The sequence below is a fragment of the Marinobacterium iners DSM 11526 genome (assembly GCF_900107855.1).
Taxonomy (GTDB): Bacteria; Pseudomonadota; Gammaproteobacteria; order Pseudomonadales; family Balneatricaceae; genus Marinobacterium; species Marinobacterium iners.
On sequence record NZ_FNRJ01000012.1, the window covers coordinates 1 to 57,671 of the forward strand.

The following is a 57,671-nucleotide window of genomic DNA, read 5'->3' on the forward strand; positions in this document are numbered from 1 at the left end:
TTGAGTGTCAGGCGCATCTTCTGAATCAGCTCAACCCACTGTTTCGGCATCTGCCTCGGTGAGGCGTGGGGGCGGCTGGATGCTGACTCAAGACCAGCGTCACCAGCCTCTCGATAGCGAGCAAGCCACTTATACACCGTGCGCCTACTGATGCCGAACGTGTGGGCGATATCTTTGATGGATTGTTGCTGACGTATGGCGCGATCAACGATCAGGGCTCGAATATGGGGCGTGGTTCGTGCATTCTTATGGGGGTTGTTCATGTCGGTTGTTCTGTGCTGTTTGTTTGGCGATAACCAGCATCTCGAACTTAACCGGCGTGAACAACCTCCTTAGCACCCACATCTAGCCCCTTAAGATAGGCTATTTCGTTTTCCGCCACACATAGAGGCGATAAAAATAGGAGTAATGCGGTTATTAAATATTTCATTGATCTACCATTGCTAGCTATAATTACGGCTTCCATTCAGCTTGCATATGAAAGCGGGTTATTAAATCTTGGATTTTTGAGCTTTCACAACCTTCTGTTTCAATAACTTCATATACTGCCTTTGTAAGCTTTTCTCCACCGAATTTTAGTATTTCTTGGGCTTTTTCGTTTGAAATATCAGGCTTTCGCTTTCTAAGCTCGGTTAACGCAGAAACAGATACCATCTGATAGTTTGCTAAAAAAGATGTTAGCTCTTCTTTTTTTGGGTTTATACATTTTCCAGCAGCGGCACTAGACAACGTGAAATGCTCATATATTTTCAATATGTCATCTTTTTCAGCTGAGGCTTCAGCCGAAAGAAAGAAGATTAACAGAATGGCAAATTTTTTCATGATTCCCTCCATATTTGGCGAACGCCCACATAAACGGTTCGAGCGACCGTAGGGAACGAATTTGACGTTTTTTTTAAACTGCATTTGGCTTGTAAGAAATAGGCACCCAGCACACCTGCAGCGACCACCATGAGGCAATTCGGGCCTAGAAAGCCCCAATAAAACCAGAAAGGGTCTCCAGGCGATGCGAATGCTTCTGTTGATTGCCTAAGTGCATCAAGGTTATTGAAAAGACTAAAGGCCATAAATGCCGCATGTGCCAATAATATAATTCCGATTATCTTCTTAATTGACACAAATTCTCCTTTGCATTTTAAGGCCCCGCTAAACAGCGAGCGTTAGCGAGTCCGATGGAGGTCACGCTTTTTTGGGGCCGGAACGCATTTGAGCGGTTTTTTAGGCATTTACCCTCCAAGCCTTGCTGCCATATTGTGCAATGGCGAATATGCGAAGAAAAGCACCACACAAAAAACCAAAAGAAGCACCCCTGATTTTTTGCTTTGCACCGAACCTTTGATAAACAGCACGATGGCAAGAATAACTGAAACCGCCATTAATAAAAGAAAGATGCAGCCTAGTAAAAACTCGATAATGTCTGAGATTCCATACGGTGCATCTGGCTCTATATACATGCCCGCATAAACATAAGCCCGAAAGTAAAGCATGAACGCAAACAATGAAAATGTAAGAGCTCCGATCCACATACTTGCTTTTGTACCTTTGCTCAGAGTCATAGATGCCTAACTCCCCACACAGGGGACGACAAAAAAGCGCAGCGTTTTGGCGCTCCCAGCGACCAGCGGGAGCGACCGCTGTGGTTTGTTATGCATTCATGACCTCAATGAACCACTTGGGCTGCATCTCATCGAAGTCCGTCCGAATGTTGGAAGGCAGGTAACTTGCTGAATCCAAGACAAATTCTTTGCCTTTCAGACGTTTAAAAACAACCCAATGCCAGAAATTTTTGCCACCTTCCTGATGATGCTTGATGGACAGTAGTGCCAGATCAGGCAGACCACTCCATGATTCAAAAGGAATTTCATCGGGAGACGTCTCGACTCCGGCACTGGACAACATCTTCCTGACATACTGAGTATCGGACCAAAGAGATTTATCTTCGGCATAGATACCCATAGCATTCGCTACGGCCTTCATTTCCGAGTAGGTTTTACCCAGAACATTGGCCACCGATGCAATTCCGCAGCCTGTGGCTTCTTCCTGTATTACGGGCTTTAGCACCGTTTTCTCCTTATTGCATAACGCCGCCAACACGCGCGGCTTTGTGGTGAAGGCGAAGCCGCAACGAAAAAGCCGTCGCCGTGCTTGGCATTGTTAGAACACGCTATGCCATTGGCATGATGTCGAATTCATTTGGTAGAAACTTCTTTTTCTCAATTACTTGCTCCCAGTACGATCTAGTTGCTAGCGCATGTCGCCTGCCATTACCTTTCTGCGCCTCATGATCCGAGTTCAAACTAGCATACTTTAGCATCAGCTCTGCTCGTTTTTGGGATGCCCAGCAAAACATGGGAGTTACCCCTTGAAGTACGCTATTCTCTTCGACTTCCGAAAGTGAGCCAGCAGCCATCTCTGTCAAGTATGGAATTGCCCCTGGACCAGATCTTTGCTCAGTCTCGTATGCTGAGACAAGCCCATCACCATATACACGAGAACAAGAAAGATTTCTGCATGAACGAAATTCAGCATCAACGGGCTCGTGGTCAACCCAGCGAATTTCGCCTTCTGCAATTCCACCTCGAACCAATATAAAGTCAGCCCACCATTGGCCATACATTAGGGAGACTGCTTTTACAAAATCAGGATAACTACCAGATTCAGCAGAAACGATTACTGAGTCTGAAAAAATTGAGACTCGAATAGCGGGGAAAAGCTTAGCCGCAATACTCGCGGGACCCGCAAAATCTAAAGAAATTAAATCTGAAAACCGTCCAGAGGTTATGGCTGCCTTCGTTCCTAATATGTCAAAGAACCCTACTAATGCCATGCGACCTCTCTTGTTCTAACATTATAGTACTGCGCATGCGCATATTTGCTCTCAGTCGAAGACTGTAGAGCTGTTGTAACTATCTGAAGAGAAAGGATAAGTCGAGATACCACAGTCATTCTCTTCCGGTGAAAACGAGCATGCGCGTTTTGCAGCGTTGCCGTGCGCAGTATCCTGCAACGGCCGATCCATAGTTTCCTGATACTGAACGATTTTCCCGCCTGTTGCCAGTCACAAATGAGCACAGTCACGTGACAAAACAAGCACCATCGGCTCAAGGCCTTCAATACACTGTATGTAACCACAGAAACTTAAGGCAGCTTGTCCACAGGTACCGTGGTATTCGGAATGACTGGCCAATTCCCGCTACCGTCCGCAAGGTGCTGAGTGTTGCAATGACCCGTTGAACCCTCAGTGCAAAGGGGGTTTTGCCAATAACCGATGTGTGGCCGTATTGGATCAGAGTTAAGGCACAGTGCTTTCAGCCAAGCGGCACATAAAAGAGGAACAACAAAGTGTAAGGGTGCCCGGCAGAGGTGTGTGGTCCTGCAGCCGGGCGGTCGGGCTTTAACAGGTGAGCGCTTATTTCAGCTTGATCGCAAAGTGCTTGACGATCGGGGCGGTAATTTCCCAGGTGCCAACAAAATCCTTTTCGATGACGAAGGCGTCGCCGGGGCCTACTTCCACGGGCTCGCCGCCTTCTGGCGTGATGATCGCCGAGCCTTCCATCAGGTGAATGAATTCCCAGCTTTCATATTTGGCATGCCAGGTGCCGGGGGTGGCTTCCCACCAGCCGCTGATCATGCTGCCGTCATCGGCGGTGTATTCGATCCAGGTGGTCATGCTGGGGTCGCCGGCCACGGCGGTCCAGCCCGGCAAGGGGTCGGTGATCGACTTGGCCTGGCGGTTGGGCAAACGGGTAACGGGGGTGTTGCTCATGTCAGAGTCCTCTCTACGGTGCCGGCGAGGCCAGCACCGGGTGGATAATCAGCTGGCCTTGCGCGAGGTTTCCTGCAACGGAGCGTCGGCCAGGTAGGCTTCCATCGAGTCGTCCAGTGCATCCAGCCACGGGGTATGGTGTGGGGGCGCCATGGTGCCGGTCATCAGTGAGCGATAGGAATGGTCACGGAAGGTCATGATGTTGTCCTTCTTGTGCTGCTTCCATTCGAGGAAGGTGCGGTTGACGCCATCAATGTCGAACGTGGGGTAGTCGGTCTGTTCGATCAGGTGGAGGATGTAGGCACCCTGGTACTCGTACATCTCCTGAGCGGTTTCCAGTGCCAGTTCCCGCTCGCGCCACGCCAGACTGTCGGCAGTCATGTCCTCTTTGGCGGGCAAGGCGAGGCGACCGAGAATAACGTCGCGCACGTACCAAGCCTGGGCGTCGAACATGTTGAACGAGTACCACTGGTCCTGCATGCCGATATAGAAGAACTGCGGGTTATCTTCCCAGACCACACCTTTGTACAGGTTCAGCGGCCAGAGGCGGTTGTCGGTTTTCAGGGCCAGTTCGTCATCGAGGAAGGGGAAGTGGTGCAGGTAACCGGTGCACAGGATGATGGCGTCGATCTTCTTGCTGCTGCCGTCCTGGAAGTACGCCGTGTCCACGTCAACGTGGGTCAGGTTTGGTTTCTCCTCCCAGTTGTCCGGCCACTTGAAGCCCATGGGTGCAGTGCGGTAGCAGCTGGTGATGGAGCGGGCACCGTACTTGTAGCACTGAGAGCCGATATCTTCAGCAGAGTAGCTGGCGCCGACGAGCAGAATGTCCTTGTCCTTGAATTCCAGCGCATCGCGGAAGTCATGGGCGTGCAGGATGCGGCCGCCGAAGGTTTTGAACCCGTCAAACTCAGGCACTTTCGGGGTGGAGAAGTGACCGCTGGCGCATACTACATGGTCAAATTCTTCGCTGTACGTGTTGCCGGTGCTGTGGTCCTGAACTTCCACGGTGAACATCTTGCTGTCGGCATCGAAGCTGATGTGACGAACCGGGGTGTTAAAGCGAATGTACTTGCGCACGCCGGCCTTGTCGACGCGGCCCTTGATGTAATCCCAGAGCACTTCGCGCGGCGGATAGGAGGCGATCTGACGTCCGAAATGCTCCTCGAAGGTGTAGTCGGCAAATTCCAGGCATTCCTTGGGACCGTTGGACCAGAGGTAACGGTACATGCTGCCGTGGACCGGCTCGCCGTTTTCGTCCAGGCCGGTACGCCAGGTGTAGTTCCACATGCCGCCCCAGTCGGACTGCTTCTCGAAACAGACCAGTTCGGGTATGTCGGCACCCTTGGCTTCGGCTGACTGGAAGGCTCGCAGTTGGGCCAGACCGCTCGGGCCTGCGCCAATAATGGCTACGCGTTTCTTCATGGTTATCTCCACAGAATCCTGTTGTCGGGATCAGAGCGGCCACATCAGCGTGACCCTTGATAACCAAATTACCCGCGTGAACCGTTGGGAAAAATTCCCCGTTGAAGGTACCCCCGTCGGGTTAAATTCGGGGGTAGTCCGGTGGGGTGGCAAAGGCTACGACAATACCCTCAACCCCCAGTATTGAGCCGTTGTCGGCATACAGCCCACAGCCTTTCTCGCTGACCGGCACAAAATGCCCATCCGCATGCTGCAACCGATAGTGCAGCTCAAACTCGCTGCATCGGCTGAGGGCTTCCTGAACCTGCTCCCAGACAGGGCCGGAGTCATCCGGATGGATCAGGTCGCCGTAGTTGAGGCAGGACTGGTTGGTGAGTACCTCCGGGCTGTATCCCGTAAGTTCACGACAGCCTGCGCTGACATACTCCATGGTCCAGTGACGATTGTTGCGTCCTCGGTAGAGCATCGCGGGCAGGTGCTGCAGCAATTGATGTAGGCTGCGCCAGTGCGCCTCCCTCTGGCGTGACTCGTCCATGCGCTCGCTGATGTCCAGCAAGGTGATGGTGAGCGGCCAGCCCGTTTCCGGGTTCAGGGCCGAGAGTTTCAACTCAAACCAGCGGCTTGTGCGCTGTTCGGTGGTCAGCAGTCGCAGGCAGACCGAACGCTCCAGCCGGATCAATGCTTGTTGCCACTGAGCACGGTCGCCCGGGTGCAGGTACTCGTGAAAGAGCATGCTGAGGTTGCCACGGCTCAGTTCCTTCCAGCATCGATTGGCCTGCAGAATGCGGCCATTGGCATCGATGACCAAAATGGCTGTTTCAAGGTTGTTCAATACGTACTCAGGCTCGTATCCGCTCGCCTGTGCAGATCGGCCCGAGGGGCGAATAAGATCCAGCATTTGGCTCAGCATAGGATGTTATCCGGCAGTGGATTGGTGTGCACCCATGCGGCAAGTTCGAGTCGGGAATGCAGGTGCAGCTTGCGCAGCAGACTTTTGACATACACCTTGACGGTGCTGTCACTGATGCCCATCTCGCGGGCGATCAACTTGTTGCTGAGGCCGCGTGATATCCAGACCAGTGTTTCACGCTCTCGTTCGGTCAGGGTTGCATACCAGTGCTCGTCCGCTGGGGAGGCGCTGGTTGGGAGCGAACGTCCGGTATCCTGCAGACTGTCCTGTCGACGCAAACCCTCGCGCAATAACAGCATCATCTCGTCATCGAGCCCCAGCTGCCCGTTAAGGATCGATTCCAGCCGCTCCAGTATCAGGCCAGGCTCCGTATCCTTGAGCAGGTAGCCTTCGGCCCCCAGACGCAGGGCATCCATCAAATGTGTCGGGTCATCGGACGCCGTCAGCATCACAACCTTGACGCCGCTGTGGCGCTCCTTGATTGCCTGCAGCAATTCAAGGCCGCTCTGGCCAGGCATGTGAAGATCCAGCAGCACCAGATCCGGTACGGAGTCGTTCACCGCCTCCAGCACTTGATCGGGGTGGCTGAATTGGGCCGTCACACGGAAGTGGCCGCTGTCCTGCAGCAGCTCGGCAACCCCTCGTCGAAACAGCGGGTGATCATCCACCAGCATTACGTTGACGTCTGTCATGGGCATAGTTCCTCGGCGATCAGTTCGATGCAGGTCCCGTTACCGGGGGTGGACTCAAGCCGGAACCGGGCGCCAATGCGACGCGCGCGTTCCTCCATGATGCCCAGACCGAAACTGTCGGCGTTGCGTTGTGCCGGCAGTCCCTGACCATCGTCCTGAATATGAACATGGAATCCGTTCTTGCCATGCGGCAGCAGTTGAATCCTGACCTTTTGGGCGTGAGCGTGCCGGACCACATTGCTCAACGCCTCACGGATGATCAGCAGCAATTCCACGGCAACCGGTTCGGGCAAAGGGTATCCGGTGAGGCGGTTATCAAGCTCAAACAGCAGACTGGAGTTGCGCTCGAAATCGGTAACGGCACACAGAAGCTCCTGATGAAGGCTGTGCTGCAGGCGGATGCGGGCGCTGCTGATCAATTCGCGTGTTTGTCGGTACGCCTGACGGGTCTGACACCGGATGTCGGACAGGCGCTCCTGCAGCTGATCCGCTGACAGCTGAGTGGCCTGCTGTTCAAGACGGCCGGTTTGAAGGCATAGATAGCACAGCTGCTGGGCGACGGAGTCGTGCAAACTGGCGGCCAGGTTCTGTTGTACTTCCTGGCGCAGGGCGGTCAGTTGCCGTTCGTGTTCCAGTCTGATGTCGAGCCCGGCATGCACCGCCTGACCAAGATCACGCAGCAACTGTCGTCGGTCTTCGCCTGATGTGGCAAGAGAGAGGGGAGCCAACAGCCAAAGCTGCAGGCCGCCTTCGCTGTCGGGGATGCGCAGCCCCGTGATTTCGTGCCGGGCAAGGGTGTCTTCGGGCTGCAGCTGGAATCGATTGCCACGAGTGGCGAGGTCCAGCTGATATTTCAGTCGGGCGGTTTCAAGCGGGGAAGGTTGAGGCCCGGTTCCATTGAGGGACCAGTGCACATCGGCAGTGACGCGCCACGCAAGCCACACGGGGCTTGAGCAGCCGGCGTCCAGCAGCACCTGACTCAGCAGGTCGGGCAAGGTGTCTTCCAGGTTCGGACAGCGAACAAGGGTCAGGCTTACCCGGTGCAACAGTTCGCGTTGTGGATAATACCGCGGCTGTTCAGCCTTTCCGCCTGCCTGAACGCGTCCGAACCAGCGTGAAAAACTGACCGTCACGCCATCCTCCTGTTCGAATTGGGTCTAAACGTGAGTGAAAATGCACGGATCATGCCAGCATATTCAGGTCTACCCCTACAGAGGTAGCTCCTTTGATGAATTGCCCGAAAATCACTACAGGTAAAGAATTTTTACCCATGGTTGATGTGGCCGGCGCTGTTGTTCCGGTGGGAAAAGAGCCACACAACAGGGCATGGCGCCGGCCTGTGCACCGAATGGTGGCGCAGGCCATGTGAATGTGAGTGGCCAGGGGTGAAGGTATGAACACGCAATTTCATGATCATTTGATCACGGGTGAGCCGCCGGCTACGAGCCGCAAACGCATTGTGGCGCAACAGGCAATGCGAGTGAAACTGTTGCCGGGCGAGCGGTTGCAGATTGACTGCCCGGACGAAGGGCAGTGCTGTGAGCTGTTCATGCTTGATGACGGCCCCGGCTCGGCGCGTGAGCGTCTGGAGTTGGGACAGGCCACTTCCGGTATGCCTGAGGTGCAGGCGCAGCTGCAACAGTCGCGCCCTTCGGGTGACAGGCTGCGGCAAAGATTGCTGGCATGGGGCGTTAAGGAATCCCATCTGCAACGCGGGCTTCATCTGGATGCCGAGCAGTTGCCGTGCATGATTGAAGCCACGGAGCGTACAGGGGCCATCCATCTGGTGCTGGCTGCGCCGGGGGCTGACATGATGCCGCAGGAGCAAACGACAGCGACAGAGTTGAATGTTGCCTTCTGGCGTTTGCCGGGCGAAATGACTGAGCTGCCCGATCCGCTGAGTGAGCCGGTGCAGGAGGTGCATGTCCCACACAGCAGCGCGCGTGTATACCGCGTCAAGGCGGGTGAGTGGATTCAGATTATTGATGTGGCGGGCAAGCAATGCTCCGACTTCATCGCCTTCGATGCCGAGGCGCTGGAAAGAGGCGAAGAGATTACGCTGGATGCGGTGGCGACACGGACCCTGGCGGGACACGCCTTGCCCCAGCCGGGGCTGTACTCACGATTTGCCGACAACCGCCTGCAGCCGATGCTGGAGCTAGTACAGGACACGGTCGGTCGTCACGACAGCTTCCTGCTGGCCTGCACGCCCAAATATTACGAGGACAGTGGCTACTTCGGTCATGTCAGCTGTACGGACAATTTCAACCGTGCATTGAGGGAGTATGGCGTGGCACCCCGCGCTGGCTGGCCCGCCATCAATTTTTTCTTCAACACGCTGATCGAGCCCTGCGGCACGGTAGGTATGGATGAGCCCTGGTCGCGTCCCGGTGACTACGTCCTGCTGCGCGCGAATCGGGACTTGATATGCGCGTCTTCAGCCTGCCCTGATGACATCGATCCGGCCAATGGCTGGATACCCACCGATATCCATGTCCGCGTCTATGGCGCGGAAAACCAGTTCGAGCGCGCCATTGCCCATCGCGTGGTGCCTGAGGAGTTGCCGCGCATGACCAAACAGACCGCGTTTCACAGCCGTACTTCGAAACTGACCAAGCACTTTGATGAATACCGCGGCTATTGGGTGCCGACCGAATTTGAAGGTTGGGGCGCGCGTGCCGAATATCTGGCCTGTCGTGAGTCCGTCGCTGTCATGGATCTGTCGCCGCTGCGCAAGTTCGAAGTGGTTGGCCCCGATGCCGAAGCGCTGTTGCAGTATGCCCTGACCCGTAATGTGCGCCGGCTTGCGGTGGGTGAAATTGTCTACTCGGCCGCCTGTTTCGAGACCGGTGGCATGGTCGATGATGGCACATTGTTCCGCATGGGGGAGCAGACCTTCCGCTGGGTATGTGGCGATCCCTGGTCTGGCACCTGGCTGCGAGAGTTGGCAGCACAGCGCGGTGATCGGGTCAGTATTCGTGAGTCGACTGACCAGCTGCACAACCTGGCTGTGCAGGGTCCCAACAGCCGAGCGCTGCTGTCGGAGCTGGTTTGGCAGCCGGAAAACCGGACACCGGTGAGCGAATTGAAGTGGTTCCACTTCACCATTGGCCGTTTGGGCGGGCCGGAAGGCATACCGCTGATGGTTTCGCGAACCGGCTACACCGGTGAGTTAGGGTTTGAAGTGTGGTGTCATCCTGATGACGGCGCAGCGGTATGGGATGCGATTTGGCAGGCTGGCCAGCCCCATGGTCTGGCGCCACTGGGGTTTGCCGCGTTGGACATGCTGCGAATCGAGGCGGGTTTGATCTTTGCGGAGCACGAATTCTGCAACCAGACCAACCCCTACGAGGCCGGCATCGGCTTCACCGTGCCGATGAAAACCAAGGAAGAAGATTTCAGCGGGCGAGCGGCGCTGCAGCGGCAGTCGCCTGAGAGCAGACAGAAGCTGGTGGGGCTGGTGCTGGATGGCAATGAGCCTGTTCACCACGGTGATCTGGTGTACGACGGGCGCATGCCGGTTGGTCAGATAACCAGCGCAACGGCCTCGCCCTTGCTGGGCAAAATGATTGCACTCTGTCGTGTTCAGCCCGCTTGGTCAGAACCGGGTACCCGACTGGAAGTGGGGCAGCTGGATGGACTGCAGAAGCGGTTGCCGGCTCAGGTTCAGGCACTGCCTTTCCATGATCCGGAGCGGATCAAAGTGAGAAGCTGATACCCCTGAAAATACCTTTCATGAAAGCGCCCTTTGTGGGCGCTTTTTTTGTGCTTGGCTACTAAATGAATAATACGGGTGCACGCAAGTGCGAAAAAGCCCTCGTATAAAGCACGGTAATTATCCACAGGGTGTTTTATCCGAGAAAATAATTTTTTACTCAAGAGTTAATTGTTTTTAAAACGTTATAAAACAATATCTTATAAATATTGTTTCTATATTTTATGGGTTGTGGATACTTTTGGCACATGGATTGCTTTTTCTTATCAGGAAACAAATATCACTGAAGAGTAAGGATGCTCCGGCTTATATGCTGCGGTGCAGCAAACAAAAAGCGGACCCTTTCCGCATAAACGAGGACAAGCCTATGACTGTGGAAACCGTGGAGTCGCTCAAGGCGACTTTCGAAATGCACCAAGCGATGAATGTGGAAGTGTTCTACTGGTGGTGTACTGCCATCATGTTCATGATCCATGCCGGATTCCTCGCCTATGAAATTGGCGCTTCCCGCGTCAAGAATGCCCTGACTTCAGGGATGAAAAACATTCTGACCCTTTCGGTCATCATTCCAACCTTCTACTTCTTCGGTTGGTGGATCTACAACGCCTTCCCGAACGGCCTGATTCCGATCGATGCTTCTGCGGCGCTGCCCTGGAGTTTGAGCATGGGGCCTGACGTTAAGGATATGGGTACCGGCATCTTCTTCGCCGCCTTCGCCCTGTTTGGTGCTACCACCGGCTCGATCCTGTCCGGTGCCGTGATCGAACGTATCCGTCTGAGCGCCTTCCTGATCCTGGCGGCCATTCTTGGTTCCGCTGTCTGGATTCTGGCTGGTGCCTGGGGTTGGCACCCGGATGGCTGGCTGCTGACCAAGCTGGGCTACCACGATGTGGGTGCGTCTGGTGTGGTACATGGGGTTGCCGGCTTCTTCGCGCTGGGTGTGCTGATGAACCTGGGTGCGCGCGTTGGCAAGTTCCAGAACGGTGTCGCGATGTATATCCCGCCACACAGCCTGCCGATGTCACTGATCGGCCTGATGATGATCATCGTCGGTTTCTTTGGCTTCCTGGGTGGCTGCATCATCTTTAATAGTGGTGATACCGGCTGGACCACGATCTATGGCAACCCGACCAACCTGTCCGCGTTCGGCTTCAACACCTTGATGGGCTTTGCCGGTGGTGTCATTGGTGCCTACCTGACATCGCGTGAGCCGTTCTGGACCATGTCCGGTGGCTTGGCAGGGATCATCACCGTTGCCGCGGGTCTGGATCTGTATTACCCGGGTCTGGCCTTTGTCATCGCTGCCAGTGGCGGTGCGTTGATGCCGCTGGTGGGTCGCATGGTAGAAAAAATGGGCGTAGATGATGCTGTGGGTGCGGTGGCAGTACACGGTTTCTGTGGCCTTTACGGTGTCGTGATGGTTGGTGTGTTTGCCTCTTCTTACCCGAATGTGGGTGACCTGCCTGATATTACTCTAACCGGGCAGCTGATTGGTGGCATCGTGATGGCACTGACCGGCTTCATTCCGGGCTGGGGCATCTCCTACGTGCTGAAGAAACTGAATGCCCTGCGTGTACCGCCTCAGGTCGAAGTGCTCGGTCTGGACCTGGTCGAAATCCCGGCCAAGCCCTACCCAGAGTCACTGCCGGCACAGGCGATCATCGAGAACACGCTGGAGCCGGGTCAGGAAAAACTGGTCTGAGCTTTCACTGAAATGGCGCTGTCTTGGCAGCGCCCCATGAACGAAAGATGAGTCAACAAGGGTGCGAATGGCACCGAGGAGCACATCATGTTTTCAAGTCCAATCACCAGCTGGGAAAACGTATCCGCCTACTTCACGTTCGCTGACAGCCCAACCGGCATTGCCATCAGTCTGGCTGCTGCCGTAGGGCTCTATCTGTTTCTGAACGCCAGCATCATGAAGCACGAGAAAGAGGCGTTCGACAAACACCTGTAAACCGTTAAGAGGGAGGCTTCGGCCTCCCTTGGCTTTCAGTGGGCGATACGTCTGAGGGTTTCTGAGGGGCGCTCGCCGAAAAGGCGTCTGTAGTCGGTAGCGAACTGGCTCAGATGGTAAAAGCCCTGACTGGCGGCTGCATCGGAGATTGAGGTGCCTTCGGCAGACAACAATTTGCGACGTACCCGGTTGAGGCGGGTCGCACGCAGGAACTGCACCGGGCTGATACCCAGAATGCTTTCAAAACTGTACTGCAAGGTACGCCGACTGACACAGGCCAGGTCACACAGAGCCGTCATGGTGACCGGCAAATCACCCTTTGCATCCACATATTCCCGTACTCGATCCACGACCGCCTTGCGATGCCGGTAACTGGGGATGACCCGCTCGTTAACTTCTGCCGTGTCCAGCAGGTTCAGCAGTTGCTGTATCAGCAGGTCCTTGTGGATTTCGGTATCCATGCCCTCGTCGGCTGCTGCCAGTATCCGTGTGACCAGCAGCGACAGCTCCTCGACCTGATGTCGGCTGCCGCGCAGACGCGGGTTGCCACCGGAGACACTGGACTGGGTAGCGATGCCCTGGCGCGCGGCCAGGCCGAACAGTTCTTCTTGCTGAACCACAATACTGAAGATGTTGCAGTCTGCCGGAGTCACCAGTTCGAAGGGGGTACTGCCGTGACGCCAGAGCAGATCTTCCTGCTCGACGGACTGGCCGTTGATGCGAAAGTGTTCACGATTGGTCGGAATGCCGAGCCAGAAGGCATCAGGCCAGACCATGCAGTGCTGATGTAATGCCTGATTGGTGTACTCGTTGATCAGCTGGATACCGTCAAACTGACACTCTTCGACACGGCCCTGAAAACGCCCGCTGCTGTACTGGTTATATTCCTGACTCCAGTCGGTCAGATGAAAGGCCTGCTCATTAATGTCATCTGAAACAGATATGCACCTCTGTGGTGCTTTTTGTTTATTTTGGTGCACCTTGGCCTCTTTATTATTTTTTCGATCCAGTATGGACGCCGTATTTTGATTCTGCCAAGTCCGCACCATCGTATTCACTCCTGCCCATGCACATTTGCCAATTTTTGATAACTGGCGCTTGCACGCTCTCGTTACGCTGAAAGTGCTAGCAATATCCATTCCCTTTCGTTGGGAGGCAGCGAAAGGGAATGGGCATCGACAATTTAAATAGTTATTGATCAGGGGAATGCTCATGGCTAATACAATCGATCAGGACTATCTGGCCAAGCGCCAGCTTAAGAAGGGGACTGCGGGCTGGGTCCTGCTGGCCGGTCTTGGGGTGTCCTACGTTATATCCGGCGACTTTGCCGGTTGGAACTTTGGCCTTGCTGAAGCGGGCTGGGGTGGATTTGCCATCGCGGCCGCACTGATGGCGACCATGTACTTTGCGCTGGTGCTCTCGCTGGCCGAGATGTCGGCGGCGATTCCGGCGGCTGGCGGCGGCTACAGTTTTGCCCGCCAGACCATGGGCACTACCGGGGGTTACCTCACGGGGCTGGCGGTATTGATTGAGTACGCACTGGCACCGGCGGCGATCGTGATCTTCATCGGCGCTGCCGTTGAGGAGTTGCTGGGGATCAACGGTCCCTGGGTTTACGCGCTGTTTTACGCCATTTTCATCGGCATCCATCTGGCCGGTGTAGGTGAGGCGCTGAAAACCATGATGGTAATCAGCGGATTGGCGGTGGTGGCTATTCTGGCCACGGCGATTGCCTTGATCGGTGATTTTGAAACGGCCAACCTGTTCAATATCGCGCCAACCGATGCGGCCGGTGCCAGTGAAATACTTCCGTTCGGCTGGTATGGCGTTTGGGCCGCACTGCCGTTTGCCATGTGGCTGTTCCTTGCTGTGGAAGGGGTGCCTCTGGCAGCGGAAGAAGCGCGCGACCCTGCTAGTGACATGCCCAAGGGCATCATCGGCGCGATGATTGTATTGCTGTTCACCGCGGCGTTGGTCATGTTCCTGCTGGCGGGTGCCGCCGGCGCTGATGTGATCGGCAGCAGCAGTGTACCGCTGGTGGATGCGCTCAAGGCAACCGGCAGCAGTGGCCTGGCGACTGCGATCAACGTTTTGGGCCTGGCCGGTCTGATCGCCTCCTTCTTCTCAGTGATCTACGGCTACAGCCGTCTGGTGTTCGCCCTCTCTCGTGCCGGCTACCTGCCCAAGGCGCTTTCCCTGACCAGCAAGCGCAAGGCGCCGACCTGGGCGCTGGTTGTGCCGGGCATCTTCGGTTTTCTGGTCTCACTGACCGGCGAGGGTGACCTGATTCTGGGCATGGCAGTGGTGGGGGCGACCATTTCCTACGCACTGATGGCCCTGAGCCATATCCTGCTGCGTCTGCGCCGTCCCGAGCTGAAGCGCCCCTACAGGACCCCGGGTGGCATCTTCACCTCATCCATTGCGCTGGTGCTGTCGCTGGTGGCGATGACCGGTGTCTACGCCTTTGATCCGCGCGCTTTCAACTACACCCTGGTGCTGTTCGTCATCGGTGCCGTCTACTTCTTCGCCTACGGTCGACGTCATTTGGTCGCTAAATCCGCCGATGAGGAGCTGGCACTGATTCTCGATGCGGAACACGATCTTGATGAAATGGACGGTTTTCACCTGCCTGAAGCTGAGTTGCCGCTGCAGGCTGATACTTCTCGCGCCTGAATATCTGGCCCGCACCTTTGAGTGCGGGTTTTCTGGCAGTAAATGTTTTTACAGGATGGAGATAATCAGATGTATACCGATACTCTGGTGAATACTCTCAGGTTAGAACTGGGGCAGTGTCTTGAATATTGGCAGATGCCGGCTGACGCTCATATCGATTTACTGACGACGTCTGAAAATGCCACTTTTATTTCCCGTGATCGTCACACGGATCGAAAAATAATCATCCGCGTGCATCGGCCTGATTATCATGTACGTGAGGAAATTGAATCTGAACTGGCATGGATTAATGACCTGCGTGCCTCGGGGCGGATCCATACACCATCGCCGCTGGAGACCCAGAACGGCAGTCCGGTTATCAGCCTGAATGCCGAAGGGCGCGACTTTTTTGCCGTGGGCTTTGAGCATGTGAAGGGGGCCGAGCCCGATGTTGGGCAGAGCCTGCCCCACTGGTTCGAGAAGCTGGGGGCGATGACGGCCAGGCTACATCAGCACAGCCGAGACTGGCAGCCGCCGGATTGGTTCGTGCGCAAGCGCTGGAATCTGGACACCATGATTGCCCCTGACGGCCTGTGGGGTGACTGGCGTGATGCACCGGGGCTGACGTCGGGTGATGAAGCCCTGATTAATCAAGCGATCGGGCATATTGAGCAGGCGATTATGGACTATGGGCAGAGCGCTGATCGCTATGGGCTGGTGCATGCGGATCTGCGTCTGGCCAACCTGCTGGTGGACGGAGACCGACTGTCGATCATTGACTTCGATGACAGCGGCTTCTGCTGGTATGCCTATGACTTTGCAGCCGCGATCAGCTTCTACGAGCTGGATCCGATCATCCCGCGGCTGCGCAAGGCCTGGGTACAGGGTTATCGCTCGGTCGCCGAATTTACCGCGGCGGATGAAGCGATGCTGGACACCTTCGTCATGATCCGGCGCATCATGCTCAGTGCCTGGCTGGCCTCGCATGCCGATAGCGAGGCGGCACAGGGCTTGATTGATGGTTACATTGAAGGGACGGCCCAGCTGGCCCGACAGTATCTACAGAATAATGGCTGAAGCGAGGAGACATTACCGTGAGCGATATCCGTGGAATTCTGGATCAGAATGCGTTCAGTTTCGACCGTCTTCAGCAGGCCGATGAGCGAATCGGGGCGTTGGTGCGCAAGCGTCTGGAAACCGTTGGCCCCACCTCAATGCTGTTCTACGAGGAACCCTTGCACATTGTTCGGGGCGAAGGGGTCTGGCTGTTTGACGATCAGGGGCAGCGCTATCTGGATGTGTACAACAATGTACCCTCTGTCGGGCATTGTCACCCAAGAGTGGTGCAGGCAGTGGCCGAGCAGATGGGCACGCTGAATGTACACACCCGATATCTGCATGAAGGCATACACCGGTATTCAGAGCGCCTGCTGGCCACGCTGCCACCGCCTTTGAACCGTCTGGTGATGATGTGTACCGGCAGTGAAAGCAACGATATGGCCCTGCGTCTGGCACGTCAGTGGACCGGGCATCAGGGCATCATCGTTACCGAGGCGGCCTACCACGGCAACACCTCAGCCGTGACCGAGGTGTCGCCCTCATCCTTCAAAAAAGGCTCGCTGCCTGAGCATGTACATGTCATCCCGATTTCGCAGATGCCTGAGCAGGCCGACCCTTCCGCCTGGTTTGCCGATCAGGTGCGCGCCGGTGTGGCGCGTCTGGATGTGCTGGGATACGGTTGTGCAGCGCTGCTGGTAGATTCGATTTTCTCCAGTGATGGTGTCTACGCCGACCCGGCGGGTTTCCTCAAGCCGGCAGTTGAATGGCTGCAGGCTCAGGGCGCGCTGTTGATTGCGGACGAAGTACAGCCCGGCTTCGGCCGCACCGGCGCAGGCATGTGGGGCTTTGCCCGTCACCAGGTGACACCTGACGTGGTCACCATGGGCAAGCCGATGGGTAACGGTTTCCCCATGGCTGGGCTGGCAGCGCGGGAAGAGCTGTTGGCTGCCCTCAATGAGGATGTGGGCTACTTCAATACTTTCGGCGGCTCGACCGTTGCGGTGGCTGCCGGTATGGCGGTGCTGGATGTACTGGCAGAGGAAGCACTGATCGCCAATGCCCGTCAGCAGGGTGATTACCTGAAGCAGCAGCTTGAGGTGCTGCAGTCTACCTTTGAGGAGGTGGCTGCGGTGCGGGGTGCGGGTCTGTTCATCGGCCTTGACCTGTGCAACCCGGCCCGGGATGGTGCGCCGGATGCGGCCCGGACCACGGCGGTCATCAATGCCCTCAAGCGTAACGGTGTGTTGATCGGTGCCGCAGGCAAGACCGGCAGCACGCTGAAAATCCGTCCGCCGCTCTGTATTGCACGGGCTGAAGCGGACCTGTTTCTGGATCGGCTTGAACAGTCGATCAGGGCAACGGCTGGGTAAATAGCATGAACTATCACGTCGATATTGGCCAGACTCGATACTGTTTCCCGGACCTGAAAACCCTGATGGCAAAGGCGACGCCGCTGCGCTCCGGCGATTGCCTGGCGGGCATCGCGGCGGAGAACGCCACCGAGCGGGTGGCGGCGCAGCGCTGCCTGGCCGAGGTGCCGCTGAAACAGTTCCTGAACGAGGCGCTGATCCCCTATGAACAGGATGAAGTCACCCGGCTGATCCTCGATACGCATGATGCCGATGCCTTCACGCCGGTGGCGCATCTGACGGTGGGCGACTTCCGTGACTGGCTGTTGTCCGATCATGCCAGCCGCGAGAGCCTGAGCGCACTTGCGCCGGGGCTGACGCCGGAGATGGTGGCCGCCGTGTCCAAGATCATGCGAATACAGGACCTGATTCTGGTAGCGCAGAAAACCGAAGTGGTCACCCGCTTTCGCAACACCATCGGTCTGAGCGGCAGAATGTCCACGCGGCTGCAGCCCAACCACCCCACCGATGACCCGGCCGGCGTTGCCGCCAGCGTGCTGGATGGCCTGCTCTATGCTAATGGCGATGCGGTGATCGGCATCAACCCGGCCACCGACAACTACCATGCAGTGACCCGGCTGATGCACTTGCTCGACGACGTGATCCAGCGCTACGAAATTCCGACCCAGTCCTGCGTACTGACCCATGTCACCACCCATCTGGAGGCGATCAATCGGGGCGCGCCGGTGGATCTGGTGTTCCAGTCGATCGCCGGTACTCAGGCGGCCAACGACAGTTTCGGCATCAACCTGTCGATTCTGGACGAGGCGCACAAGGCGGCGCTGGAGCTGGGACGCGGCACGGTGGGCCAGAATGTCATGTATTTCGAGACCGGGCAGGGCAGTGCACTGTCGGCCAACGCCCATCACGGCGTCGACCAGCAGACCTGTGAAACCCGCGCCTATGCGGTGGCGCGCCGTTTCGATCCGCTGCTGGTCAACACCGTGGTCGGCTTTATCGGCCCCGAATACCTGTACGACGGCAAACAGATCATCCGCGCCGGTCTGGAGGACCACTTCTGCGGCAAGCTGCTGGGCCTGCCGATGGGCTGTGATATCTGCTACACCAACCACGCCGAAGCGGATCAGGATGACATGGACATGCTGCTGACCCAGCTGGGCGTGGCCGGTATCAACTTCATCATGGGCATACCCGGCTCTGACGACATCATGCTCAACTACCAGACCACCTCGTTTCACGACGCCCTCTACGTGCGTGAGGTACTGAACAAGCCGCCGGCACCTGAGTTTGCCGCCTGGCTGGAGAAGATGGGCATTTTCGGTAAGGACAATCGGCTGGCCAGCGGTTCAACGCTGCCGCCGCCCTTTGCCCATCTTCAGGACCGGTTGTAAGGAGGCCTGATTGTGGAAAAGAATCCTGTGGATAAACATCAGATCGTAACGTCCAACAGCTGGGCCAGCCTGCGCCGCCATACCGATGCCCGCATCGGGCTGGGTCGCAGCGGCATCAGCCAGCCGACGGCGCCCCAGCTGGCGTTCCAGCAGGCCCATGCCCGCGCCCGGGATGCCGTGCATATCCCGCTGGATGTGAGGCGGCTTCAGTCTGACTTGGCGGAGGCCGGGCTGCAGAGCCTGTTGCTGCACAGTCAGGCGGAGGATCGCGCAACCTACCTGCAACGGCCGGACAAGGGACGACGGCTGGATGCCGACTCGGCGGCCTTGCTGAAACAGCTGAGCGAACAGCAACCCGCCAGCGACGCGACCATCGTGATCGCCGATGGTCTTTCGTCCACGGCGGTACAGCGTCATGCGGCACGGGTCGCGGCCGAAGTGGATCAGCGCCTGGCGGCTGAAGGACTGACCCGATCACCGGTCTGCATCGTGCAGCAGGGCAGAGTCGCGGTGGGGGACGAAGTCGGTGAGTTGCTGGACAGTCGAGTAGTGATTCTGCTGGTGGGTGAGCGACCGGGGCTCAGCTCGCCGGACAGTCTGGGCATCTACTACACCTACAACCCGCGCGTCGGTTTGACCGATGCCGCACGCAACTGCATTTCCAATATCCGTCCGGCCGGTATCTCGCCGCAGGATGCGGCCGAACGCCTGCTTTGGCTGGTCAGGGAGTCCCTGCGGCGCAAACTCTCTGGTGTCGAGCTGAAAGACGAATCCGGTGACGCCGAGGCACTGGAAGGGGAAGGCCAGCGCAATTTCCTGCTGGAGTGATCAGATCTGCAACGCTCAGGGTATGATGGCGGTGGGTGAGTCACCTATTCGGGGGCTGATATCGGGTGCAGCGATCAAAGCAAAGTCGGGCCGGAGACGACAGGGATGTTTATTGGTGAAGTGGCAAAGCGCACAGGGCTGACGCTAAAGGCGATACGGTTGTATGAAGAGGCGGGTCTGATCAGACCAACACGCAGTGATGCAAACTACCGTCTGTACCGTGAGGCGGATGTGGGGCTGCTGAAGCTGATTATTGAAGCGCGGCAGATGGGAATGCGTGTGTCACAGATTAAAACGGCCATCCGTTACGATCAGGGTGAGATCGACTGGGCGCATGTAAATGCGTATCTGACAGACTACCGGCAAACCTTGCTGCAGGAAGTCGAGCGCCTGAAGTCCAATTTGAATCAGTTGGATGCGTGCATCGAGGAACTGAATAGCCCCGAGCCTGCTGGTCATGCAGCTTGTTTCAGGGCTTGACCCTTCCCCTTGGGGCAGGGTTTAGGCTTGTCAGCTGTTCAATCTTCAGGGCTGACAAATATGAAATCCATCCTGCTTATAAACGGTAACCCCAAATACGCAAGCTTTTGTAACCATCTGGCCGACCAGTATGAAGCAGGCGCCAGGTCGCATGCCGAGGTCACACGCTTCAACCTGTCAGAACTGCACTTTGATGCCAACCTGACCTCTGGTTATGACCAGGAGCAGCCTCTTGAGCCTGGACTGAAAGAGCTGCAATCAGCACTCCTGAACGCGGATCACATTGTCGTACTGGCGCCGATTTGGTGGGGTGGCCTACCCGCTGCATGCAAAGGTCTGCTGGATCGTACCTTCCTGCCGGGCGTTACTTTTAGCTATGAAGAGGGCATGCCTGTGCCTCTGTTAGGTGGCAAGAGTGCCCGCATCATCCTGACCATGGATAACCTGCCCGACTTTCTGCAAGAGCAGGCCGCTCCTGTGCTCGAACAATTGGGACGCTACACCCTGCAGTTCTGTGGCGTAGCGCCCGTTGAACACAGTCTTTTCGGCTCGCTTATTCTCTCCAGCGAAGCAGAGCGCGAGAGCTGGGCTGCGACAGTCAGAGAGCTGGGTCATCGTGAGTCCAGTGAAACGCTTGCGATCGAGTGTGCCTGATCGCGGGTATCTGTCGTCAGAAGTACGGCTTGAACACCATTAATCCGACTACGATGACCATGGCTAAAAAGGCGGGCACCCCCAGCCAGAACCAGTAGCGGCTATAGCGATGGTAGCTGTCCGGCAGCGGCGCATTATCCGCAGCCGCCTGCCGGGACAGCGCTTTCATCCTCAGCTGTAACCACACCACAGGCAACCAGCACAGGCCCGCCAGCAGGTAGAGGGCGAAGGTAAGCATCACCCAGGGGGTGGTGATCGGCAGGCCTATAACCCACAACATCGCCACACCGGTAAGTGGCTGAATCAGAATGGTCGGGGTGGTGAACAACCAGTCGGCCAGCACCACCAACCGGTCGGTTTCGGCAATGGCGGGAACCTGTCCGCTGCGGTAGCTCATGTACTTGTAAAAAGCGCTGCCCAGACCGGTGCCGAACAGCAGAAAAGCGCTGAGGATATGGGCGGATTTCAGGATTAAATAGATACTCATTGTGCGTCTCCTTTGCGAACGTACAGCATCAAGCTGGCGGCAATCAGTGGCAGGTTTTTACTGATTGGACCGAAAGGGTGGAGCCAGAATTCGGGCAGGCAAAAGGTGAGAATCAGGCTATACCCCAGCATCATGGCGACCTGGGTCAGCAGAATGAGCCGAAGCCGATAATTCAGCAGCAGCGCCAATCCCAGCAGCGTATCCAGTAGCGCAGCAGCGTAGAGAGCGATGGGCAAGGCGACACCTGACAAGCCTACTGCAGCGAGCATCTGATAGCTCTCATCCACTGGGTACCAAAGGGCCGAGGTCAGCCCTGTCCAGATCCACATGAAGGCCAGGCTTAAGCGCAGTAATGGCCAGAGGAAGAATAGCCCGGCCTGCTGGCGCTCGGCACGGCTGGCTGGCGTCTGTTCGATGCTGTGCTCGAATGGCTGAGGCGTAAATCCAAATGCCTGCTTAAAGGGTTCGACCGGGGCCGTATTACCCCGTTGCAGCATCTGCAAGCTCTCTGTATCCACCGGCAGGCGGCTGAAGGGCGCACACACACGGGCACCTGACTGGGCGAGGATGAAGGGTACTCGTATCGATGGAGCGGTGACTTTACCTAGCCACTGGCGCCAGCCGTTGAGCCAGTCTTTGAAACTCAGGGCTGTGGGGCCGACACAATCGATCCGTTGCCGAGAAGGCGCCTGGTTAGTAAGGGCGGTCAGCACCGCTTTGACCAGATCATCGATATGAATTGGCTGCACTGGTTGTTGCCCGTCACCGATTAGAGGCGTGAGCGGCAGTGCGGCAAGGCCGGCAAACAGTTCACTGCTGGCAGAGCCGGGTCCGTACACCAGAGAAGGGCGAAGGATCAGCCAGTCCAGCGGCTGCTGGGCGAGATAATCATCGGCTTCCCGCTTGCTCAGGTGGTAGGCGGTTTCAGCCTGCTCATCAGCGCCCAGTGCCGAAATCTGGATGACACGGGTGATGCCTTTTTGAGTACAGGCGTCGAACAAGGCTTGGGGGGCCTGCGTATGCAGGGCGTTAAAACGTTGTCCCGAGCGCTCCCGAATAATGCCCACCGCATTAATGACAGCATCCAGGCCGCTCAGACGGGAAAGCCAGTCCTCGGGACTCAGGTCGTGTGAAAAATCACAGGGGAAAAAGTCCAGGCACGGCAGGTCAGGACGCTTACGGGAGCAGGCGACCACTTCATGTCCCTCTGCCAACAATGCGCGGTGCAGGTGTTGGCCAATAAAGCCGGTGGCGCCGGTCAGCAGTACACGCATGAGGTACCTCCAGTACAGATCCGTTGCGTAGTGGTTTTTGTTATTTCTGTCAAAACAGAAATAAACGGGTAAATTTTTTACTTGCTCATCAGGCTCTGCACACGGGCACCCAGTTTCATCAGCTTGATTAGCGTATTGCGGTCGACCGATTTCATCTGGCCATACCACTTGATCAGCTGCTCCAGAAACTCAAGGGTGTCATCGATACGAGCCTGTACCTCGGCGGGTGTTTCGCTGTCTTCCTTGCCTTCAACCGAGCAGCTGCGCAGGGTGGTCAGCGTTGGGTCCAGCTCCCGTTGCTTGCGGCCTTCCATGATGGTCATGAAGATATCCCACACATCCTGCTGAGAGGCGAAATAGTCGCGTCGGTCGCCCAGCTTCTGGGAGGTATGAACCAGTCCCCAGGACTGCAGCTCTCGCAGGCTGGTACTCACATTCGAGCGTGCCACGCCCAGCGTTTCGGTAATGGTTTCAGCTGTCAGGGGTTCGCCAGCCAAATAGAGCAGCGCATGAATCTGTGCCACGGTACGGTTCACCCCCCAGCGAGAGCCCATCTCTCCCCAGTGAAGAATAAAGGTTTGCATGGTCGGACTGAGCTGCATGATGGTGCCTTTCATTTATTTCTGTCATTACAGAAATTAGTGCAAACATCCAAAATCGTCAACATCGGTTATGCACAATCGCATGAAAGTGTCCAAAATAGGTGGACAGCAAGACTGATTACTGGCATTAATTAGACAGTCGTCTAATTATGGCCGCCCGGCCGAAATGCTCAATCCGCAGGAGGATCTATGTTCAAAGCGATCGTACTCGACAAGGCAGAAGACCAGCAGACCGTTGCCTTCAAGGAACTGGATGATGCCCAGTTGCCCGAGGGTGACGTGACCGTGCGGGTGGCGTATTCCACCATGAACTACAAGGACGCGCTGGCGCTGACCGGCAGTGCGCCGATCGCCAAGTCCTACCCGATGGTGCCGGGCATTGACTTTGCCGGCGTGGTCGAATCGTCTGACAACCCGGATTTCAAGCCAGGTGATCATGTGGTCCTGAACGGCTGGGGCGTGGGCGAGAAGCACTGGGGCGGTTTGGCCGAGAAAGTCCGTGTGCCGGGCGACTGGCTGATCCCGCTGCAGGCGCCGTTTACTGAGCGTCAGGCGATGGGGCTGGGGACTGCCGGCTACACGGCGATGCTCTGTGTGCTGGCGCTGGAGAAACAGGGCGTGAAACCTGAAGATGGCCCGATCCTGGTCACCGGTGCCGCTGGCGGCGTCGGCAGTGTGGCCGTGGCGGTTCTGGCCAAGTTGGGTTACGACGTGGCGGCCATGACCGGTCGCCCGGAAGAAACTGACTTCCTCAAAATGCTGGGAGCATCCAGCATCGTAGACCGTGCCGAGTACAGCGAGAAAGGCCGTCCTCTGGCGAAAGAGCAGTGGGCCGGTGCCATCGACGTGGCCGGTGGCCAGGTGCTGGCCAACGTCTGTGCTGCGATGAAATACCGTGGTGTGGTGGCGGCCTGTGGACTGGCGGCCGGTATGGGCTTCCCGGCCACAGTGGCGCCGTTCATTCTGCGTGGCGTGACGCTGGTCGGTGTTGACAGCGTGATGGCTCCCAAGGCCGAACGTCTGGAAGCCTGGCAGCGTTTGGCACAGGACCTGGATATCAACAAGCTGGAAAACCTGATCACCGATGTGCCTTTCGAGCAGGTGATTGATCAGGCCGCGCTGATGATGAAAGGCCAGATCCGCGGCCGCATCGTGGTGCCGGTTGCCGGCGAGTAATGATCAGGGATGAGAGTCCCGACAATCAGGAGAGTCGTAATGAGTGAAGTGAAACAACAGGCCATCAGCCGTTTCCCGGTGCCGGAGCTGTCTGATATGCCGGAAGATATCCGTGAACGGATTCTGGCGGTGCAGGAAAAGGCCGGTTTTGTTCCTAACGTGTTTCTGGTGTTGGCACATCGGCCGGAGGAATTTCGTGCCTTCTTTGCCTACCATGATGCCTTGATGGAAAAGCCGGGCAATTTGACGATTGCCGAGCGTGAAATGATCGTGGTGGCGACCAGCAACCTGAACCAGTGCCAGTACTGCGTGGTGGCCCACGGGGCCATCCTGCGCATCCGGGCCAAGGACCCACTGATTGCCGATCAGGTGGCGGTCAACTATCGCAAGGCTGATATCACCGAACGTCAGAAGGCGATGCTGGATTTCGCCGTCAAGGTGTCGATGCAGGCTTACGCGGTGGGTGAAGAGGACTTTGCGGCTCTCAAGGCGCAGGGTTTTGACGAGGACGATATCTGGGATATCGCGGCGATATCATCCTTCTTCGGCCTGTCGAACCGTATGGCCAACGTGACCAGCATGCGCCCGAATGCCGAGTTCTACAACCTCGGTCGCCAGCCGCGCTGAGTTGATTCACCAGGGGCAGGATGCGCCTGGTGATCTTCATTTTTGGTGGATATGTCAGTCGCTGCGAGCATTGCTGGATGAGTCCGGGGACAGATCGCGATCTATAAAGCCAGTCGCTTCAGTCATCGCCTGCTGACATTGAGGAGATCAATCAGGCCTGTGAATTGACAGGGCGATCCCGTGTTAAGATGCTCGGCCAGAATGTGACCATCAATGACTCAGGGAAGGGCTATGTCGCAACAGGCGGACTATCTCGCGTTAAGCAAGGGTGCTCGAATGCACCTGAAGCGAACGTCTGACAACCAGTTCTATTTCAGAACCTCAGGCCAAGTGAAATGGATTATCTGGGGTGTTATTGCGCTGGTCTGTTTGCTGGGATCCTTGCTGATGTCGGTCGTGCTTGATGGTATCGAGCAGTTTTTCTACATTGGCACTTCTGTTTTTCTCATCTTCTTTACGGCTTTTGCGTTGGGTGTACGACGACACCTGGTGCTGGACGCTGCCGGTCGTGCGATTCAACTTGAAAAGTCCTGGTGGGGGCTTGGCAGATCCGTGCAACCGCAAGGGGCGCTGGCAAACCAGCGTGCGGTGGTCGCGCCCATCGCGGAACTCTCGGAAGGCTGCCTGCTTGAGATTGCCGGTCAAAAATACACCATCGGCAGCCTCGACGAGACGCGTCAGCTGGCAAGATTTATTCATCAGTATTTCGCTGTGCCCGCGTTTGATCGCGTGTCCCAGTGGCCAGAAGAAATTGAACTTCAAAGCCAACGGGAAACAGGCTCACTTAACGATGCAGACCCTGAAAAGGTCGCTCACGGCTCCAAATCTCCCTTGGCTGACAGCAGAGCTGAGTACGAATCCAGTGCCTCCATCACGGACGCCCAGACGAAATACGCTTCTGTTTGGGATCAGCGGATATTTCTCAAGCTGGCACTGCCTTTCCCGGTCTTTCTTGTGTTGGGTGTGATATTGAGCCTGCTTGCGAACAAGGGAGGGGTCTAGGATGAGTGCCTGGACGTCGTCGTCACCTAATATCGGTAAGCTTGTTCTGACGCGCAAACTCCGGATTGTCGCGATTCCATTCATGCTGGCGGCACTGCTGATGGTGTACCTGGGCCTCTCCAGTGAGTTTCCGGTTATTCTGAGCTGGGCCCTGGTAGCGACTTTGGCCTTGCATGGATTATGTGTGCGTCATTACCTGTTGATCGACAAGAACAAGGGGACGCTGACGCATCATCTCAGTAGCCTGTATCCCATTGCGCGGTCAGAGTTGCCGCTGGATCGGATTGCGGGGTTTTGCGTGACTAAAACCTTTCTCGAGCGACATGGTTTCAGTCTGGTTGTGATCATGGACGATGGACAACGGGTCATCCTGATGCGCAAAAGAGCGCTCAGCGAAATGGAAGAGCATGGCCAGTCTCTCGCAAAATTCTGTCAGCGGCCCTTCAAAGTGGAACTGAGTCAGTGACGGCTTAATCGGCACCGGGCTGCAGCAGCTGGAAAAAGCCGCTGGCAAAGCGCTGCAAGGGTTCGGGTGACGCCTCCAGCTTGGCTCTGAGTACTGCGCCTTCCCAACCGATCCAGAACCACTCGGCCAGCTGGTCGCAATCCTGAGCGGTCGATAGCTCGCCACATGCCTGAGCCGCTCTCAGGCAGTCCGCTGTTCTCTGTTGCCAGTCCTCGAACACCGCTTTCAGTTGTCCCCGGAAGGACTCCGGCAGCAGGCTCATTTCCTGGCCCAGGTTGCCGATCAGGCAGCCGCGTCGGAACTGGTGGCGTGTCATGCCCTCGCTGGCATCCTGCACGAAGTTGCGGATACGTTGCAGCGGTGCAAAGGCGTCATCCAGCAGAAAGCGGTCCAGCTTGCGGGCAAAATATTGACCGTAGGCGCCGATTAGCTCCTGGCCGAACTCTTCCTTGCTCTTGAAGTAGTGGTAGAAGGACCCCTTGGGGACATCGACAGAACGCAGGATCTCGTCGATACCGACGGAGCTGTAGCCCTTCTCGGTCAGCATGGCAAGCCCCGACTGAACCAGTGCCTGGCGCACTTCGGAGTAGGGGCGGGCGCTGTTCTTGGGTGGCCGGCCGCGGCGGCGTGCCGGGCGTTCGGGTGTTGTCAAATTCATGTGGGCTCGTTCTGTAACGGATGCACGAATTATCGGAATAATTAGACCAGGTGTCTAGTTTTGGCTGGAGGGACCTGTGTATAACCTGGTGCTCAGTCTTGCAGGGTGTGCGTTTCATCCAAAGACATCCGTGCATAACTCCTTAATCCGTGTCTGGTATGCTGCCTGTTAACACTTTCACCCTGCTGTCCGGGAGCTTCGCCAGTATGCACGACCATTCACTGCGTGACCAAATCGTTGCTGAAGTCCATGCGCGCCCGTTTCATAAACTCAGCGGCCCACTGGCGCTGTGTCACCAGGCAATTCTGTACGAGGGTGTGGCAGAGGAAGCGGTGAACCGCAGTGTGCGACAGCTGGCCAGCCTGAAAGGCCTGCCGCTGCCGCAGAACAGCGAAGGCTTTTTCTTCACGCGGAATGACCGCTGGGCGTTGCGCTTTGAACCGCATGGCGAATTTTACAGTCTGACCCTCTATGCGCTGGCAACCACAGAACCTCCTGCCTTCACCGATGAGGAACGCGAACAGCTGCCGGGAGCCTATCTCTGTGGTGTGGAGGTGATCTGCCAACCCGATGTGGGAACTGATCCGGAGCCGTTGCTGGAGCAGCACTTCAACGATCACCAGGTGTCCGGTTCCTCTGTGATGGGGGCGGCGGGACAGGTGTTCACTGACTTCCGTGAACGTTCTGACAGTCGCATGAGTCGTGTGCTGGTGCTGCAGCAGCCGAAGATGATCGACTACCGCTGTGGGCGGCTGTTGCAGCGTATTTGTGAAATCGACACCTACCGGCATATGGCATTGCTGGGACTGCCCTTGAGTAATGAGGTGATGCCCGAGGTGACCGCGCTGGATCAGGCACTGGCGGAAACCGTGGCCTCGATTGCCGAAGCACGCCGTGAACCGGCAGAGCTGATACACCAGCTGATGCAGCAGGCGGCGCGGGTGGAGGATCTGTCCGCCCGCAGTGCCAACCGTCTGGCGGCTTCAGAAGCCTATTTTGCCCTGATGTACAGTCGCATCGAAGAGCTGCGCGAGGAACGGCTGGAGGGGATTCAGACCATCGAGCAGTTCATGGATCGGCGGCTGGACCCGGCCCGGCGTACCTGCAAGGCGACCGGTGAACGTATTGAACGGCTGTCGAAGCGAATCGCCCGTTCCACCGACCTGGTCCGCTCTCAGGTGGATCTCTCCATCGAGGGGCAGAACAAGGACCTGCTGGAAGGGCTGAACAAGCGTGCCCGTCGTCAGATCCGCATGCAGGCCAAACTGGAAAGCTTCACCGTCATCGTGGTGACCTACTACGCCTTCGACCTGATCGACCGTACGCTGAGAAACATCCTGGGCGATACCGAACTGGAACGCCAGCTGTCGCTGGGGCTGAGCCTGCTGGTGCCGTTGTTGGCAGTGGGACTGTTCTGGTATTTGCGCCGATTGCTTAAGGGCTATGACGACGAATAGCGCAGGTCTCAGTTTACCTGTTGCAGTGTGATCGAGGTATGGCACGCCCTGCCGGTACGGGACAGGGCGCCCGCGTATCACTCCACAGCCAGGCGTCCCTGCGGATGAATAAACGGCCAGGGTGAACTCTCAAGGCCGCGTTCGGACTGAATCTCGATCAGGCAGGGCTGGTTCAGTTCGATGCACTTTTCCAGCACGGGTTTCAGTGTTTGAGGGCTTTTGACACGGTGGCTACGGACGCCAAAGCTTTCCGCCAACTTGACGAAATCTGGTGTCTTTAACTCGGAGCCGCTGAAGCGGCTGCCAAACCCCATTTGCTGATCGCGGCGCACATTGCCGTAGGAGCGATTGTTAACCACGATGCTGACCAGTCCGATATTGAACTCGGCGGCGGTCATCAGTTCCTGCACGCCGAACATGAAACCGCCATCACCGCTGACGGAGACCACGGCCTTGTCCGGGTTGGCCACTTTCACCCCCAGCGCGGTAGGGAAGCCGTAGCCCAAGGTCCCTTGATAGCCGCCTTCAACGTAGGTGCGTGGCTTGAGTACCGGCAAGCCGCCGACCCAGCTGGTGAAGCCCATCTGTGACAGTTCAGGCACGTAAAAACCGTCGCGTGGCAGCACCTGCCGGATCACATCGAGATAAGCCATCTGCGGCTGTACGCCTTGCAGTGCAGCCCGGGCCAGTGCCTTGGCCCGGGCAATCTCGTCCAGGCGACTTTCATCGGGTGACATCTTATCCAGCAACAGATCATGCAGAATTCGGCACGCCTGTGCCGAGTCTCCCACAATGCCGACGTCTGGCTCGAAGATACTCATTTGCTCAGGATCGATATCGATACGGATCAGCTTGGGGCCACTGCTCGGCTTGCGCTCGTACGTCATGTAGTTACCCCAGCGCAGGTAGGGCATCTCCAGACGGGAGCCGATGCCGATCAGCAGGTCGCAGTCATCCCAGAGCTGGCGTGCGGCCACTGCTGACAGGCCCAGAGGATGGTCTTCAGCGACTACGCCGCGACCACTGCGAAAAGCCGTGACCGGTGCATTGAGCAGTTCGGCCAAGGCAGTTACTTCCTCGGAGGCATGCAGCGCACCGGCGCCACACATGATCATCGGCCTGCGGGCACCGGCAATCATCTCGGTGGCGGATTTGAGGGCATCCGGATTGATCTCGGGCAGCGCGTCGTCGACTGGGGACAGTGTCAGCGATTCAAATTCGGACTCGGTGGCCATGGTATCCCAACACATCTCAACGGTAACCGGTCCCGGCCGACCGCTGCGAGCGGTCTGGTAGGCCTGATTCATTACCGCAGCCGTGTCTTTCGCTTGTTGGATGCTGAAGGCGTCTTTGATGATCGATTTCAGCGTGCCGGCCTGATCCTTGAGTTCATGCAAGTGGCCTCGGCCCCGACCCAGGAAAGACGATGGCACCTGACCGGTCAAACCCACCACCGGGCTGCAGTTGCCCATGGCGGTACACAGAGCGGCAGTGGTGTTGAGAATACCGGGGCCGGGCACCACGGTGAAGGTGCCGGTTTTGCCGGTGGATTTGGCATAGCCCATGGCCATGTAGGCGGCGCTCTGTTCGTGGCGTGGCACGATCAAATTCAGCCCCTGTTTGTGGATACCGTCAAACAGCGGGTAGATCTGGGCACCGGGTATACCGAATAGGGTGTCGACGCCATTGGCCATGGCGGATTCGATCATGGCTTCGCCGGCGGTCATGGTTCGCCGGGTGTTCTTGATTGCAGCGTTCATAAGGCAGACAACTCATGTCAGGTGAAAAATGAAACCTTGGGTGAGTGATCTGGCCAGCCACACAGGGGCCAAGAGCAGCCGGCATATGATGCCGAGCCAATGTCTTAGCCGAAAAAAGTGGAGATGTGAGCAAGCGTGGCCAGATCAGATCTGTCCATTGACGCGGGGAGGGGGGATGGCGATACCACGGATACTGCGCGACCAGTGTTGGCCGATCGAGAGTCGCCATTGATGTTTATGCATTGAACCGTTGAGCATGCCTTGCAGCCATGGTTACTTTCCACCCACCTTAGCCAGTTTGGGCGTATTAATCCAGTACTGCGCTCAGTCGGGTAGCCAGAGTGTGCAACAGAGTTCGCATGTTGTCTTCATCAGGGCGGGTGTAGCCTAGAATAAAGCCTGCCGTTGGTATCAATGCGTCATCCGGTTGCTGAAGCAGCTGTTCTTTCCAGGCTGCATAGTATGTGGAAAGGGGCTCCAGTTTGATGCCATCCTGTCGGAGTTGTGTGGCCAACTGCTGATCGAGGGGGCCATCGCCCAGCAGTGCATGTAATCGGGTTGTCGTCTCTGAGGTGAAGCGAATAATCAAATGCATGCCACCCTGCGGTACCTGCCATTCAAACCAGCAAGAGAGGTACTGTTCCAACAGAGTCAGCAGGTGATCTCGTTTGTGTCGATAATGACGACGCATGCGATTGATATGACGGCCAAACTCACCGCTGTTCATGAACTCGGCCACAACCGGCTGTGTCGGCAATGCAGCAGCCCCGCCAAGTTGTATGCGGCTCTGCCTTAATGCAGGCACATGAGTACGAGGGGCAACTATGAATCCTAGCCTGAGTCCTCGAAACAGCACTTTGGACAGGCTGCCGACAAAGAACACACGTTCCGAGCGGTCAGCCTGCATAAGCGGTACGCCGGTGCGGCCTTGAAAGCAAAAATCATTGTCATAGTCATCTTCGACCACCCAGATAGACTGCTCTTGTAAACGTTGCAGCCACTGCTGGCGCCGCTGCGATCCAAGAGCAATGCCCGAAGGGTACTGACGGTTGGGGGTCAGTACCACTATGGGTGGTGCCGCCTGAGCATCAAGCGATGGCAGCATGCAGCCTTCAGCGTCCTGCGGTAACAAGAAACGAGCCTGATCGTTGGTCGCCCAGTTTGCCAGCAGGCGGCGGATGGGGGGATAGGATGGGTTTTCGGTCAGCCATTGGCTGGCAGGGCTGATCAATCTGAAGGCATGACGCAGTAATGTCAGTGAATCACGGTTGCCGGCTGTTATCAGAACCTGCTCGGGGCTGCATTGCAGCCCGCGTAGCTGATACAGGTAATCGGCAATCGCCTGTTGCAGCCCGGGATATCCAAAGGGGTAAGCATCCTCGAGTATACGAGGGTCGGGCTTGCGCCAACTGGCACGCAGGCTTTTTTGCCAACTTTTGTGGGGAAACACACTTGGGTCAGCACCGGAATCGAATGCCAGCAACAGTTCTGACGGCTGAGTTACTACAGATCGCGGTAACGCAATGGCGGTTTGTGGCTGGTCTGCCACGAACACACCACTTTTGGGGCGACTGATCAGTATGCCCTCGGCAATCAACCGTTCGTAGGTGCTGACCAGGGTGCTGCGGGAAACACCCAACATGTGTGCCATGGCACGACTGCCAGGCAACCGGTCACCTGGCTGCAGAAGACCCTGGTTGATGGCCTGTTGAATTTGCTCCATCAACTGCCGGTAGAACGGTCCCTCGCCTGGCTCCAGCGAGAATGGGATATGGCCGCTGCGAGTATTGCCCGAAGTACTCATCTGGTATGTATAAATAATCAAGAACTGGATATTTTTAAGAATACCTGATGCCGCTAGAGTGTGTCTTCAAACCATTTTTGGCAGGTCTTCGGATCTGCCTTGGACACAGGAGTCATGCGATGTCACACACTTCAACGGGAACGCTTTCGGCGACAGAGCTGGCACGTATCAAACGCGGAGCCAAACGGGCGGTCAGTGACCAGCAAAACATGTTGGATTTCATTGATCAGTCGCTGTTGTGCTTCGTAGGGTTTCAGCTTGACGGACAGGTGCGTGTCATTCCGACCTGTCACTGGCGTGAGGGTGACTACCTGTATTGGCATGGCCACAGCCGAGCAGCCAATATCCATGGCTGTGAAACCGAGGCACAGAAAGTTTGCGTTACGCTGGCAACTCTGGATGGGCTGGTGTTGGCGCGTTCAGCGTTTCACCACTCAGTGAACTATCGTTCGGTGATGGTATATGGTGTGCCGGAAGCGGTGACGGACCCGGCTGAGAAGCGGCATCACTTTGAGCGTTTCATCAACAAGATCAGCCCAGGGCGCTGGCCGCAGCTTCGGCCGGTAACAGACAGCGAAGTGCAGGCAACCGGGGTGCTCCGGATCAGGCTGGATGAGGCGTCAATGAAGGTTCGTGCCGCAGGCGTTGCTGACGATGAGGCGGATATGGACTGGCCGGTCTGGGCCGGGGTTGTGCCAGTAGCGGCTGGCTGGGTCGGATTTCAGCAGGATCAACGGCAGGATCAGGCTTATGAGAAGCCCACCCTGCCTCGGTAAAGGGTTGACGGGTGATCAGCCCTGCAGCCGAGCAACATCCACTGAAACCTCCAGTGTCTGTTCACCGCCACCGTCAAATATGATGCCGCGCAGCGGCGTAACGTCCGCATAGTCGCGACCCCAGGCGGTCACGATATGCTGGCCGGCGGGCATGTTGTTATTGGTGGGGTCAAACTCGAACCAGCCATCACCCGGTGAATACACGGCAAACCATGCATGAGAGGCATCGGCCCCCACCAGCTTTTCCTGACCGGGCGGCGGCAGTGTTTCCAGATAGCCGCTGACATAGCGGGCCGGGAAGCCCAGCGCGCGCAGGCAACCGATCGCCAGATGTGCGAAGTCCTGGCAGACGCCACGTTTGTGTCTCAGCACATCATGCAGTGGCGTGGCGATTGTGGAAAACTCCGGGTCGTAGGTGAAGTCCTCGTAGATGCGCTGGGTCAGCTCGCGAACGGCCGAGAGCAGGGTGCGTTCGGTGGGAAAGCTCGGTGCTGCATACTCACGCAGTTGTTTGCTGGCGCGGATCATGGGCGAATCCAGCAGGAATTCTCGCGCCAGCAGGGTCTCTTCGTCAGTGGCCAGATCGATGCGTGCGCGGGCCTCGCTGATGCTGCAACCCAGATCCAGAGCGCTTTCGGGCTGTCCCGGATTTACGTCGATGCGGCTGGTGATGTCGATTTCGAGCAGCTTGTGCGGTTCCTGCAGCATGAAATAGCAGTAGCGATTGCCAAAATAGTCCAGGTGCTCGCGCAGCCAGCCTGTCTTGGGCGTCACTTCAATACGGCTGTCCAGACAGCGCTGGGAAGGCGTATTGCGCGGCAGCAGGTGCGCCTTGTTGAAACATTGGCTGACCGGCTGCTCATAGGTATAGCGCGTGATGTGGCGGATACGGTAGATCATTCCTCGTCACCCCATCGGGTATTCACCAGCTGCTGCGGGTTGCGCTGATGCTCAAAGTAATGGCCGGCAATCAGGGTGGCGGTTGCCGTCAGGCGCTCAAACAGCTGGCTGAGCAGTGTATCCAGTGCCTGGCGCTGTCCCTGATCATCCAGCTCGGCGAGTTGCTCGGCACGGGACAGCTGCAGCAGGGTACGGGCCTCCAGCAATGTGCGGCGCTCTTCGCTCAGCAGAGACGTTGAGGCGCCACCCTGCAATTCGTAAAGATGCTGAGTCAGCTGGTCCAGCTGATACTGCAGCGAGCGCGGGTTGCTGCGATCAAGCAGGAGAAGCACCAGGGCGTTACGCAGCTCGGGCTGACTGCGGTAGCGGCGACGGTAGGTGACCAGCACTTCGCCGCACATGAGGGCGGCTTCAAGCAGCTGTTCTTCGGCATCGTCGTCCAGTACCGGCACCAGCAGGGCGCGCAGCAGCAGGGTGGTTTGCAGGGTGCGCTCCAGGCGTCGGCCCATTTCGAGGAAGCGCCAGCCAAAGCCGCGAATCATGCTTTCCTGACTCAGGCCTGAGAGAGCGAGCAGGCTGGTAATCAGCGGGTCCAACGCTTCTTCAGGGGCTGCCAGACTGTCCGGTTGTAGCTGAGCTGGCAGATCATTGAGGGTGTCCCTCAAGTCGCTCAGGACCCGGTGGGTATCACCGGACAGCATCTCGCGGGCCTCTTCTGTACAGCTGAGCATGGCCTGTACGTTGCTGCAGACGCTGCCGAAGCGGCCGCTGTCGAGAATGACGTTGAGCAGCTCGGTTTCAGGGTTATCGAAGGTCTGTGGGTCCTGTGGGCTGAAACCAGGCTGTGTGCCCGTGACTTCGGTCACGCTTTGCAACAGCTGGTGTCGCACGCTGTCCGGCAGAGTGCTTGCGCTGTTCAGTTGCATGAAGGTGGTACGCAGCAGCCGCGTGGCTGACTCGGCGCGTTCTGAGTAGCGTCCCATCCAGAACAGGTTTTCAACCACACGGCTGGGCAGATCGCTGCTCTGTTCGCCGCTGAGCAGAGAGGTTTGTTGCTCTCGCAGCGTGGTCAGGCGCTGAGGCTCAGAAGCCAGTACCCAGGTGTCCTTGCTGGTGGCACCGAGCTGATTGCTGACCACCATCTGCCGGCCAGAGCTGGCCACTCGCGTCAGACCACCGGACATCACGGTGTAGGAACCTTCGTCGGCTACGGCAAAGCCGCGCAGAACCGTTGGGCTGGGGCGCAGCCCACCTCTTTGAAGAGTGGGTGATGTCGATGGAAGATTGGCTTCCTGTGCGACCCATTGAGCGGGGTTGCGGGTCAGTTCACGATGCCAGTGTGCCAGTCCCTTTTCATCCAGCTGTGCTCCATACACGCTTTGCTGTCCGGGGCGGCGGCTGGTGGGTTTGATGATCAATTCCGGCAGGTGGGTCAGAACATACTCACGGTCGGCTGGATCACCCAGCCACCAGGTGCGGGCACTGGGCAGGGTGAGTGGATGACCGAGGAAAAATTCACTGATGCGTGGCATGTACTTGAGCAGGGCCGGATTTTCCAGAATGCCCGAACCCAGCGGATTTGCAACCACCACATTGCCGGCACGAACAGCCTCCAGCAGCCCGGGCACGCCGAGATGGGAGTCGCCGCGCAGCTCGACCGGATCGCACCAAATATCATCCACGCGACGCAGGATGACGTCTACGCGGTGCAGACCATCCAGGGACTTCATCCACACGAAGCCATCACGTACGGTCAGGTCGCCTCCCTGTACCAGCGAATACCCCAGATAGTTGGCCAGGTAAGTGTGCTCGAAATAGGTTTCGCTGTAGGCCCCGGGGGTCAGAATGACGACTCTGGGAGTGCCGCCATTGGGCGCCAGGCTGTTCAGCTTGCGTCGAAGCGCCTGAAAGAACAAGGCAAGGCGATGCACCTGACTGTCGCGGATCAGGCTTGGCAAGATGCGTGACATCACGGTGCGGTTTTCCAGCGCATAGCCGGCACCACTTGGGGCCTGAGTGCGATCGGCAACGACCTGCATCTGGCCGTCAGGGCCTCGTACCATGTCCACCGCATGCAGGATCAGCTGCTGCTCGCCCGGCATGTTGAGTCCCTGGCAGGCACGCAAAAAACCGCTGTGAGACAGAATCAGCTCCGCCGGCAGTATGCGGTTGCGGATCAGTTCACGCGGACCATACAGATCGCGCAGAATCAGATCGAACAGCTCGGCCCGCTCGCTCAGCCCCGCCTCAATACGGCTCCACTCTTCGCTGCCGATCAGCAGGGGTACCGGGTCCAGCCCCCAGACACGGGTTTTCTGGGGCTGGCCCACCATGTTGTAGTTGGCACCATCGTCACGCAGGATGCGTTGTGCTTTGTGCTGACGGTTCTGCAGCCCCGCGATGCCAAGCCGGCTCAGGGCATCCAGTACATATTGCCAGTGAGGCCGGATACGGCTGTCGGCGGCAAACGCCTCATCAAAGCGTCCGTCCCGCGGTGCATACTGCAGCAGGGCTTCAGGCGGCGGAGTCAAATTGTCGGTTGCCACTGTACAGGGGCCTCTGGCTTGGAGTCAGCGGGCATCATAGGTGTTTTTTTGCACAGTTCAAGAACTTCGCCTCAGGTCGAGAGTATGCGGGTACTCGGCAAGCAGTTCCTCCAGCGGTGGTGCCATCGGACGTGGCGCTACATCATGCGGGAAAAATTCACGCAGCGCGCCGTAAAATGGCGGTGGCGTAACCGGGCCCGGCGTATAGCCGTAATTGTGGAAGCGATTGACCCGACGTGCCTCGGCCTCGAAGGCGTTGACCGGCTGGGTATCGTAGCTGCGTCCCCCCGGATGGCTGACGTGATAGGTGCAGCCACCGATGGAGTGACCGTTCCAGCTATCAATCACATCAAACACCAGTGGGGCATGCACGCCGATGGTCGGGTGCAGGGCCGAGGGCGGGCTCCAGGCACGATAGCGGATGCCGGCCACGTATTCGCCCTGTACCCCGGTTGCCCTGAGGGGAACGCGGCGACCGTTGCAGGCCAGCAAATAACGTCCCTCGGTCAGGCCGCTCAAGCGTACCTGCAGTCGTTCCACTGACGAGTCCACGTAGCGAGCGGTGCCAAAGCTGGACACTTCCTCGCCCAGTACATGCCAGGGCTCGATCGCCCAGCGCAGCTCTAGCTCCATGTCATCGATCTGAACCCGGCCGTAGTGAGGGAAGCGGAACTCCTCGAACGGCGCCAGCCATTCCAGCTGGAACGGCAGACCGTGATACTGCAGGTCCCTGACCACGTCCTTCAGGTCTGACCACACATAGTGCGGCAGCATGAAACGATCGTGCAGTTCAGTTCCCCAGCGTACCAGTGGCTTGTGGTAGGGCTGTTTCCAGAAGCGAGCGACCAGCGCGCGCAGTAGCAGAGTCTGGACCAGCGACATCTGTGGATGCGGCGGCATTTCAAAACCGCGGAACTCCAGAATGCCCTGACGACCCGATGCCGAGCCGGCTGCATACAGCTTGTCGATGCAGAACTCGGAGCGGTGCGTGTTACCGGTGATGTCCACCAGCAGATTCCGCATCAGCCGGTCTACCAGCCAGGGCTGCTCCACCAGACCATCCGGCATCTGCTGGAATGCGATCTCCAACTCGTAAAGGGCTTCGTCACGGCCTTCATCCACACGGGGCGCCTGACTGGTCGGGCCGATGAACATGCCCGAGAACAGATACGACAGGCTGGGATGATGCTGCCAGTAGGTTACCAGCGAGCGCAGCAGGTCAGGCCGGCGCAGCAATGGGCTATCGGCGGGTGTCACCCCGCCCAGTGTGACGTGGTTGCCGCCACCGGTACCGCCGTGGCGACCATCCAGCATGAACTTTTCGGTGCCCAGTCGGGCCAGGCGTGCCTCTTCGTACAGAGCGGTCGTGTTGTCCACCAGCTCCTGCCAGCTGCTGGCCGGGTGAATATTCACCTCGATAACGCCGGGGTCAGGCGTGACCAGCAGTTTTTGCAGGCGGGGATCACGCGGCGGCTCATAGCCCTCGATGACCACAGGCAGCTTGAGTTCGGCCGCGGTGTGTTCGATATGGTTGATCAGGTCTACGTAATGTTCCAGATGACTGATCGGTGGCAGGAACAGGTGCAGACGTCCCTCACGGGCTTCAATGCACAGTGCCGTGCGTAGAACATCGGTCCAGACCCTCGGTGTCTCGCTGTCGCTTTCCTGATCGGCCGGGATATCCATCATCTGGCGGCTGTCAGCCGGGTTGGGCTGTGCCGCCGACGTCATGTCGGCAAAAGGACGATAGCCGGGCAGCGGAGCCTTTTCGGCAAAGGGGTCTGCATCGGGCTCAAAGTAAAGTTCGTCTTCTGCCGCCGTTGGCAGGCTGCCCAGCGGTAGACGGAACCCCAGCGGAGAGTCTCCCGGAATCAGGGTCAGCTGTTCGCTGCGCAGCGGCCAGGGTGTTGAGCGCCAGCGTTGAGTGCTGTAGTTCCAGCCCAGCGGCAGCACCATACCAGTGGGCGTGTCCAGACCACGACTTAGCAGGCGTGCCAGACGCTTACGTTCCATGTCGTCCTTGAGGTCGAACGTTTTCGGATCCACGTTAGCGGGCAGTTGTTGCTCTTGCCACAGATAGTAGAGGCTGTCTTCGAACGCCTCGACCAGATAGCGCGAGGGCAGCCCCAGATTGCGACACAGGGTGTGCATGAAGCGGCGTGCCTCATCCAGCCCGTGGCCATAATCCCGGTCAACGCGTGCCAGCAACTCGGTGTCGTGCCACAGAGGCTCCCCATCCGTGCGCCAGAAACAGCCCAGCGCCCAGCGCGGGACCTCCTCACCGGGGTACCACTTGCCCTGTCCGTAGTGCAACAGACCGTTGGGCGCGAAACGGCGGCGCAGCCGCAGCAGCAGATCCTTGGCCAGGCTGAGCTTGTCATCACCCAGCGCTTCAATGTTCCACTGTGCCGAATCCATGTCGTCAATGGATACGAAGGTCGGCTCGCCCCCCATGGTCAGGCGAACATCACCGGCCTCCAGCTCCCGGTCGATCATCTGGCCCAACGCGTCAATGGCCGCCCACTGGTCATCGCTGTAGGGTTTGGTGACACGGGGATCTTCGTGAATACGGGTGACCCTGTTGCTGTAGCTGAACTCCACTTCACAGGTGTCAGACGCGCCGGTCATCGGTGCGGCTGACTCGGGAGATGGGGTACAGGCCAGTGGTATGTGCCCTTCACCCGCGAACAGCCCTGAAGTTGGATCGAGACCAACCCAGCCCGCACCGGGGATAAAGACCTCGCACCAGGCGTGCAGGTCGGTAAAGTCCTGTGCGGTGCCCGAGGGGCCATCCAGTGCCTCCTGATCCTGCTTCAGCTGCACCAGATAACCCGAGGCAAAGCGGGCGGCCAGTCCCAGCTGGCGCAGTATCTGTACCATCAGCCAGCTGGTATCGCGGCAGGAGCCCTTCTTGAGCGTCAGAGTTTCTTCCGGTGTCTGTACGCCAGGCTCAAGGCGGATGCCGTAGTCGATCTCCTGCTCCAGCCGCTGGTTCAGGCTGACCAGGAAATTGATGATGGACGTCTTTTCGCGTGATACCGATTTAACCCATTTACTCAACAGAGGTCCGTTTTCTGTCACTTCCAGATAGGGCTGAAGCTCTTTTTCCAGTGCCTTGTCGTAACTGAACGGATAGTGTTCGGCATACTCTTCAACAAAGAAATCGAATGGGTTGATCACGGTCATGTCCGCAATCACCTCGACCTCAACCTTCAGTGACGTCGTTTTCTCCGGGAAGACCAGACGAGCAATATGGTTTCCGAACGGGTCCTGTTGCCAGTTGATGAAGTGCGTTTCCGGCTTGATGCGCAGCGTATAGCCGTGAATATGGGTACGGCTATGCGGGGCCGGGCGCAGCCTCAGTTGATGCGGTGACAGACTCACCGGACGATCAAAGCGGTATTCGGTAACGTGGTTGATCGCTATGCGTATGGTCACGATAAGGGCCTCTGTGCAGACTCAGGCAGGAAACCAGGTCTGGGAAATCCGGTTGCTGAGCTGGCAGAGCTGTATCTGCAGATCGTTAAGAAAGCTGCGAAACGCCGGGCCCAGATCTGCCTCGGTTGTGATCGGATAGACACTGGGATTGATCTCACGAATCAATTCCACCACGTGATGTCCCTGCGGCAGTTTGCCGGCGGAAATCTCCAGTTGGGTCAGACAGGCCTCGACACTACGCGGAAAGTGCGCATCTTCCAGCAGGTAGCAGGCCACGTCCGGGCCGGTGACCGACATGCGAACGCTGCGGCGGTAGCTCATATAGGCGCTGGCGGAGCGCAGTACGTTACCCCAGACCACCTGACGCAGGTTGACGCTGGCATCGCCGTTGGCCGCGATCAGGGCCGCGGCACCGGCATCCAGAATGCGCGTGGTCATATCGGATCGCTCCAGATCACGCCCCAGCTTGACGAACTGCCAAGGTGCGTCGTGGCTCATGGTGCCGGACAGCATGCCGAACAGCATCTGACAGCGACTGACGACTTGGTCGAGAAATTCGTAGCGTTTGCTGCGATTGATTCCCAGACGGATGTTGTTCTGGGCATACAGGTAGAGCTCGTTGATCTGTTCCCAGCTTTCCACCGGCAGTACATCGCGGCTGGTGCGGATGTTCTCACGCAACATGCGCAGCGCCGACAGCATTGAGCTGGGGTTGGTATCGTCGGCCAGAATGAACTTGACCACGTTGTGCTCGTCACGAATGCGGTAGCGCTCACTGAAGAGATCACTGGCACTGTTGAGCTCGACCAAGGAATACCAGCTGATATCGACCTCTCGTGGCAAATCGAACAGCAGCTTGTCATAGACACTGACCAGGCGGGCCGTGTTTTCAACACGCTCCAGATAGCGGGCGGCCCAGTAAAGACGTTCGGCAACTTTTGACAGCATGGCTTATTCCTCCCCCCCATCGACAATCCAGGTATCCTTGCTTCCCCCGCCCTGAGAGGAGTTCACCACCAGTGAGCCCTTCTTCATGGCGACGCGGGTCAGTCCTCCGGTGGTGACGTAGGTGTCGCGTCCCTGCAGGATGAAAGGGCGCAGATCCAGATGACGCGGTTCCAGACTGCCGTTATCGACCAGCGTGGGGGCGGTTGAAAGTGCCAGCGTGGGCTGTGCGATGTAGTTGCGTGGGTTGTCCTGAATCAGTTTGGCGAACTGGGCCTGTTCCTTCTTGGTGGAGTGAGGCCCCACCAGCATGCCGTAGCCACCGGACTCATTGGCGGGCTTGACTACCAGCTTGTCCAGATTCTCCAGCACGTAGGCACGATGCTCTGGGTCGTCACACAGGAAGGTTTCAACATTCTTGATGATGGGTTCTTCGTTGAGGTAATAGCGGATGATCTCGGGCACGTAGGCGTACACAACCTTGTCATCGGCCACGCCGGCACCGGGCGCATTGGCCAGGGCGACCTTGCCTTTCTGCCAGGCGCGCATCAAACCGGGAACGCCCAGTACGGAGTCCTTGTTGAACACGGACGGGTCCAGAAACAGATCATCGATACGGCGATAGATGACATCTACCCGCTCAGGGCCGCTGATCGTTTTCATATAGACACAATCATCGTCACCGACTATCAGGTCTGACCCTTCTACCAGCTCGATTCCCATTTGCTGGGCAAGGAATGCGTGCTCGAAGTAGGCCGAGTTGAAGATGCCGGGGGTCAACACCACGATGACGGGCTTGCGGACATCCCGGGGCGACAGGGACGCCAACATGTCGAACAGGCTGGCACAGTAACCGTCGATGGGCAGGATATCGTCCTTCTCGAACAATTCGGGCAGGACGCGTTTGGTGATGGCGCGATTCTCCAGCATGTAAGACACGCCAGATGGCACGCGCAGGTTGTCTTCCAGCACGTAGAACTCGCCGTCACCGTCACGCACCAGATCGGTACCGCAGATATGCGCCCACACACCAAGTGGTGGTGTGATACCGATGCACTCGGGTCGAAAGTTGCGCGACTCGGTGATGATCTCGGCTGGAATGATGCCGTCCTTCAGGACCTGCTGTTCATGGTAGAGATCATTGATGAAGAGGTTCAGTGCCTTGAGGCGTTGTTCCAGCCCGGCGGCGGTGGTACGCCACTGTTTCGCCGAAATGGTGCGGGGCACGATGTCGAACGGCCAGGCACGGTCGATGTTGCCTTCCTCGGTATAAACCGTGAAGCTGACACCCATCTCCTGAATGGTGGCCTCCGCCATCTGGCGGCGCGATTCGATCTCTTCAGGAGGAAGGGACTCAAGGTAGTGGATCAGTTGCCGTGCAGGGGGGCGAATGCTGCCATTTCGGCCTACCAGTTCATCAAAATACCCGTTCGGGTCATACGATTTCCAATCCATCGTCATAGCCTGACCTGCCTATCATGCAGAAGCGACGCACTCTGATGGTGCTGATGCGTGCGCGGTATGTGCACCTTTGGTGCTCTTTCGGCATGGAGCGTCAGCCGTGCCCTGTGAAAGTGCAGCTGGCGATCTGTTAGCCGTTGCCTGTGAGGCATACAGCAATTAACAGGCCAAAAGAGAAAGGCGGCGACGAAGGTGGGTTAAATCGTGTTGTCTGGCCTCGATTGCTGCTGCGGCGGCATAAAGAAAAAGGGGGCATTGTATGGCCCCCTGTCGTTATAGGTTGATGTTTCAGTCAGCGGTACGCCGCATACGAACCCGGAGAATGGGTCCAATAATTGCCGGTAAAATAAGTCCCGCAAGCGCGATGCACCAGAGTCCAATAGACAGACTGCTGTCCCATAGCATGGTCCAGTCACCATCGTGAATCTGCATTACATGACGCAGGTTTTTCTCCATTTCGGGCCCCAATAACATGCCAAGAATAATCGGCACCAGCGGGATTTCTGCCTTGCGGAAAATGTAGCCCATGACGCCAAAGGCGATCATGAAGCAAAGATCGAACGCCGAACGACTGATGGCGTAGACGCCGACAAAAGCCACCATGGTGACGATAGGCAGCAGATAACGCGGAGGTATCGACAGCAAACGCACAAAAATGCCTACTAAAGGGATATTCAGCAGCAGGAGCAGAATATTACCCAGCAGCAACGCTGCGATGACACCCCAGACGATGTCGGCATTCTGGGTGAACATCAGTGGGCCAGGCGTGATATTGAACGATACCAGCATGGCCAGCAAAACCGCGGTGGTTGCACTGCCGGGAATGCCCAGCGTGAGCATGGGAACCAGCGCACCGGAAGCGGCACCGTTATTTCCTGCCTCGGGAGCTGCAATCCCGCGGGGATCTCCCTCACCGAAATAGCCTTTGGAACCTACAATCCGTTTTTCCAGCGTGTAGCTGACAAAGCTGCCCAGAGATGCACCGGCACCCGGCAGAACGCCGGCGATAAAGCCAAGAACACCGCCACGCAAAGAGGTTGGCAGTATTTGTACTACGCTTGCGAAGCTCAGACGCAGCGGGTTCATTTTGACCTCGCTGCGGGGTGTGGACCCCTGATGTGCTTCGATAAACAGCAGCAGCTCGGATACAGCAAACAAACCAACAATTGCGACGATGAAGTCGATGCCTTCAAAGAGCTCCAGTACATCGAATGTATAACGCTGAGTACCCGTGGAAAGGTCAATACCCACGGTCGCGATGGCCAGTCCAATACCGGCGGCCAGTGCTGATTTAACCGGATTCTTGCCTGTAACGCCGCCCAGGGTCGCGAACGCGAGTACAAAGAGAGCAAAGTATTCCGCAGCACCGAAACTGAGTGCGAATCGCGCCAATACAGGAGCCAGGAAAATAAGGCCGATAGTGGCAACCAAACTGCCAATAAACGAGGCCAGTGCCGAGAGCGCCAAGGCTTCGGCGGCCTTGCCCTGACGTGCCATCGGATAGCCGTCCAGACAGGTCATCATGGCAGGCTCATCGCCCGGGATATTGAGCAGAATTGAGGAGATGCGCCCGCCATACATCGCCCCAGCGTACACGGAGGTTAGCATGATCAAGGCGGTTTCCGGTGGCAGGCCGAGCGTGAACGCCAGCGGAATCATGATGGCCACGCCGTTGGCTGGCCCCAGACCCGGCAAGGCGCCGATAAGAGTGCCGATAAAGCACCCGAGTAGTGCGTAAAGGAAGTTTTCAAGGCTCAAAGCCGTATTGAAACCATCCATCAACAAACCCAGAGTTTCCATTATACCTCCCAAGGCCCAATGGGCAGCGGCAGTGCCAGCCCAAAGTGGAATAACAGAAATACCAGTGTGCTGCTGACAATGCCGGTCACGCCTGCATACAACGGCTTAACCCCCATACGCCAGCACAAAACGGCAACCATGATCGCTGTCGACAGGACAAAACCGAGCGGCTCCATCATGAATACGTACAGCACCAGCACGGCGAGGACCAGGAGTAGTTCCGGCAATGCCTTGTACTCGAAACCTTCACCTTCTTCCAGAGAGTCGGGTTTGACCAGCATGTAAAGGCTGCAGGCTCCGACTATGAATGCCAATATTTTTGGAAAGGTTGCGGGTCCGACACTTTCCGGCCCGGCAAAAGCGACCGGAAAGTTGAATGCGCCCCAGCCGTACGCAACGGCCAGGGTCAGCAATACCAGACCCAAAATGCGGTCCAGATTTATCATTTGATGATCCCGATGTCTTTGGAAATAAGGTTCAGAGAATTGACCTGCTGGTTCACGAACTGATCAAACTCTTCACCGAACAGACTGAACGGTTCCAGGCCGTTTTGCACCATGGCCTCTTTCCACTCATCGGTTTGGCTGGCCGCTTTTAGCGTGTCGACCCACCACTGGTACTCTTTCTCAGACACGTTTTTGGGCATATAGAAACCGCGCCAGTTGCTGGCTTCTACATCAACGCCCAGCTCGTAGGAGGTCGGGATTTTGTCCAAAGGCGGGCTCAAGTGGTCACGTCCCAACACAGCCAGTGGTTTGAGGTCGCCGGATTCAATGAACCCTTTGGAGGACGAGGCAACGCCGACCAACACATCGATATGGCCGCCGACCACTTGGGTAACGGCTGTACCACCATTGTTGTAGGAGAGGTATTTGATGCGCTTCAGGTCGGAAACACCGGCAGCGTGTGCGGTCATGAGAATCTTGAGGTGGTCCCAACCACCAATGGCACTGGCACCGGCAAACGTCACTGAACTGGGGTCCTGTTTCAGTTTGCTGATGAGTGTTTCCAGAGAGTCAATCTCTGATGTCTGATTCACGGCAATAATGCCGGGATCTGTACCAATGGCACCGATCCAGCGCACCATATCCGACTTCATGCCCGGGAACTGGTTTTGTGCCAGGCGAGCGGTTGTGGCGGTACTGGCGGCGGCGAGTACCTTGGCATCATCGCTGCGCTTGGTGATGACATGAGCAAATCCGACGCCACCACCTGCGCCTGGCATGTTCAACGTTTGTACCGTGATCTCGCCGTTGGTGAAACTGTTCAGCAGGCGACCGATGCTACGGCAGGTGAAATCCCAGCCGCCGCCGGGGCCCGCTGGTGCAATACAATCGACTTTGCCGGCAATCAAAGGGTCGGCTGCCATGACCGGTGTGCTGGTTAAACCGATGAGCAGTGAGGTGGTCGCTACGGCCAGTTTTGTTTTAATTTTCATTTTTTGATCCTCGCTGTTGTTCGAGTGACAGTTTTTATTCAGTGCTTGGAGTTATTGTTTTTTCGAGTTTCAAGGTAAGACTTGAACAGTGCGGCAGAGCGGTAGAAGCCATGTGCAAATTTGCTGTAGGGCATGGTCAGGAAGAAGGCCATGACAAAGCCCAGATGCAGCGCCAGCATGAGTGGCATCAGTGTGGTTTCTCTGAACCCCAGCAGCAGCAGTCCGGTCAGGCTGATCATAAACAGCAGCATGATAAAGCCGCGATCCATAGGACGCTGGGCCTGGTCGCCGTGCTCCGGATGGCGCTTGTAGTTCAGGTAAAACAACCCCGCCGGGCCGATCAGCAGGCCGATGCCTCCAACGATGCCCAGTATGACCGGCACACTGAAAATGGGATAGGGTGCCTCCCAGCCCATGACGTAGTGGTACAGGGTTGCCACTGAGGTGGCCGCAAAGCAGAGCATGAAGCCGTAGAAGGTCAAGTGATGGAAGCGACGGCGGGCCAGGGTGAAGGCATCGTCCTCATTGTTGCATCCCTGACCGTGGCCACCATCCAGGTATTTCAGTGTCAGCGCCGCCTTGCCGGTCTGTATCATGGCAGGTACGGCTTCTTGCACTTGTTTCTCCCCCGGAGCAACCTTGCGCCAGAAGTGAACCACACCCAGTATCAGCGCCAGGGTGGAAAACCCGAACACCGAGCCAAACATGGCGACCAGAGTGTTGTGCGGAAAAATCTGATAAAAATCGCCACCTTCAATCTGGCTGAACAAGCTACCCTGGACCAGCAGTGTCAGAACCAGGAAAAGGCCCAGTGCGAGTGCGCTGGATAGAGCCAGTGTCAGACCGTTGCGCTGGTAGAGCGCCCCCAGTTTGCGTGGCCAGGCATAATCGCTATAGGTTTGCAGACGTACCTTGGCCATGGACTTGGGAATATTGACGCCAAACTCATGCGGGTCAGCATACTGGCATGCGTGTAGACAAGCGCCGCAGTTATGACACAGATTGGCCAGATAATGGATATCGGCCTTGCCAAACTCCAGTCGCTGGGTCATGGCGGGGAAAACGGCACAGTAGCCTTCACAATAACGACAGGCGTTACAGATCTGCAGCTGTCGGTTGACTTCTTCTTCGTCGGTATTCAGGAGTGGAATCAGGTTACTTTCGGCATTCATGACAAGTTCACTTATTCTTGAGCGGTCACGTATTCAGGCAGCCGAGGCAGGTTGTCTGCCCAGACTGGCCAAGGCTGCATTTCGACCTGCGATGCGACCAAAAGCCGTGCCGATCGACATGCCTACCCCAGCGGTGTAGCCCTTGCCGAGCACATTGCCCGCCATCATTTCGCCAGCCACGAACAGGTTGTCGCTGGGTTGGTCGTCAAAACGAACGGCGGCAGTGTCATCGGTCTTGAGGCCCAGATAGGTAAAGGTCACCCCGGGTCTGAGTGCATAGCCGTAAAATGGTGGGGTATCAATGGGCCGCGCCCAGTGGGTTTTGGCCGGAGTAACGCCTTCGGTAACACAGTCATCCAGTTCGGTATGGTTGAAGGTGCCGGGGCGGCAGGCCCGGTTGTAATCCTGAAGGGTACGCATAAAGATTTCACGAGGCAGACCGAGCTGGTCAGCCAGCTCCTCCAGTGAATCAGCCTTGTTGCCGGGGAACACCGGGGGCATGAAGTTGCCGACCGCTTTGCTGTCGATAATGGAGTAACCGATTTGACCGGGCTGCTGAGCGACCAGGCGTCCCCAAATGGCATACCGTTTGGGCCAGAAGTCTTCACCTTCATCGTAGAAACGCTCGCCTTCCTTATTGACTACAACACCGAGGGAGACGCAGTCGATTCGGGTGCAGATGCCGCCATCATAGAGGGGAGCACGTGCATCGATGGCGACCATGTGTGCCTGCGTCGGGTCGCCGATGCTATCGGCGCCAAGATCGATCATGCGCTTGAGCAGGGTGCCGTTGTTGAAGCGGGTGCCGCGAATGAGGAAATTGTCAGACGGGTACTCGCCGCGCTCATTCTGTCCCCAGGCTTCACGCAACCACTCACGGTTGGACTCGAACCCGCCAGCGGCCATTACGCAGCTTTTTGCTTCAATGCGTTCCGCAGCCAACCGGGTGCCGTTGACTTCACGTTCAGGCACCAACGCTGCGACAAAGCGTCCATCACGAATTTCCAGGTCTTCAACCGGAGTATCGTAACGAATCTGTACGCCCAGCTGCTCGGCACTGCGGTAATAGGCGTTGACCAGCGCCTTGCCGCCACCCATGAAAAAGGCGTTGGTACGTGCAACATGCAGTGCACCTGAAAGCGGCGGCTGGAAATGAACGCCGTGCTGACGCATCCAATCACGACAGCTTGATGACTCGCGAATGACCAGGCGTGCCAGTTCTTCGTTGGTCTTGCCGCCGGTGACTTTCAGCAGGTCCTGCCAGTACTCTTCTTCCGGGTAAGCATCAACCAGGACATCCTGGGGGGCTTCGTGCATACATCTGAGATTACGGGTGTGCTGCGAGTTGCCACCACGCCACTCACGGGGTGAGGCCTCGAGCAGCATGACGCTGGCTCCGGCTTCACGCGCCATTAGGGCGGCGCATAGAGCAGCGTTACCACCACCAATTATCAGAACATCGATCATAAGTTCTCCTGTGACATGAGAAGCCGCATGGCTTTTCAGGGCATGGGAGCAACTCTATTGTGTCAATCGGAGGGTCGACAGGTGGGTTTGGCAGGTAGGTGTTTAGAATAATTAAACACTTTGTATAGGGTTATCCGATCCAGTGTGCACCGGGCCAGATATTGTTTTTCACCAAATCCTTGGCCACTTTGGCTATTACCACACGTGTAGCCAGCGCACTGGGGGAAAGGTCATCGTCTGGCAGGCTGACAAGAAAGTTGCGACGAATGACATGTTTGTCTTCGATGCGCCGAATGCGCAGTCCGCTCTCGCCAAGGCGCGCAGCTGCAGTCCCGGGCTGAATGGTGGCGCCATAACCTTGACGTACGGCATCCATCAGCAGGGTTAATCCATCAATCTCCATAATGATATTGGGCTGGATGTTAAAGCGCTCGAATGCCGCCATCAGGTTGGTGCGCAAGCCATGCAACCCGCTGGGCATAATCAGTTTAACGTCCGCCAGATCCTTGATTTGGACAGATTGCAGCTCAAAGCAGGCATCCACCGCAGAGGGCGACGCAATCAGAAACAGGTCTTCATCAAGCAGGGCTCGAGTACTCCAACGATGTGCGCTGTCTGCATGAAACACCAAGGCAAGATCCAGCTGGCGCGCATTCAGCATATTGGCCAAATGACCGGAGAGTGTTTCCACAATGTGAAGTTGAATGTGGGGATAACGCTCATTCATTGCTTGAATCAGTGGCAGTGCCAACACTGTGGCAGTGGTGGGCGGCAAGCCGATACTGACGTACCCGCTGGTACGTTCTTTCTGAGCGGCGATAACCGCTTGCTCTGTCTGGCGCAGAGCAAGCTGCGCATGGTGCATGAAGGCGATGCCGGCACTAGTGGGCAGGGCACCGGTGGACGTCCGGTTCAGCAGACGTGTTGCCAGCTCACTCTCCAGCTTGGAAATTTGCTGGCTCAGGGCTGAAGTGCCGATATCCAGCTCCAGAGCGGCTCTGCCCAGGCTGCCGCACTCGACGACTTTCAGGAAGTATTTAAGCTGGCGAAGTTCCACGTCTGTTATCTACCCGGCCCTGAAACAGGCTATCCGGTATGTGGAGATAGCCTATTTATCTAGTGTGAACGCCAAGCATACCTAAACAGAGCCATGCAGGACATGCAGCTATCAATGCCCGAATTGATCCGCATCCAGCATATCCGGATCATCGCGACCGAGGCTGTTCAAGCTGGACATCTCTTCGGCACTCAGGCTGAAGTCAAAAATGTTCAGATTGTCGGCCATGCGCTGTGGATTGGATGACTTGGTTGCGGTAGCAAAGCCCTGCTGAACTGCCCAGCGCAGCACGATCTGGGCGGGTGTCCGCTGGTGTTGCTCCGCGATGGCAAGAATGACGGGGTCTGCCAACATGGCATTGCCACAGCCCAGTGGGCGCCAGGACTCAGTGACGATACCGTGGCGCTGGTGCAGCGCAATCAGGTCATCACGACGATGATAGGGGTCAAGCTGGATCTGGTTCAGGTGTGGCTTCAGACCCAGATCCAGCAGTCGTTGCAGATGAGCCGGCTTGAAGTTCGAGGTGCCGATGGCACGCACCAGTCCGCGATCCAATAGATTAAGCAGTCCCAGATAGGCTTCCACGAAACGATCCTGATCCGGGTTGGGCCAATGGATCAGCAGCAGGTCGATATAGTCCAGCTCCAGCCGTTTCAGACTCGCCTCGCAGGCGTCTTTGGCGCCCTCAAAGCCGTGCCACTCGCGGTTGAACTTGGTGGTTACGAATACCTGATCACGCGGCACAGAAGCGTTGCGAATGCCCAGACCCACACCACGCTCGTTCTGGTAGTTCTCGGCGGTGTCGATCAGGCGGTAGCCCAGCTCCAATGCGGTGGTAACCGTTTCGGCGGCTTCGGCATCGTTCATCGGCCAAGTGCCGAGGCCCAGCTGGGGCATCTCGACACCGTTGGCCAGTGTCAGGGTCGGGGCCAGGGTTATGCTCATCTGCAACGCTCCAATGTTGTTCAGGGTGAATTGAGGTTTGATATTACTACCGTTGTGCGGTTCACGACTATCTAAGCTGAAACACCAAGAAAGGAAGCACGAGACCATGGTATAGATTTAAATGATAATAAATATCATTTATTTTGTGTATTGACTACGGTTTTAGGGATGCTGACGTTACGCTATGGAGGCACCAAATAATCCAAAACATAACTTGCTGTTCAGGCAACCCGAAATGGTGTTCCAAGAATACCTTCAGGCTGCATAGGCGGGTGTCGTTGAATTCGCGTTTCCCTAGAGGATGGGCAGGTAACAGAGCATATCCGTTTGGGTACTGCCGAGGTTGCATAATTGTCATAAGGACTGACTAATGTTTCGTTATATCGCTTTGTTTGCATTAACGCTGTCTGTTCATGCTGTACAGGCTGCAGCGTTACCCGAGCGGATGAAAAGTTGGGAGGGTATAACAGAGTACCGTCTGGAAAACGGTATGAGTATCCTGCTGGCTCCTGATGCGACCCAAGGAGTGATCCATGTCGATCTGGTTTATCTCACAGGCAGCCTGGCCGATCCTGATCAGTTTGGGGGGATGGCACATTTTCTTGAGCACATGATGTTCAAGGGGACTGCACAGCGCACCGGGGAGCAACTTCTGACTGGGTTACGAGAACGGGGGATTCAATTCAACGCTACGACGAGCTTTGACCGTACGCGTTATTCTGCCATGTTTTCTGCTGACCAAGCGAAGCTGGACTTTCTTCTGAACCTGGAAGCTGAGCGTATGGACAGCCCGGTCTTCTCTGAGGCAGATATGAGCGCTGAACTGGACGTGATCAGGCAGGAAATCGCTCGCGCTCAAAATGATCCGCTTGCGATGCTGGGAGCGCAGATGTCGGCGCAGGCCTGGAGCGGACAGGCCTATGGGCGTTCCGTTCTTGGCCGCTACGATGAGTTGCGCAGACTGACTCCCGAAGATCTGCGGCAATTTCATGCTCACTACTATCATCCCAACAATACGGTACTGGTGCTGACAGGTGGCTTTGAGATTGAGCCAGCGCTGGCATCGATTACTGAGCACTTTGCGACAATCAGTCCGTCTTCGCACGCTATTAATGTACCCAAACTGCCAAGCCTTCATTATGGCCAAGGCAAGGCGCGAGTGTATCAGGGGAACCTTAACGTGTTTGCACTGGGGTATGGGTTGCCGTCTAGCTTGGATGAGCACAACGCGATGCTGGCGGTTCTGGCCGATGTATTGGCTGGTGAGCCCCATGGCAGGCTTTATCGGTCACTGGTGGTGCCGGGAAAGGTGCAGTCGGTTTTTGCATTGCCGCAGCTGTTTCGGCAGGGAGGGCAATTCATGGTTGGGGCCACATTGGCAAAAGGGCAGTCACATCAGGTGGTACAGCTGATGTTTACGGCACAGCTGGAAGCATTGCTTGAGCAGCCGGTTACAGCAGATGAGCTGGCGCGCGCCCAGGCCAGTATGCGCTCGCTGAAAGGTTTGATCATGAATGACCCTGCCAGCCTGTCAGACATATTGTCTGAGTCAGCAGCGTTGGGGGACTGGCAGCTTCAATTACGGAGACTAGCCCGGATTGACGCACTGGAGCTGCAGCAGGTACAGGCAAAGATTGAGTCGCTGCTGGCGAACAAGAAACCGGTTATGGGCTATCTGCTTACCGAGCAGGAAAACGAGGGTAGAGGTTGGCTGAGTAAAGTCCGTGCCCTGTTGAGTGATGGAGACACAACGGTAGCTTCAATAGCCCGCCCGCAGCCTTCCGTTCCCGATGGTGTTGTAACGACGTTGTCGGGTGAGCTGCCCGATCTGGATGAATTCAATGCCCACATCAGGTCAATAGAACACAGTATTCAGCGTGATGAATTGAGCAATGGCATGAAAGTAGCCTTGCGCCCACTGCCCGGGACCTCAGGCATGGTAAGTGGTCAGCTGAATCTGCGCTTTGGAGACCAGGGCAGCCTGCGGGGTACGCAGGCGGTATCCAGGCTGACCGGTTTGTTGCTGATGCGGGGTACGCATAACCGGAGCTATCAGGATGTAGTCGATCGCACAAATCAGCTGGGAGCGGGGTTTTCGGTTGTACCTCAGGGCGGCATGCTGGTTGTACGCTTTGTCAGCCCGGCAGAGAACCTGGCGGAATTGTTGCAGTTAATCGCTGAAGTTTTGCAGAAGCCCTCGTTTCCGCAGCATGAATTCGAACTGGTCAAACGGCAGCAAAGGCAGGCGTTGCAAACACCGTCCGACAATCCTGCAGAAGTGGCCCTTGTGGAGCTGCGCCGCCAGACTGAAACTGACTATCCTCAAGGTGATATCCGGCGCTATCTTGAGCCTGAAGAGATGATCGCGGCTCTTGACGCAGTTACCCGAGATGATGTGGTGCGTTTTCATCAGGACTTTTATGGTGCTCAGCATGGTGAGATCGCCTTGAGTGGGGATTTTGATTCAGCACAGATAACAGCGACGCTGGACACCCTTTGGGGCAGCTGGATGAGTTTGGCACCCTATCAGCGAATTCTTGCCATGCATCGTGATCAACCACCTGTGCGGCGAGAAGTAGATGCTGGTTCAACGGGCGGTCACTATCTTGGGCGCATCTATTTTGCCGCCAATAGTGATACGGAAGAGGATGCGGAAATTTTCCTGGTCGAGCATATCTTGGGTCGGCATCCGCTGGCTTCGCGTTTGGGCAAGCGCTTGCGTGAACAGGAGCAGCTCACATATGACCTGCGCTCATCCATTCGAGTGCCGACGACAGGTGACCATGCCTTTGTCAGCATCCACGGAGATTTTACCGCAGGGCAGGGTGAGCGCTTGGCGAACATTGTAAAAGAAGAGGTAGCTCGTATAGCCGAGTTTGGTATTACCCAGCACGAACTGGATTTGGCCAAGCGGACGATTCTGAGCGAGCGGCGTCGAGCATTGAATAATGATCAAACGATTCTTGGCTTGCTGCCGCGGCAGTTGGCGGAAGGCACCACGATGGAGTCGTGGATCATTCGCAATCAGGAATATACCGAGGCGGGGCTCGAACAGGTCAATGCAGCAGCTCGTCGCTATTTCAATGCTGCGAAAATGGTTGAAATTATCGCAGGGCCCGAATGAGTTGAGGCGACCTGAAAGGCCGCCTCCTGTGTATCAGGCCTGAAACAGGAAGTTGGCGATCAGTTCTTTGCCGCCTTCGGTGGCGAAGGATTCCGGGTGGAACTGGATGCCGTGGATCGGATGTTCACGGTGGCGAACCCCCATGATCTCGAAGTCTCCGCCCTGATGGATGTGGGCGTGGTCGGTGAAACTGTCCACAGGCAGGTCGCCCACCACAGCGGTCACATCCAGACACTCCGGCAGGCTTTCCGCCTCGGCCATCAGCGAGTGATAGCGCATGATCTCCAGCTGATCCGGGGTATTGGCGAACACGCCTTCCGCGGTGTGACGGATCGGGCTGATCTTGCCGTGCATTGGCAGCGGTGCCTTCACTACCTTGCCGCCGAATACGTGTACGATGCCCTGCATGCCGAGGCACACTCCCAGCAACGGGATCTGGGGTCCCAGCTCGCAGATTACCTCGGCACAGACGCCAAAGTAGGCCGGGTCTTCCGGCGAGCCCGGCCCTGGGGAGATGATAATGCGATCTGGCGCGGCGGCACGCAGATCGGCCAGGGTTACTTCATCGTTGCGCTTGACCACAATCTCGAAACTGTCGAGACGCCTCTGATGCTGCTCGGTGCTCAGAATCTCGCCAATATACTGGTAGAGGTTGTAGGTGAAGGAGTCGTAGTTGTCGATGATATAGACCTTCATGCCTCATCCTCCGCAATAAACTGGTCCAGAACCTTCTTGGTGCCGGCGAACTTGCGCCGAATCTCTTCGTATTCGTCCTCCGGGTTGGAGTCATAGACGTTGCCGCCACAGGTCTGCACGTAGGCGTTCTCGCCGTTGGCGAACACGGTGCGGATCGGGATGGCGAAGGTACAGTCACCGTTGAACGAGAAGTGGCCGACAGCACCGCCGTAAGGACCACGGCCGTCCGATTCCAGATCATCAATGATCTTCATCGCCTCGATCTTGGGCGCACCGGTCAGAGTTCCGGCAGGGAAGTTGCTGGCCAGCGCCGAGAACATGTCGTGATCTTCAGAAATAATGCCGACGATCTCGCTGGAGATGTGCTGCACGTGGCTGAACCGCTTGATATCCATCAGGCTGCGTACCTTTACCGTGCCGAAGCGGGCCACGCGGCCTATGTCGTTGCGGTGCAGGTCCACGATCATGTTGTGCTCGGCGATCTCTTTCGGATCGTTCAGCAGAGCACGGGCGTATTGGGTGTCTTCCACCGCGTTGGCACCACGCTTGGTGGTACCGGCCAGCGGGAAGGTTTCCATTTCGCCCTGACGCAGACGGAACAGCAGTTCCGGGCTGGCGCCGATCAGCTTCTGCTCGCCGAATTTGACGTAGTACATCTGCGGCGAGGGATTCACCTCGCGCAACTGTTCGTACAGGTTGATGCTGTCGCCTTCCAGACGGAAGCGCTTCTTGAAGCCCACCTCGCACTGGAAAATCTTGCCGTCGATGATGTCCTGCTTCACCTTCATCACCGCAGCGGCATGCTCGGCCTGGGTCATGGTTTCGCCCATGGGCGTCACCGTCAGCGGGCCGTTTTCCACTGCAGGTTCGGCCAGAATCTGCTCGATCATCGCCATGCGGCTGTCATCATAGTGGAAATAGATGACCTCGCCGGTCATTTTGTCGAGAATCAGACCATCCTTGAACACGCCGAAACGGAACACATCGAACATGTCGCTGTGCTGCAGGTTCAGGCTTGGCTCAAAGTAGTTCATGCAGTCGTAGCCGATATAGCCGGTCAGGCCGCCGGCATACTTCCGCGAGATGATGTTCTGCGGCACGATCTCGCGCAGCAGATAGTAGGGGTTGTCACTGGCGTAGCTTTGTACTTCACCGTCGCGGCCCTGCACATGCAACTCGCCTTCGGTGGCCCAGAGGATCTGCTCCGGATCAAAGCCGATGATGGAGTGGCGCGAGATGAAGCTCTCTTCGCCCAGTGACTCCAGCATGAAGCAGTTGTCGAAGCGTTTCTCAATCTTCTTGAACAGACCAAAGAAGTCGATGTCTGCCGCCAGTGTGACGTAATGTGGCTTGCGCGGCAGTGTTATGCGGGCCGGTTTCTGGCTCATGTTAGCCTCTGTTGCTGTTTGATCTTCAGGGCGCGCGCCCCGCGAGTGACGGTGGCGATACCGACGCCGAGCTGCTTGGCAATCTCCCGCTGCGGCACGCCGGCTTCCAGCATGCGCAGAATCTGCAGCCGGTTGCAGACCTCGGTCAGTTCAGCCGGAGTCAGCAGGTCGCGCAGGGCTTCTTCAAGGGAGTCCCGATTCCGCATTTGCAGCAGGTGATCGAGCAGCTCATTCAAGTGGGTTGTATTCATGTACTAGTACGGTATCACACTGCCAGTGCAGGTCAATTGAAAAGTGATCTGTTCAGCTTCAGACGAAACCGGTTTCAGGAAGCTGAGCGTTTTGAGGTGGGGCGCCCCGAGCTTTTCGTGTTCAATACGCTTATGTCTGAGAGCCTCGGGCAAGTGATCACAGTAACTAAAAGGAAGCTTACTTCTGCTCCTGGCCCTTTTGGGACATAAGGCGGTGCCGCGTCCCAAGCGTGCCATCGGCACAAAGCGGTCATTGAGAAGTTTGACGGACCAACGTAAGTTTGACAGTGGATGATCATGTACTGAGGTTGTCGTGCCTATTTTTCGAAAGGTTAATCACCTGATCATCCAAAATCCTTCAAAGCTACCTTGATAAAAAGGCACATGCTTGTGGAGCCGCCATGATCACCTCTAGTTCTGTAAATACACTGATCAATACAAGAGCTAAAATTCATTAAAAGACAAATTTTTTCAGTTAATCTTTAATTTTTTCAGATTATTTGGTTATGATAACCTAACTGTGTAAACCGTAGGGCATGGCCATGATACGTTGCCATCTAGCTCGCCTGATGGGGGAGCGAAAAATGAAGATCTCCGACGTTTTGCGGGAAACTGGCCTGCGTCGGAATACCGTGACCCTGATGTACAAAGAAACAGCGCAAAAGATCGACATCGAGGCTTTGGATAAGCTCTGCCGCCTGTTTGAATGTGAAGTGGCTGACATGCTGGAGTTCACGGATGAGTCAAAATCAGTAGGCGTAACCCATGACTAAAGAGCAACAAATTGAGCAAGGTTTAATCGCCAGGCTACAAGAACTCAAATACACCTACCGCGATGATATTCGCGACAAGGCTGGCCTGGAGCAGAACTTCCGTAAGAAGTTCGAAGCTTTAAACCGAGTCAACCTCTCCGACGCAGAGTTCAACCGCCTCCGTGATGAGATCATCACAGCAGATGTCTTCCAGGCCGCTCAGGCGCTACGTGAAAAGGGTAAATTCACCCGTGAAGACGGTACGCCGTTGGAATATACCCTCGTTAACATCCGTGAGTGGTGCAAGAACGACTTTGAGGTAATTAACCAGCTACGCATTAACACAGATAACAGTCATCACCGGTACGACGTAATCCTGCTGATTAACGGTCTGCCGCTGGTACAAATTGAGCTTAAGTCGCTCCAAATTAGCCCCCGCAGGGCAATGGAGCAAATCGTTGATTATAAAAACGATACTGGCAACGGCTATACCAATACTCTGCTGTGCTTCATGCAATTGTTTATCGTCAGTAATGGTAGCGATACGCGCTATTTCGCCAATAACCGCAAAGATCACTTCAGCTTCAATGCTGATGAGCGCTTTCTGCCTATTTATCAGCACGCTGACAAGAGCAATAAGAAAATCGCTCATTTGCACGACTTTGCTGATGACTTCCTGGCCAAATGCACCTTGGGTCAGCTGATCAGCCGCTATATGGTGTTGGTACAAAGCGAGCAGAAGATGCTCATTATGCGCCCCTACCAAATCTATGCCGTAAAGGCCATTGTGGATGCAATTCACCAGAACCGTGGTAATGGCTATATTTGGCACACTACAGGCTCGGGTAAAACGCTCACGTCCTTCAAAGCCTCCACGCTACTGAAAGATAACCCAGATATTGAAAAGTGCCTGTTCGTGGTCGATCGTAAAGACCTCGACCGCCAGACGCGTGAAGAATTCAACAAGTTTCAGGAAGGATGCGTTGAGCAAAACACCAATACCGAAGCGCTGGTACGCCGCATGCTATCGGAAGACTATGCCGACAAGGTGATTGTCACCACCATTCAAAAGCTCGGTTTGGCGCTGGATGAAAACAGCAAGCGCAACAAAGCGCAGCAGAAAAACGGCAAGCAAACTTACAAAGAGCGCTTGGAGTCACTGCGCGATAAACGCGTGGTCTTTATCTTTGACGAATGCCACCGCTCTCAGTTTGGTGAAAATCATCAGGCTATTAAAGAATTCTTCCCAAAAGCACAGCTATTTGGTTTTACCGGTACACCAATTTTTCCTGAGAATGCGACTTAT

General features: G+C 56.7%; 52 protein-coding genes (1 of these 52 running past the window's edge). 19 read left to right on the forward strand and 33 right to left on the reverse strand.

Annotation, left to right across the window (positions count from 1 at the left end; translation table 11 throughout):
- The 11 genes from BLV48_RS12600 to BLV48_RS12655 all read right to left on the reverse strand — a co-directional run.
- Nucleotides 1–263 (reverse strand): leucine zipper domain-containing protein (locus tag BLV48_RS12600; protein WP_139253918.1); only part of this gene is annotated, 263 nt, incomplete at its 3' end.
- A gap of 190 nt (nucleotides 264–453) precedes the next feature.
- Nucleotides 454–822, reverse strand: coding sequence for a hypothetical protein (locus BLV48_RS12605; RefSeq protein WP_091827153.1), 369 nt, complete (start codon nucleotides 820–822; stop codon nucleotides 454–456).
- Nucleotides 819–1,118 (reverse strand): hypothetical protein, encoded by a 300-nt coding sequence (locus tag BLV48_RS12610; RefSeq protein ID WP_091827154.1) that lies wholly within the window; start codon nucleotides 1,116–1,118, stop codon nucleotides 819–821. Before BLV48_RS12610 ends, BLV48_RS12605 begins: the two co-directional genes overlap by 4 nt.
- A 108-nt stretch (nucleotides 1,119–1,226) precedes the next feature.
- Nucleotides 1,227–1,556, reverse strand: coding sequence for a hypothetical protein (locus tag BLV48_RS12615; RefSeq protein ID WP_091827155.1), 330 nt, complete (start codon nucleotides 1,554–1,556; stop codon nucleotides 1,227–1,229).
- A gap of 88 nt (nucleotides 1,557–1,644) precedes the next feature.
- Complete coding sequence (locus BLV48_RS12620) at nucleotides 1,645–2,061, reverse strand: hypothetical protein (protein WP_091827156.1); 417 nt, start codon at nucleotides 2,059–2,061, stop codon at nucleotides 1,645–1,647.
- Between the two features lie 103 nt (nucleotides 2,062–2,164).
- A complete protein-coding gene (locus tag BLV48_RS18780) occupies nucleotides 2,165–2,827 on the reverse strand; it encodes a hypothetical protein (RefSeq protein ID WP_139253919.1) in 663 nt (220 codons plus the stop codon).
- Between the two features lie 582 nt (nucleotides 2,828–3,409).
- A complete protein-coding gene (locus tag BLV48_RS12635; RefSeq protein WP_091827159.1) occupies nucleotides 3,410–3,766 on the reverse strand; it encodes a cupin domain-containing protein in 357 nt (118 codons plus the stop codon).
- 48 nt (nucleotides 3,767–3,814) lie between these two features.
- Entirely contained in the window at nucleotides 3,815–5,188 is a 1,374-nt protein-coding gene (locus tag BLV48_RS12640; protein WP_091827160.1) for an NAD(P)-binding domain-containing protein, read from the reverse strand.
- A gap of 121 nt (nucleotides 5,189–5,309) precedes the next feature.
- Complete coding sequence (locus BLV48_RS12645; protein WP_254775038.1) at nucleotides 5,310–6,098, reverse strand: PAS domain-containing protein; 789 nt, start codon at nucleotides 6,096–6,098, stop codon at nucleotides 5,310–5,312.
- Nucleotides 6,092–6,790: a response regulator gene (locus tag BLV48_RS12650; RefSeq protein WP_091827161.1), complete on the reverse strand. Its 699-nt coding sequence runs from the start codon at nucleotides 6,788–6,790 to the stop codon at nucleotides 6,092–6,094. The genes BLV48_RS12645 and BLV48_RS12650 overlap by 7 nt, the downstream gene beginning before the upstream one ends.
- A complete protein-coding gene (locus BLV48_RS12655) occupies nucleotides 6,787–7,923 on the reverse strand; it encodes a sensor histidine kinase (protein ID WP_091827162.1) in 1,137 nt (378 codons plus the stop codon). Before BLV48_RS12655 ends, BLV48_RS12650 begins: the two co-directional genes overlap by 4 nt.
- Nucleotides 7,924–8,183: 260 nt before the next feature.
- Here BLV48_RS12655 and BLV48_RS12660 point away from each other — a divergent pair, with 260 nt between their 5' ends.
- The 3 genes from BLV48_RS12660 to BLV48_RS18985 all read left to right on the forward strand — a co-directional run bounded on the left by BLV48_RS12660 (nucleotide 8,184) and on the right by BLV48_RS18985 (nucleotide 12,462).
- Nucleotides 8,184–10,505 (forward strand): DUF1989 domain-containing protein, encoded by a 2,322-nt coding sequence (locus BLV48_RS12660; RefSeq protein WP_091827163.1) that lies wholly within the window; start codon nucleotides 8,184–8,186, stop codon nucleotides 10,503–10,505.
- A gap of 367 nt (nucleotides 10,506–10,872) precedes the next feature.
- Complete coding sequence (locus BLV48_RS12665; RefSeq protein WP_091827243.1) at nucleotides 10,873–12,207, forward strand: ammonium transporter; 1,335 nt, start codon at nucleotides 10,873–10,875, stop codon at nucleotides 12,205–12,207.
- An 87-nt stretch (nucleotides 12,208–12,294) separates the two neighbouring features.
- Nucleotides 12,295–12,462: a hypothetical protein gene (locus BLV48_RS18985; RefSeq protein ID WP_175527669.1), complete on the forward strand. Its 168-nt coding sequence runs from the start codon at nucleotides 12,295–12,297 to the stop codon at nucleotides 12,460–12,462.
- A 35-nt stretch (nucleotides 12,463–12,497) separates the two neighbouring features.
- On the opposite strand, the gene BLV48_RS12670 is transcribed toward BLV48_RS18985, so the two are convergent.
- Nucleotides 12,498–13,442, reverse strand: coding sequence for a helix-turn-helix domain-containing protein (locus BLV48_RS12670; RefSeq protein ID WP_254775039.1), 945 nt, complete (start codon nucleotides 13,440–13,442; stop codon nucleotides 12,498–12,500).
- Nucleotides 13,443–13,674: 232 nt separating this feature from the next.
- Here BLV48_RS12670 and eat point away from each other — a divergent pair, with 232 nt between their 5' ends.
- The 7 genes from eat to BLV48_RS12705 all read left to right on the forward strand — a co-directional run bounded on the left by eat (nucleotide 13,675) and on the right by BLV48_RS12705 (nucleotide 20,896).
- The gene (eat, locus tag BLV48_RS12675; RefSeq protein ID WP_175527670.1) at nucleotides 13,675–15,135 is read left to right on the forward strand and encodes an ethanolamine permease; all 1,461 of its coding nucleotides are present in this window, start codon (nucleotides 13,675–13,677) and stop codon (nucleotides 15,133–15,135) included.
- Nucleotides 15,136–15,204: 69 nt separating this feature from the next.
- A complete protein-coding gene (locus BLV48_RS12680) occupies nucleotides 15,205–16,191 on the forward strand; it encodes a phosphotransferase enzyme family protein (protein WP_091827166.1) in 987 nt (328 codons plus the stop codon).
- A gap of 17 nt (nucleotides 16,192–16,208) precedes the next feature.
- Nucleotides 16,209–17,543, forward strand: a complete 1,335-nt coding sequence (locus BLV48_RS12685) for an aspartate aminotransferase family protein (RefSeq protein ID WP_091827167.1) — start codon at nucleotides 16,209–16,211, stop codon at nucleotides 17,541–17,543.
- A 5-nt stretch (nucleotides 17,544–17,548) separates the two neighbouring features.
- Nucleotides 17,549–18,934, forward strand: a complete 1,386-nt coding sequence (locus BLV48_RS12690; protein ID WP_091827168.1) for an ethanolamine ammonia-lyase subunit EutB — start codon at nucleotides 17,549–17,551, stop codon at nucleotides 18,932–18,934.
- Nucleotides 18,935–18,946: 12 nt separating this feature from the next.
- The gene (eutC, locus tag BLV48_RS12695) at nucleotides 18,947–19,762 is read left to right on the forward strand and encodes an ethanolamine ammonia-lyase subunit EutC (protein WP_091827169.1); all 816 of its coding nucleotides are present in this window, start codon (nucleotides 18,947–18,949) and stop codon (nucleotides 19,760–19,762) included.
- A gap of 105 nt (nucleotides 19,763–19,867) precedes the next feature.
- Nucleotides 19,868–20,242, forward strand: coding sequence for a MerR family transcriptional regulator (locus tag BLV48_RS12700; RefSeq protein ID WP_091827170.1), 375 nt, complete (start codon nucleotides 19,868–19,870; stop codon nucleotides 20,240–20,242).
- 60 nt (nucleotides 20,243–20,302) lie between these two features.
- Nucleotides 20,303–20,896, forward strand: a complete 594-nt coding sequence (locus tag BLV48_RS12705) for an NAD(P)H-dependent oxidoreductase (RefSeq protein WP_091827171.1) — start codon at nucleotides 20,303–20,305, stop codon at nucleotides 20,894–20,896.
- A gap of 16 nt (nucleotides 20,897–20,912) precedes the next feature.
- Here BLV48_RS12705 and BLV48_RS12710 read toward each other — a convergent pair whose 3' ends face one another.
- The 3 genes from BLV48_RS12710 to BLV48_RS12720 all read right to left on the reverse strand — a co-directional run bounded on the left by BLV48_RS12710 (nucleotide 20,913) and on the right by BLV48_RS12720 (nucleotide 23,274).
- Nucleotides 20,913–21,383 (reverse strand): DUF2269 family protein, encoded by a 471-nt coding sequence (locus BLV48_RS12710; protein ID WP_091827172.1) that lies wholly within the window; start codon nucleotides 21,381–21,383, stop codon nucleotides 20,913–20,915.
- Nucleotides 21,380–22,657: an NAD(P)H-binding protein gene (locus tag BLV48_RS12715; RefSeq protein WP_091827173.1), complete on the reverse strand. Its 1,278-nt coding sequence runs from the start codon at nucleotides 22,655–22,657 to the stop codon at nucleotides 21,380–21,382. The genes BLV48_RS12710 and BLV48_RS12715 overlap by 4 nt, the downstream gene beginning before the upstream one ends.
- Before the next feature lie 77 nt (nucleotides 22,658–22,734).
- Nucleotides 22,735–23,274: a GbsR/MarR family transcriptional regulator gene (locus tag BLV48_RS12720; RefSeq protein ID WP_217633016.1), complete on the reverse strand. Its 540-nt coding sequence runs from the start codon at nucleotides 23,272–23,274 to the stop codon at nucleotides 22,735–22,737.
- A gap of 174 nt (nucleotides 23,275–23,448) precedes the next feature.
- On the opposite strand from BLV48_RS12720, the gene acuI reads away from it, so the two are divergent.
- The 4 genes from acuI (at nucleotide 23,449) to BLV48_RS12740 (ending at nucleotide 26,530) form a co-directional block, all read left to right on the forward strand.
- On the forward strand, nucleotides 23,449–24,435 hold the full coding sequence (gene acuI / locus BLV48_RS12725) for an acrylyl-CoA reductase (NADPH) (protein WP_091827174.1): 987 nt from the start codon (nucleotides 23,449–23,451) through the stop codon (nucleotides 24,433–24,435).
- A gap of 39 nt (nucleotides 24,436–24,474) precedes the next feature.
- Nucleotides 24,475–25,062, forward strand: coding sequence for a peroxidase-related enzyme (locus tag BLV48_RS12730; RefSeq protein WP_091827175.1), 588 nt, complete (start codon nucleotides 24,475–24,477; stop codon nucleotides 25,060–25,062).
- Nucleotides 25,063–25,293: 231 nt separating this feature from the next.
- Nucleotides 25,294–26,064: a hypothetical protein gene (locus tag BLV48_RS12735; protein WP_139253920.1), complete on the forward strand. Its 771-nt coding sequence runs from the start codon at nucleotides 25,294–25,296 to the stop codon at nucleotides 26,062–26,064.
- A 1-nt stretch (nucleotide 26,065) separates the two neighbouring features.
- Nucleotides 26,066–26,530, forward strand: a complete 465-nt coding sequence (locus BLV48_RS12740) for a hypothetical protein (RefSeq protein ID WP_091827177.1) — start codon at nucleotides 26,066–26,068, stop codon at nucleotides 26,528–26,530.
- Between the two features lie 4 nt (nucleotides 26,531–26,534).
- Here the strand turns inward: BLV48_RS12740 and acuR are convergent, their stop codons facing one another.
- Entirely contained in the window at nucleotides 26,535–27,188 is a 654-nt protein-coding gene (gene acuR, locus BLV48_RS12745) for an acrylate utilization transcriptional regulator AcuR (protein WP_091827178.1), read from the reverse strand.
- Nucleotides 27,189–27,394: 206 nt separating this feature from the next.
- Between acuR and BLV48_RS12750 the strand changes: the two genes are divergently transcribed.
- Nucleotides 27,395–28,645, forward strand: a complete 1,251-nt coding sequence (locus BLV48_RS12750; protein ID WP_091827245.1) for a DUF3422 domain-containing protein — start codon at nucleotides 27,395–27,397, stop codon at nucleotides 28,643–28,645.
- A gap of 77 nt (nucleotides 28,646–28,722) precedes the next feature.
- On the opposite strand, the gene BLV48_RS12755 is transcribed toward BLV48_RS12750, so the two are convergent.
- A complete protein-coding gene (locus tag BLV48_RS12755) occupies nucleotides 28,723–30,405 on the reverse strand; it encodes a thiamine pyrophosphate-dependent enzyme (RefSeq protein WP_091827179.1) in 1,683 nt (560 codons plus the stop codon).
- A gap of 307 nt (nucleotides 30,406–30,712) precedes the next feature.
- Complete coding sequence (gene pdxR, locus BLV48_RS12760) at nucleotides 30,713–32,209, reverse strand: MocR-like pyridoxine biosynthesis transcription factor PdxR (RefSeq protein ID WP_091827180.1); 1,497 nt, start codon at nucleotides 32,207–32,209, stop codon at nucleotides 30,713–30,715.
- 119 nt (nucleotides 32,210–32,328) lie between these two features.
- Here pdxR and BLV48_RS12765 point away from each other — a divergent pair, with 119 nt between their 5' ends.
- Complete coding sequence (locus BLV48_RS12765) at nucleotides 32,329–32,985, forward strand: pyridoxamine 5'-phosphate oxidase family protein (protein WP_091827181.1); 657 nt, start codon at nucleotides 32,329–32,331, stop codon at nucleotides 32,983–32,985.
- Nucleotides 32,986–33,000: 15 nt separating this feature from the next.
- On the opposite strand, the gene BLV48_RS12770 is transcribed toward BLV48_RS12765, so the two are convergent.
- The 12 genes from BLV48_RS12770 to BLV48_RS12825 form a co-directional block, all read right to left on the reverse strand.
- The gene (locus BLV48_RS12770; RefSeq protein ID WP_091827182.1) at nucleotides 33,001–33,885 is read right to left on the reverse strand and encodes a transglutaminase family protein; all 885 of its coding nucleotides are present in this window, start codon (nucleotides 33,883–33,885) and stop codon (nucleotides 33,001–33,003) included.
- Entirely contained in the window at nucleotides 33,882–36,431 is a 2,550-nt protein-coding gene (locus tag BLV48_RS12775; RefSeq protein WP_254775040.1) for a circularly permuted type 2 ATP-grasp protein, read from the reverse strand. The genes BLV48_RS12770 and BLV48_RS12775 overlap by 4 nt, the downstream gene beginning before the upstream one ends.
- A gap of 57 nt (nucleotides 36,432–36,488) precedes the next feature.
- Nucleotides 36,489–39,869: a transglutaminase family protein gene (locus tag BLV48_RS12780; protein ID WP_091827183.1), complete on the reverse strand. Its 3,381-nt coding sequence runs from the start codon at nucleotides 39,867–39,869 to the stop codon at nucleotides 36,489–36,491.
- Between the two features lie 21 nt (nucleotides 39,870–39,890).
- On the reverse strand, nucleotides 39,891–40,817 hold the full coding sequence (locus BLV48_RS12785) for an alpha-E domain-containing protein (RefSeq protein ID WP_091827184.1): 927 nt from the start codon (nucleotides 40,815–40,817) through the stop codon (nucleotides 39,891–39,893).
- A gap of 3 nt (nucleotides 40,818–40,820) precedes the next feature.
- Nucleotides 40,821–42,275, reverse strand: a complete 1,455-nt coding sequence (locus BLV48_RS12790; protein ID WP_091827185.1) for a circularly permuted type 2 ATP-grasp protein — start codon at nucleotides 42,273–42,275, stop codon at nucleotides 40,821–40,823.
- Nucleotides 42,276–42,563: 288 nt separating this feature from the next.
- Entirely contained in the window at nucleotides 42,564–44,075 is a 1,512-nt protein-coding gene (locus BLV48_RS12795) for a tripartite tricarboxylate transporter permease (protein ID WP_091827186.1), read from the reverse strand.
- Complete coding sequence (locus BLV48_RS12800; protein ID WP_091827187.1) at nucleotides 44,075–44,521, reverse strand: tripartite tricarboxylate transporter TctB family protein; 447 nt, start codon at nucleotides 44,519–44,521, stop codon at nucleotides 44,075–44,077. Before BLV48_RS12800 ends, BLV48_RS12795 begins: the two co-directional genes overlap by 1 nt.
- On the reverse strand, nucleotides 44,518–45,513 hold the full coding sequence (locus BLV48_RS12805) for a Bug family tripartite tricarboxylate transporter substrate binding protein (RefSeq protein ID WP_091827188.1): 996 nt from the start codon (nucleotides 45,511–45,513) through the stop codon (nucleotides 44,518–44,520). Before BLV48_RS12805 ends, BLV48_RS12800 begins: the two co-directional genes overlap by 4 nt.
- A gap of 38 nt (nucleotides 45,514–45,551) precedes the next feature.
- Entirely contained in the window at nucleotides 45,552–46,685 is a 1,134-nt protein-coding gene (gene tcuB / locus BLV48_RS12810) for a tricarballylate utilization 4Fe-4S protein TcuB (RefSeq protein ID WP_091827189.1), read from the reverse strand.
- A 33-nt stretch (nucleotides 46,686–46,718) separates the two neighbouring features.
- The gene (tcuA, locus tag BLV48_RS12815; RefSeq protein ID WP_091827190.1) at nucleotides 46,719–48,152 is read right to left on the reverse strand and encodes an FAD-dependent tricarballylate dehydrogenase TcuA; all 1,434 of its coding nucleotides are present in this window, start codon (nucleotides 48,150–48,152) and stop codon (nucleotides 46,719–46,721) included.
- 130 nt (nucleotides 48,153–48,282) lie between these two features.
- Nucleotides 48,283–49,209, reverse strand: a complete 927-nt coding sequence (locus BLV48_RS12820) for a LysR family transcriptional regulator (RefSeq protein ID WP_091827191.1) — start codon at nucleotides 49,207–49,209, stop codon at nucleotides 48,283–48,285.
- Between the two features lie 111 nt (nucleotides 49,210–49,320).
- Entirely contained in the window at nucleotides 49,321–50,154 is an 834-nt protein-coding gene (locus BLV48_RS12825) for an aldo/keto reductase (protein ID WP_091827192.1), read from the reverse strand.
- Nucleotides 50,155–50,524: 370 nt separating this feature from the next.
- Here BLV48_RS12825 and BLV48_RS12830 point away from each other — a divergent pair, with 370 nt between their 5' ends.
- Nucleotides 50,525–53,278 (forward strand): M16 family metallopeptidase, encoded by a 2,754-nt coding sequence (locus tag BLV48_RS12830; RefSeq protein WP_091827193.1) that lies wholly within the window; start codon nucleotides 50,525–50,527, stop codon nucleotides 53,276–53,278.
- A 33-nt stretch (nucleotides 53,279–53,311) separates the two neighbouring features.
- On the opposite strand, the gene BLV48_RS12835 is transcribed toward BLV48_RS12830, so the two are convergent.
- Genes BLV48_RS12835 through BLV48_RS12845 form a run of 3 tightly spaced genes read right to left on the reverse strand, consistent with a single transcriptional unit; the run spans nucleotide 53,312 to nucleotide 55,613 of the window.
- Nucleotides 53,312–53,974, reverse strand: a complete 663-nt coding sequence (locus tag BLV48_RS12835; protein WP_091827194.1) for an anthranilate synthase component II — start codon at nucleotides 53,972–53,974, stop codon at nucleotides 53,312–53,314.
- Nucleotides 53,971–55,362 carry an anthranilate synthase component I family protein gene (locus tag BLV48_RS12840; protein ID WP_091827195.1) on the reverse strand — a complete coding sequence of 464 codons (1,392 nt, stop codon included), beginning with the start codon at nucleotides 55,360–55,362 and terminating at the stop codon, nucleotides 53,971–53,973. Before BLV48_RS12840 ends, BLV48_RS12835 begins: the two co-directional genes overlap by 4 nt.
- Nucleotides 55,359–55,613 (reverse strand): Trp family transcriptional regulator, encoded by a 255-nt coding sequence (locus tag BLV48_RS12845; protein WP_091827196.1) that lies wholly within the window; start codon nucleotides 55,611–55,613, stop codon nucleotides 55,359–55,361. The genes BLV48_RS12840 and BLV48_RS12845 overlap by 4 nt, the downstream gene beginning before the upstream one ends.
- Before the next feature lie 542 nt (nucleotides 55,614–56,155).
- Between BLV48_RS12845 and BLV48_RS12850 the strand changes: the two genes are divergently transcribed.
- Nucleotides 56,156–56,386, forward strand: a complete 231-nt coding sequence (locus BLV48_RS12850) for a helix-turn-helix domain-containing protein (protein WP_091827247.1) — start codon at nucleotides 56,156–56,158, stop codon at nucleotides 56,384–56,386.
- Nucleotides 56,379–57,671, forward strand: the start of a protein-coding gene (locus tag BLV48_RS12855; RefSeq protein ID WP_091827197.1) for a type I restriction endonuclease subunit R. The gene runs 1,752 nt beyond the window's last position; the window shows 1,293 of its 3,045 coding nt (coding positions 1–1,293); it begins with the start codon at nucleotides 56,379–56,381; the stop codon falls past the right edge of the window. Before BLV48_RS12850 ends, BLV48_RS12855 begins: the two co-directional genes overlap by 8 nt.

Excerpts from the sequence above, each read along its gene's own strand:
- acuI (WP_091827174.1), top strand. The coding sequence starts at position 23,449 with ATGTTCAAAGCGATCGTACTCGACAAGGCAGAAGACCAGCAGACCGTT.
- BLV48_RS12660 (WP_091827163.1), top strand. The coding sequence starts at position 8,184 with ATGAACACGCAATTTCATGATCATTTGATCACGGGTGAGCCGCCGGCT.
- BLV48_RS12805 (WP_091827188.1), bottom strand. The coding sequence starts at position 45,513 with ATGAAAATTAAAACAAAACTGGCCGTAGCGACCACCTCACTGCTCATC.
- BLV48_RS12735 (WP_139253920.1), top strand. The coding sequence starts at position 25,294 with ATGTCGCAACAGGCGGACTATCTCGCGTTAAGCAAGGGTGCTCGAATG.
- BLV48_RS12765 (WP_091827181.1), top strand. The coding sequence starts at position 32,329 with ATGTCACACACTTCAACGGGAACGCTTTCGGCGACAGAGCTGGCACGT.
- BLV48_RS12615 (WP_091827155.1), bottom strand. The coding sequence starts at position 1,556 with ATGACTCTGAGCAAAGGTACAAAAGCAAGTATGTGGATCGGAGCTCTT.
- pdxR (WP_091827180.1), bottom strand. The coding sequence starts at position 32,209 with ATGAGTACTTCGGGCAATACTCGCAGCGGCCATATCCCATTCTCGCTG.
- BLV48_RS12845 (WP_091827196.1), bottom strand. The coding sequence starts at position 55,613 with ATGAATACAACCCACTTGAATGAGCTGCTCGATCACCTGCTGCAAATG.
- BLV48_RS12830 (WP_091827193.1), top strand. The coding sequence starts at position 50,525 with ATGTTTCGTTATATCGCTTTGTTTGCATTAACGCTGTCTGTTCATGCT.
- BLV48_RS12700 (WP_091827170.1), top strand. The coding sequence starts at position 19,868 with ATGTTTATTGGTGAAGTGGCAAAGCGCACAGGGCTGACGCTAAAGGCG.
- eat (WP_175527670.1), top strand. The coding sequence starts at position 13,675 with ATGGCTAATACAATCGATCAGGACTATCTGGCCAAGCGCCAGCTTAAG.
- BLV48_RS12795 (WP_091827186.1), bottom strand. The coding sequence starts at position 44,075 with ATGGAAACTCTGGGTTTGTTGATGGATGGTTTCAATACGGCTTTGAGC.
- BLV48_RS12825 (WP_091827192.1), bottom strand. The coding sequence starts at position 50,154 with ATGAGCATAACCCTGGCCCCGACCCTGACACTGGCCAACGGTGTCGAG.
- BLV48_RS12790 (WP_091827185.1), bottom strand. The coding sequence starts at position 42,275 with ATGACGATGGATTGGAAATCGTATGACCCGAACGGGTATTTTGATGAA.
- BLV48_RS12755 (WP_091827179.1), bottom strand. The coding sequence starts at position 30,405 with ATGAACGCTGCAATCAAGAACACCCGGCGAACCATGACCGCCGGCGAA.
- BLV48_RS12605 (WP_091827153.1), bottom strand. The coding sequence starts at position 822 with ATGAAAAAATTTGCCATTCTGTTAATCTTCTTTCTTTCGGCTGAAGCC.
- BLV48_RS12770 (WP_091827182.1), bottom strand. The coding sequence starts at position 33,885 with ATGATCTACCGTATCCGCCACATCACGCGCTATACCTATGAGCAGCCG.
- BLV48_RS12650 (WP_091827161.1), bottom strand. The coding sequence starts at position 6,790 with ATGACAGACGTCAACGTAATGCTGGTGGATGATCACCCGCTGTTTCGA.
- BLV48_RS12680 (WP_091827166.1), top strand. The coding sequence starts at position 15,205 with ATGTATACCGATACTCTGGTGAATACTCTCAGGTTAGAACTGGGGCAG.
- BLV48_RS12800 (WP_091827187.1), bottom strand. The coding sequence starts at position 44,521 with ATGATAAATCTGGACCGCATTTTGGGTCTGGTATTGCTGACCCTGGCC.
- BLV48_RS12740 (WP_091827177.1), top strand. The coding sequence starts at position 26,066 with ATGAGTGCCTGGACGTCGTCGTCACCTAATATCGGTAAGCTTGTTCTG.
- BLV48_RS12750 (WP_091827245.1), top strand. The coding sequence starts at position 27,395 with ATGCACGACCATTCACTGCGTGACCAAATCGTTGCTGAAGTCCATGCG.
- tcuB (WP_091827189.1), bottom strand. The coding sequence starts at position 46,685 with ATGAATGCCGAAAGTAACCTGATTCCACTCCTGAATACCGACGAAGAA.
- BLV48_RS12690 (WP_091827168.1), top strand. The coding sequence starts at position 17,549 with ATGAACTATCACGTCGATATTGGCCAGACTCGATACTGTTTCCCGGAC.
- BLV48_RS18985 (WP_175527669.1), top strand. The coding sequence starts at position 12,295 with ATGTTTTCAAGTCCAATCACCAGCTGGGAAAACGTATCCGCCTACTTC.
- BLV48_RS12785 (WP_091827184.1), bottom strand. The coding sequence starts at position 40,817 with ATGCTGTCAAAAGTTGCCGAACGTCTTTACTGGGCCGCCCGCTATCTG.
- BLV48_RS12850 (WP_091827247.1), top strand. The coding sequence starts at position 56,156 with ATGATACGTTGCCATCTAGCTCGCCTGATGGGGGAGCGAAAAATGAAG.
- BLV48_RS12840 (WP_091827195.1), bottom strand. The coding sequence starts at position 55,362 with ATGAGCCAGAAACCGGCCCGCATAACACTGCCGCGCAAGCCACATTAC.
- BLV48_RS12730 (WP_091827175.1), top strand. The coding sequence starts at position 24,475 with ATGAGTGAAGTGAAACAACAGGCCATCAGCCGTTTCCCGGTGCCGGAG.
- tcuA (WP_091827190.1), bottom strand. The coding sequence starts at position 48,152 with ATGATCGATGTTCTGATAATTGGTGGTGGTAACGCTGCTCTATGCGCC.
- BLV48_RS18780 (WP_139253919.1), bottom strand. The coding sequence starts at position 2,827 with ATGGCATTAGTAGGGTTCTTTGACATATTAGGAACGAAGGCAGCCATA.
- BLV48_RS12645 (WP_254775038.1), bottom strand. The coding sequence starts at position 6,098 with ATGCTGAGCCAAATGCTGGATCTTATTCGCCCCTCGGGCCGATCTGCA.
- BLV48_RS12635 (WP_091827159.1), bottom strand. The coding sequence starts at position 3,766 with ATGAGCAACACCCCCGTTACCCGTTTGCCCAACCGCCAGGCCAAGTCG.
- BLV48_RS12715 (WP_091827173.1), bottom strand. The coding sequence starts at position 22,657 with ATGCGTGTACTGCTGACCGGCGCCACCGGCTTTATTGGCCAACACCTG.
- BLV48_RS12705 (WP_091827171.1), top strand. The coding sequence starts at position 20,303 with ATGAAATCCATCCTGCTTATAAACGGTAACCCCAAATACGCAAGCTTT.
- BLV48_RS12665 (WP_091827243.1), top strand. The coding sequence starts at position 10,873 with ATGACTGTGGAAACCGTGGAGTCGCTCAAGGCGACTTTCGAAATGCAC.
- BLV48_RS12640 (WP_091827160.1), bottom strand. The coding sequence starts at position 5,188 with ATGAAGAAACGCGTAGCCATTATTGGCGCAGGCCCGAGCGGTCTGGCC.
- BLV48_RS12720 (WP_217633016.1), bottom strand. The coding sequence starts at position 23,274 with ATGAAAGGCACCATCATGCAGCTCAGTCCGACCATGCAAACCTTTATT.
- BLV48_RS12835 (WP_091827194.1), bottom strand. The coding sequence starts at position 53,974 with ATGAAGGTCTATATCATCGACAACTACGACTCCTTCACCTACAACCTC.
- BLV48_RS12710 (WP_091827172.1), bottom strand. The coding sequence starts at position 21,383 with ATGAGTATCTATTTAATCCTGAAATCCGCCCATATCCTCAGCGCTTTT.
- acuR (WP_091827178.1), bottom strand. The coding sequence starts at position 27,188 with ATGAATTTGACAACACCCGAACGCCCGGCACGCCGCCGCGGCCGGCCA.